Source organism: Gaetbulibacter sp. PBL-D1, assembly GCF_050509525.1.
Taxonomy (GTDB): Bacteria; Bacteroidota; Bacteroidia; order Flavobacteriales; family Flavobacteriaceae; genus Gaetbulibacter_B; species Gaetbulibacter_B jejuensis.
In genome coordinates this window covers 173,014-213,385 of the sequence record NZ_JBNWKB010000006.1, presented here as the reverse complement: position 1 = coordinate 213,385, position 40,372 = coordinate 173,014, and the positions used below count along the sequence as shown (strand labels likewise).

47 protein-coding genes, 1 tRNA gene and 1 pseudogene (1 of these 49 cut by a window edge) are annotated in these 40,372 nt (G+C 33.0%); 29 read left to right on the top strand and 20 right to left on the bottom strand.

Features of this window, described 5'->3' with window-relative positions; all coding sequences use genetic code 11:
- Positions 1 to 538, top strand: a pseudogene (locus ACQ0RB_RS07220) (DUF58 domain-containing protein); the annotation flags it as partial.
- Between the two features lie 58 nt (positions 539 to 596).
- On the opposite strand, the gene ACQ0RB_RS07215 reads toward ACQ0RB_RS07220, so the two are convergent.
- On the bottom strand, positions 597 to 1,076 hold the full coding sequence (locus ACQ0RB_RS07215; RefSeq protein WP_131507630.1) for a Dps family protein: 480 nt from the start codon (positions 1,074 to 1,076) through the stop codon (positions 597 to 599).
- Between the two features lie 103 nt (positions 1,077 to 1,179).
- Between ACQ0RB_RS07215 and ACQ0RB_RS07210 the strand changes: the two genes are divergently transcribed.
- The gene (locus ACQ0RB_RS07210; protein ID WP_131507632.1) at positions 1,180 to 2,139 is read left to right on the top strand and encodes a LysR substrate-binding domain-containing protein; all 960 of its coding nucleotides are present in this window, start codon (positions 1,180 to 1,182) and stop codon (positions 2,137 to 2,139) included.
- A gap of 20 nt (positions 2,140 to 2,159) precedes the next feature.
- Here ACQ0RB_RS07210 and ACQ0RB_RS07205 read toward each other — a convergent pair whose 3' ends face one another.
- The 8 genes from ACQ0RB_RS07205 to ACQ0RB_RS07170 all read right to left on the bottom strand — a co-directional run bounded on the left by ACQ0RB_RS07205 (position 2,160) and on the right by ACQ0RB_RS07170 (position 8,002).
- Positions 2,160 to 3,104: a hypothetical protein gene (locus ACQ0RB_RS07205; protein WP_430497508.1), complete on the bottom strand. Its 945-nt coding sequence runs from the start codon at positions 3,102 to 3,104 to the stop codon at positions 2,160 to 2,162.
- Positions 3,082 to 4,131: a cytochrome-c peroxidase gene (locus tag ACQ0RB_RS07200; protein ID WP_430497506.1), complete on the bottom strand. Its 1,050-nt coding sequence runs from the start codon at positions 4,129 to 4,131 to the stop codon at positions 3,082 to 3,084. The genes ACQ0RB_RS07205 and ACQ0RB_RS07200 overlap by 23 nt, the downstream gene beginning before the upstream one ends.
- A 55-nt stretch (positions 4,132 to 4,186) precedes the next feature.
- A complete protein-coding gene (locus ACQ0RB_RS07195) occupies positions 4,187 to 4,987 on the bottom strand; it encodes an MbnP family protein (protein WP_131507638.1) in 801 nt (266 codons plus the stop codon).
- A gap of 75 nt (positions 4,988 to 5,062) precedes the next feature.
- On the bottom strand, positions 5,063 to 5,392 hold the full coding sequence (locus tag ACQ0RB_RS07190; RefSeq protein ID WP_430497504.1) for a hypothetical protein: 330 nt from the start codon (positions 5,390 to 5,392) through the stop codon (positions 5,063 to 5,065).
- Positions 5,393 to 5,533: 141 nt separating this feature from the next.
- Positions 5,534 to 5,731, bottom strand: a complete 198-nt coding sequence (locus ACQ0RB_RS07185; protein WP_129760530.1) for a hypothetical protein — start codon at positions 5,729 to 5,731, stop codon at positions 5,534 to 5,536.
- Between the two features lie 161 nt (positions 5,732 to 5,892).
- Positions 5,893 to 6,693: a TIGR00266 family protein gene (locus ACQ0RB_RS07180; protein ID WP_129760529.1), complete on the bottom strand. Its 801-nt coding sequence runs from the start codon at positions 6,691 to 6,693 to the stop codon at positions 5,893 to 5,895.
- 185 nt (positions 6,694 to 6,878) lie between these two features.
- The gene (locus ACQ0RB_RS07175; RefSeq protein ID WP_430497502.1) at positions 6,879 to 7,535 is read right to left on the bottom strand and encodes a hypothetical protein; all 657 of its coding nucleotides are present in this window, start codon (positions 7,533 to 7,535) and stop codon (positions 6,879 to 6,881) included.
- 11 nt (positions 7,536 to 7,546) lie between these two features.
- On the bottom strand, positions 7,547 to 8,002 hold the full coding sequence (locus tag ACQ0RB_RS07170; protein ID WP_131507642.1) for a DUF4442 domain-containing protein: 456 nt from the start codon (positions 8,000 to 8,002) through the stop codon (positions 7,547 to 7,549).
- Between the two features lie 144 nt (positions 8,003 to 8,146).
- Here ACQ0RB_RS07170 and ACQ0RB_RS07165 point away from each other — a divergent pair, with 144 nt between their 5' ends.
- From ACQ0RB_RS07165 to ACQ0RB_RS07140, 6 genes are all read left to right on the top strand, one after another.
- Complete coding sequence (locus tag ACQ0RB_RS07165; protein WP_129760525.1) at positions 8,147 to 8,593, top strand: DUF4870 domain-containing protein; 447 nt, start codon at positions 8,147 to 8,149, stop codon at positions 8,591 to 8,593.
- A gap of 69 nt (positions 8,594 to 8,662) precedes the next feature.
- Entirely contained in the window at positions 8,663 to 9,001 is a 339-nt protein-coding gene (locus ACQ0RB_RS07160; RefSeq protein WP_129760523.1) for a PadR family transcriptional regulator, read from the top strand.
- On the top strand, positions 9,001 to 10,776 hold the full coding sequence (locus ACQ0RB_RS07155) for a PspC domain-containing protein (protein ID WP_430497499.1): 1,776 nt from the start codon (positions 9,001 to 9,003) through the stop codon (positions 10,774 to 10,776). The genes ACQ0RB_RS07160 and ACQ0RB_RS07155 overlap by 1 nt, the downstream gene beginning before the upstream one ends.
- A 100-nt stretch (positions 10,777 to 10,876) precedes the next feature.
- On the top strand, positions 10,877 to 11,599 hold the full coding sequence (locus ACQ0RB_RS07150; RefSeq protein WP_430497497.1) for a head GIN domain-containing protein: 723 nt from the start codon (positions 10,877 to 10,879) through the stop codon (positions 11,597 to 11,599).
- Positions 11,600 to 11,710: 111 nt separating this feature from the next.
- Positions 11,711 to 12,553: a GIN domain-containing protein gene (locus ACQ0RB_RS07145; protein ID WP_430497495.1), complete on the top strand. Its 843-nt coding sequence runs from the start codon at positions 11,711 to 11,713 to the stop codon at positions 12,551 to 12,553.
- Positions 12,554 to 12,574: 21 nt separating this feature from the next.
- On the top strand, positions 12,575 to 14,395 hold the full coding sequence (locus tag ACQ0RB_RS07140; RefSeq protein WP_430497493.1) for a M2 family metallopeptidase: 1,821 nt from the start codon (positions 12,575 to 12,577) through the stop codon (positions 14,393 to 14,395).
- Between the two features lie 72 nt (positions 14,396 to 14,467).
- Here the strand turns inward: ACQ0RB_RS07140 and trxB are convergent, their stop codons facing one another.
- Positions 14,468 to 15,448, bottom strand: a complete 981-nt coding sequence (trxB, locus tag ACQ0RB_RS07135; RefSeq protein WP_262732692.1) for a thioredoxin-disulfide reductase — start codon at positions 15,446 to 15,448, stop codon at positions 14,468 to 14,470.
- Between the two features lie 195 nt (positions 15,449 to 15,643).
- Here trxB and ACQ0RB_RS07130 point away from each other — a divergent pair, with 195 nt between their 5' ends.
- The gene (locus ACQ0RB_RS07130; protein ID WP_430497491.1) at positions 15,644 to 16,114 is read left to right on the top strand and encodes a hypothetical protein; all 471 of its coding nucleotides are present in this window, start codon (positions 15,644 to 15,646) and stop codon (positions 16,112 to 16,114) included.
- A 34-nt stretch (positions 16,115 to 16,148) separates the two neighbouring features.
- On the opposite strand, the gene ACQ0RB_RS07125 is transcribed toward ACQ0RB_RS07130, so the two are convergent.
- Positions 16,149 to 16,223 (bottom strand) — tRNA-Pro (locus ACQ0RB_RS07125).
- A 94-nt stretch (positions 16,224 to 16,317) separates the two neighbouring features.
- Here ACQ0RB_RS07125 and ACQ0RB_RS07120 point away from each other — a divergent pair.
- From ACQ0RB_RS07120 to ACQ0RB_RS07055, 14 genes are all read left to right on the top strand, one after another.
- The gene (locus tag ACQ0RB_RS07120) at positions 16,318 to 17,424 is read left to right on the top strand and encodes a PQQ-dependent sugar dehydrogenase (RefSeq protein ID WP_430497489.1); all 1,107 of its coding nucleotides are present in this window, start codon (positions 16,318 to 16,320) and stop codon (positions 17,422 to 17,424) included.
- Positions 17,421 to 17,837, top strand: a complete 417-nt coding sequence (locus ACQ0RB_RS07115) for a c-type cytochrome (protein WP_131507660.1) — start codon at positions 17,421 to 17,423, stop codon at positions 17,835 to 17,837. The genes ACQ0RB_RS07120 and ACQ0RB_RS07115 overlap by 4 nt, the downstream gene beginning before the upstream one ends.
- Positions 17,838 to 17,883: 46 nt before the next feature.
- Positions 17,884 to 18,489, top strand: a complete 606-nt coding sequence (gene udk / locus ACQ0RB_RS07110; RefSeq protein ID WP_131507661.1) for a uridine kinase — start codon at positions 17,884 to 17,886, stop codon at positions 18,487 to 18,489.
- Between the two features lie 6 nt (positions 18,490 to 18,495).
- On the top strand, positions 18,496 to 18,825 hold the full coding sequence (locus ACQ0RB_RS07105; RefSeq protein WP_129760500.1) for an FtsB family cell division protein: 330 nt from the start codon (positions 18,496 to 18,498) through the stop codon (positions 18,823 to 18,825).
- Positions 18,815 to 20,188, top strand: coding sequence for a methylmalonyl-CoA mutase subunit beta (locus ACQ0RB_RS07100; protein WP_430497486.1), 1,374 nt, complete (start codon positions 18,815 to 18,817; stop codon positions 20,186 to 20,188). Before ACQ0RB_RS07105 ends, ACQ0RB_RS07100 begins: the two co-directional genes overlap by 11 nt.
- Positions 20,189 to 20,198: 10 nt before the next feature.
- Positions 20,199 to 20,867, top strand: coding sequence for a hypothetical protein (locus ACQ0RB_RS07095; protein ID WP_430497484.1), 669 nt, complete (start codon positions 20,199 to 20,201; stop codon positions 20,865 to 20,867).
- The gene (locus ACQ0RB_RS07090; protein ID WP_131507665.1) at positions 20,848 to 21,489 is read left to right on the top strand and encodes a hypothetical protein; all 642 of its coding nucleotides are present in this window, start codon (positions 20,848 to 20,850) and stop codon (positions 21,487 to 21,489) included. Before ACQ0RB_RS07095 ends, ACQ0RB_RS07090 begins: the two co-directional genes overlap by 20 nt.
- The gene (gene scpA / locus ACQ0RB_RS07085) at positions 21,489 to 23,645 is read left to right on the top strand and encodes a methylmalonyl-CoA mutase (protein WP_430497482.1); all 2,157 of its coding nucleotides are present in this window, start codon (positions 21,489 to 21,491) and stop codon (positions 23,643 to 23,645) included. The genes ACQ0RB_RS07090 and scpA overlap by 1 nt, the downstream gene beginning before the upstream one ends.
- Before the next feature lie 107 nt (positions 23,646 to 23,752).
- Positions 23,753 to 24,517 (top strand): ParA family protein, encoded by a 765-nt coding sequence (locus ACQ0RB_RS07080; protein WP_335974788.1) that lies wholly within the window; start codon positions 23,753 to 23,755, stop codon positions 24,515 to 24,517.
- Complete coding sequence (locus ACQ0RB_RS07075) at positions 24,517 to 25,416, top strand: ParB/RepB/Spo0J family partition protein (protein WP_129760487.1); 900 nt, start codon at positions 24,517 to 24,519, stop codon at positions 25,414 to 25,416. The genes ACQ0RB_RS07080 and ACQ0RB_RS07075 overlap by 1 nt, the downstream gene beginning before the upstream one ends.
- A complete protein-coding gene (locus ACQ0RB_RS07070; protein WP_430497479.1) occupies positions 25,406 to 26,023 on the top strand; it encodes a DUF5683 domain-containing protein in 618 nt (205 codons plus the stop codon). The genes ACQ0RB_RS07075 and ACQ0RB_RS07070 overlap by 11 nt, the downstream gene beginning before the upstream one ends.
- A gap of 29 nt (positions 26,024 to 26,052) precedes the next feature.
- Positions 26,053 to 26,751: a 4-hydroxy-tetrahydrodipicolinate reductase gene (gene dapB / locus ACQ0RB_RS07065; RefSeq protein ID WP_430497477.1), complete on the top strand. Its 699-nt coding sequence runs from the start codon at positions 26,053 to 26,055 to the stop codon at positions 26,749 to 26,751.
- A 57-nt stretch (positions 26,752 to 26,808) separates the two neighbouring features.
- Complete coding sequence (gene lepB / locus ACQ0RB_RS07060) at positions 26,809 to 28,350, top strand: signal peptidase I (protein WP_430497475.1); 1,542 nt, start codon at positions 26,809 to 26,811, stop codon at positions 28,348 to 28,350.
- Positions 28,351 to 28,430: 80 nt separating this feature from the next.
- On the top strand, positions 28,431 to 29,054 hold the full coding sequence (locus ACQ0RB_RS07055; protein WP_430497473.1) for a WbqC family protein: 624 nt from the start codon (positions 28,431 to 28,433) through the stop codon (positions 29,052 to 29,054).
- Between the two features lies 1 nt (position 29,055).
- Here the strand turns inward: ACQ0RB_RS07055 and ACQ0RB_RS07050 are convergent, their stop codons facing one another.
- The 8 genes from ACQ0RB_RS07050 to ACQ0RB_RS07015 form a co-directional block, all read right to left on the bottom strand.
- Positions 29,056 to 30,078: an endonuclease/exonuclease/phosphatase family protein gene (locus ACQ0RB_RS07050; protein ID WP_430497471.1), complete on the bottom strand. Its 1,023-nt coding sequence runs from the start codon at positions 30,076 to 30,078 to the stop codon at positions 29,056 to 29,058.
- A 6-nt stretch (positions 30,079 to 30,084) separates the two neighbouring features.
- Positions 30,085 to 30,954: a rhomboid family intramembrane serine protease gene (locus tag ACQ0RB_RS07045; protein ID WP_430497469.1), complete on the bottom strand. Its 870-nt coding sequence runs from the start codon at positions 30,952 to 30,954 to the stop codon at positions 30,085 to 30,087.
- On the bottom strand, positions 30,955 to 31,725 hold the full coding sequence (locus ACQ0RB_RS07040) for a rhomboid family intramembrane serine protease (protein ID WP_430497467.1): 771 nt from the start codon (positions 31,723 to 31,725) through the stop codon (positions 30,955 to 30,957).
- A 3-nt stretch (positions 31,726 to 31,728) separates the two neighbouring features.
- On the bottom strand, positions 31,729 to 33,591 hold the full coding sequence (mutL, locus tag ACQ0RB_RS07035) for a DNA mismatch repair endonuclease MutL (RefSeq protein WP_430497465.1): 1,863 nt from the start codon (positions 33,589 to 33,591) through the stop codon (positions 31,729 to 31,731).
- Entirely contained in the window at positions 33,591 to 33,872 is a 282-nt protein-coding gene (locus ACQ0RB_RS07030) for a riboflavin synthase subunit beta (protein WP_129760470.1), read from the bottom strand. The genes mutL and ACQ0RB_RS07030 overlap by 1 nt, the downstream gene beginning before the upstream one ends.
- A 14-nt stretch (positions 33,873 to 33,886) precedes the next feature.
- The gene (locus tag ACQ0RB_RS07025; RefSeq protein WP_129760468.1) at positions 33,887 to 34,105 is read right to left on the bottom strand and encodes a hypothetical protein; all 219 of its coding nucleotides are present in this window, start codon (positions 34,103 to 34,105) and stop codon (positions 33,887 to 33,889) included.
- A gap of 107 nt (positions 34,106 to 34,212) precedes the next feature.
- Positions 34,213 to 34,692 (bottom strand): 6,7-dimethyl-8-ribityllumazine synthase, encoded by a 480-nt coding sequence (gene ribH / locus ACQ0RB_RS07020; RefSeq protein WP_129760466.1) that lies wholly within the window; start codon positions 34,690 to 34,692, stop codon positions 34,213 to 34,215.
- 5 nt (positions 34,693 to 34,697) lie between these two features.
- Complete coding sequence (locus tag ACQ0RB_RS07015; RefSeq protein ID WP_129760464.1) at positions 34,698 to 35,462, bottom strand: tetratricopeptide repeat protein; 765 nt, start codon at positions 35,460 to 35,462, stop codon at positions 34,698 to 34,700.
- Between the two features lie 134 nt (positions 35,463 to 35,596).
- Between ACQ0RB_RS07015 and recF the strand changes: the two genes are divergently transcribed.
- From recF to ACQ0RB_RS07000, 3 genes are read left to right on the top strand one after another with little or no spacing between them, the layout of a single operon-like run.
- A complete protein-coding gene (gene recF, locus ACQ0RB_RS07010; protein WP_134200410.1) occupies positions 35,597 to 36,676 on the top strand; it encodes a DNA replication/repair protein RecF in 1,080 nt (359 codons plus the stop codon).
- A complete protein-coding gene (locus ACQ0RB_RS07005) occupies positions 36,673 to 37,095 on the top strand; it encodes a hypothetical protein (protein WP_430497462.1) in 423 nt (140 codons plus the stop codon). The genes recF and ACQ0RB_RS07005 overlap by 4 nt, the downstream gene beginning before the upstream one ends.
- Positions 37,095 to 37,391: a DUF721 domain-containing protein gene (locus ACQ0RB_RS07000; RefSeq protein ID WP_129760459.1), complete on the top strand. Its 297-nt coding sequence runs from the start codon at positions 37,095 to 37,097 to the stop codon at positions 37,389 to 37,391. The genes ACQ0RB_RS07005 and ACQ0RB_RS07000 overlap by 1 nt, the downstream gene beginning before the upstream one ends.
- A 50-nt stretch (positions 37,392 to 37,441) precedes the next feature.
- Here ACQ0RB_RS07000 and ACQ0RB_RS06995 read toward each other — a convergent pair whose 3' ends face one another.
- The gene (locus ACQ0RB_RS06995; RefSeq protein ID WP_129760457.1) at positions 37,442 to 37,861 is read right to left on the bottom strand and encodes a nucleoside-diphosphate kinase; all 420 of its coding nucleotides are present in this window, start codon (positions 37,859 to 37,861) and stop codon (positions 37,442 to 37,444) included.
- A gap of 88 nt (positions 37,862 to 37,949) precedes the next feature.
- Here ACQ0RB_RS06995 and ACQ0RB_RS06990 point away from each other — a divergent pair, with 88 nt between their 5' ends.
- The 3 genes in view from ACQ0RB_RS06990 to ACQ0RB_RS06980 are tightly spaced (at most 10 nt apart) and all read left to right on the top strand, a layout consistent with a single transcriptional unit that may run on beyond the window.
- On the top strand, positions 37,950 to 38,969 hold the full coding sequence (locus ACQ0RB_RS06990; RefSeq protein WP_430497459.1) for a DHH family phosphoesterase: 1,020 nt from the start codon (positions 37,950 to 37,952) through the stop codon (positions 38,967 to 38,969).
- On the top strand, positions 38,962 to 39,507 hold the full coding sequence (gene gldI, locus ACQ0RB_RS06985; protein ID WP_131507697.1) for a gliding motility-associated peptidyl-prolyl isomerase GldI: 546 nt from the start codon (positions 38,962 to 38,964) through the stop codon (positions 39,505 to 39,507). The genes ACQ0RB_RS06990 and gldI overlap by 8 nt, the downstream gene beginning before the upstream one ends.
- A 10-nt stretch (positions 39,508 to 39,517) precedes the next feature.
- On the top strand, positions 39,518 to 40,372 hold the 5' portion of the coding sequence (locus ACQ0RB_RS06980) for a peptidylprolyl isomerase (protein WP_131507699.1). The gene runs 369 nt beyond the window's last position; 855 of the gene's 1,224 nt are visible here — the first part of the coding sequence; the start codon lies at positions 39,518 to 39,520; its stop codon lies off the right edge, out of view.

Here is a 40,372-nt window from a genome sequence, read left to right as displayed (position 1 = left end):
TGCTTCTTTGGTAATTTCTAATGTAGCTCTAAAAAAGCAAGATAAAGCAGGTATTTTGGCTTTTTCTAAAAAGGTTGAAAATATTGTTGTTGCCGAACGTAGAACGTCGCAAATGAATCTTGTTTTAGAAACTCTTTACAATGTAAGAACCGATTATTTTGAGAGTGATTATGGAAGACTTTATGCTGATGTAAAACGAAACATTAACCAAAGAAGTTTGATGTTGTTGTATACCAATTTTGAAACTTTAGATGGATTACACAGACAACTTCCCTACTTAAAAGGTATTGCTAAAAACCATCTTTTGGTAGTTATTTTCTTTAAGAATACTGAATTAAACACGCTTATAGAAGACAAAGCAGAAACAGTACAGCAGGCTTATGACAAAGTCATAGCTGAGAAATTTGCTTACGAAAAACGACTGATTGTAAGTGAGCTTCAAAAGTATGGCATACAAAGCATACTTACAGCTCCAGAAGATTTAACCATAAACACTATTAACAAATACCTTGAGATTAAAGCGAGAGGATTGTTGTAATAAATAAAAAAAACCACTCTATCGAGTGGCTTTTTGCTATTAATCAATTAACAAACGGTTAGATTGATTCGTCTAACCAAGCTTTCATCATCCAAACAGTTTTTTCCTGTTCAGTAATAAAATCACTCATCATCGAGTTTGTACCTTCATCATTAGCTTCATCAGAAGCATCTAATATATTTCTTTCAATCTTTAATAATTCGGTTAATGAATCCACAATTAATCGTACTGCTTTTTCATCTTGAGAAATATTTTTTCCAACTGGCACCTTAGCGTTCTTAGTATAATCTTCAAACGTATGTAAAGGTGTTGTCCCTAAAGTAAGAATACGCTCTGCAATTTCATCAACCTTTAAGTTAGCGTCAGTGTATAATTCTTCAAACTTAACGTGTAAATCAAAAAAGCGTTTCCCTTTAATATTCCAGTGAATTCCTCTTAAATTTTGATAATATATTTGAAAATTTGCTAGCAAAATGTTTAAATCATTAGCAATTTCTTGTGTTTTCTTGGTTTCTAAACCTATACTATTTAAAGTCATAATTTACTGTTTTTTAATTCATTACAAATTTAAATTATAATTAACACAATCAACTATAGAATTAATTGATAGTTTTTATATTTTTATAGCTAAAATTAATTAAATGACCATAACACAATTACATTACGTCTTAGCAATTGCTGAACATAAAAACTTTACTAAGGCTGCTGAAAAGTGCTTTGTAACCCAACCAACGCTTAGTACTCAAATACAAAAACTTGAAGAAGAACTTGATGTTTTAATATTTGACAGAAGTAAAAAACCTATTGAACTTACTGATGTAGGAAGAAAAATTGTGCATCAAGCCAGAAATATTGTTAACGAATCTGATAGAATACAAGATATTGTTGACCAACAAAAAGGGTTTATTGGAGGCGAATTTAAGCTTGGAATGATTCCAACCATAATGCCTACATTATTGCCAATGTTTTTAAAAACATTCATTAAAAAATTCCCTAAAGTAAAACTTAAAATTGAAGAGTTAACGACTGAAGAAATTATAGAGCGTATAAACGAAGGTCACCTAGATGCTGCTATTGCTGCAACACCTCTTGAGGACGAAACCATAAAAGAACGTGTACTCTATTACGAGCCTTTTGTTGGTTACATACCTAGTAGTCATAGATTACATGAAAAGAAAAACATTGAAGTTTCTGATCTTGAAATTGACGATATGCTACTGCTAGAAGATGGTCATTGCTTTAGAGATGGTGTTATTAACCTTTGTAAAGTATTTAAAAACAATACCGATGAACATTTTCAGTTAGAAAGTGGTAGTATTGAAACCTTGATAAAACTATCAAACGAAGGTTTAGGAATGACGCTTTTACCTTATTTACATACTATGGAGCTTAATGATAACCTAAAACAAAACTTACATCATTTTGTAGAGCCAAGTCCAGCAAGAGAAGTGAGCATCATTTATCATAAAAGTGAGCTTAAACTCCAAATTATTGACGCACTGCACAATGTAATTTCAGGAATTATAAGAGGTGCTATTGCATTTCAAAATGTTGAAATTATAAGTCCTTTAGCTGTTAAAGAAACAAAAAGAGCGGTTTAAAACCGCTCTTTTTGTTTGAATTATAGTTTGTAGTTTAAATAGACTGAAAACCTATTTTTGGCTTCTACGTTTCCACCAAAAAAATCTTGATGTATTGGTAGTGTATATTGCAACCCTAGTTGAAAATCTTTTAAATTAAACTCTGACCCTAATGAGCAGTTGTACAAATATCCATTAGTATCAGCTAAAGTTTCACCATATTGTTCAATAGAATCATAAACATCTCCTGAAATACCTACAAAAGGTGAAATATCCATTTTTTTGGTTTTCAGTTTATAAAACAAATTTGAGCTAACACTAAATTGATTACCAAACCTGTATTCATTTTTATTTTCAGATTTTAAGTAATATGCAAAAGTAGTATTGAGTCCTAAATTATTATTTCCGTAGTTATACATAACAGTCGCAATAGCATCCCAACTTCCTGTTCCTACCTGAAAACCAGGATTTACTCTATCAGTCAATTCTTCTTCAAACTTACCTGTTGGCGCTTTAACACCTAATCCAAAATTAAATGAATGTCCTGTAAGCACTTTATTAGTACTAAAATCTATAGCTTCTTTATTTTCGCTGTTACTCTTATAGATTTTTAAATTATACCAACCTATAAGTGTCATGTCTCCTACACCATTAATCGACTCGGTATTGCCTTGAAACTTTCTGCTTAAATCTTGATACGGAAGTATCGCGCTTACATAAAATGATTTTCCTAATGGAACTCTAGCCCAAAGTTGATAAGTATTAAATTGCTCTTCACTTGTAGGCGAATTATCAAAAATTCCGTTTTTAGATTCGTACGTTTGATAAATGTATCGCAACCCAACAAAACTAGTCATTTGCAAATCGCCAAACGAAGCGCTACCACTACTTGTTGTGCATCCACACAAGTCGCAACTATAACTGTTTGTAAAGCTAATAATAGCGAGTATTAAAAGTATTGTTTTAGTATTCTGAAAATCTTTCATCGTTTAAAAATTCATTATCTGTGAGTGTTTTTAAAAAAGCTATTAGGCTTTCTTTTTCATAAGTATTTAGGCTTATTCCCAAAGTGCCATCATCACGTTGAAAAATAGAATCTACATTTCCATTATCTACCATTCCTGAATCGTAAAAATTAAGCACTGCTTCTAAGGTCGAAAATCGACCATCGTGCATATAAGGGAAAGACACCTCAACGTTTCTTAAACTTGGTACCTTAAACTTATATAAATCGTCTGGATTTTCTAACACATTAAATCGGCCTAAATCATTAAGCTGCGGGTTTACAGGCAAGCCATTATTTCTGTAGGTTTGGTCTGTAAATAAATCGGTAGCATGACATGAAGCGCATTTATTTTGAAACGTAGCACGACCATCTTGTTCAATTTGAGAAAGCGTTACTCCATCTTCATTTCTAATATATTTATCATATTTAGAATTTGATGAAATCATGGTAATCATAAACTGAGACAAAGCTTTAAGCATATTTGCGCTATTAACTTCACCATCTTGAAACGCCTTTCTAAACTGTTGTCTGTAATAAGGTTCTGCATTAAGTTTTTCAACCACATTACTCAATGTTTCACCCATTTCTAGTTCGCTAGTTAATGGAATTATAGGTTGCAAATCTAAATGAGAAGCTGCTCCATCCCACATAAATTCGTTTTGAAATGCTAAATTTTGAATAGGTTGTGCATTTCTAAATCCAATACCTCCATTAACACCATGACTTAGTGTGTGTCCATGATGCGTAAACGCAAAAGCTTGCTCATGGCAAAACGCACAAGGTATAGCATCATTTGCTGATAGTTTTCCTTCGTAAAACAAACGCTTACCCAGTTCAACTCCTGCTTCGGTTAATGGATTATTATCCAAGTTGTAAGCCATATCAGGAAAATTTGATGGCATTTCTACAACCACAGGAACAGGTACGTATGTTTCTGTACTATCGGATTTTGAGCAACTAAAAACTAGCGTACCCAAAATCACTAATACTGAAAATTTAGTCTTCATAATTAGTATTATAAATACTCAAGAAGGTTTTTAAGCCTTCTTGAGTTACTATATTTTACTCATTATGTACGTGGTGTACACTAAAAGCATTTTGAAAATTATTTGCAATAACTGTTGTAGTTGTAGCATCAGTATGAACTTGACTATAACCGTTAGACAATTCTACCGATGTTTCGCCATCAAACACCTTAGCAATATCAGCAACAATATGTACTTGAGGTGTAGTAGTTTCTCTTACTCTTACTGTATTTGGAAACTGTAGTGTAATTTCTCTATAATTATCTAAAGAAGTACCAACGCTTCCCATGTGAATATTTAATGCTTCGTCAGTTACTGTAGCTGATGAAAATGTACCGTCAAACCTCATAAACCTATAACCTGTTGCCCAAGACCACATCATTCCTGCTGCTTCGGCTTGTGTTAAAAAATTACCTTGACCTTCAGCTCCTAAAGCATAACGGTCTTGATCGATACCTAAACCAAAAGTAATTTCAGTATAGTTTGCAGCATCTACATTATCTAAGTCTATATAAATTTCTCCAGCATTATTGCCTTCAGCTTCATCAACGATAAACACATTATCTGCAGAAGGATATGTAAACGTGTTACCGTTTTCGTCTTTTACCCTTACATTACTAATAATATATTTAAGGGTTTCTAACTTATACGACTCTGCACTTGACTTGTTGTAGCTAGTGCCAAAAATAAAGTCTTGATCACCTACTCCATTATCAAATTTTAGAGTTAATGTACCTGTTTGTCCTGTTAAATCTTCAGAGTTAGAATCGTCGTCAGAAGAGCATGACGATAGTGTTGCACATAAAAGTAGTGCAAATGTATATTTTAAAATTTTCATTTGTTTTAATTTAATATTCGTGTGCTATTAGTGGCAAGCACAGTTAAGCCTTGTATAAAAAACTGATATTAAACTTTAACAAATAGGAGGTTTATAGATACTGTAACCTATAAGGTGAGAATAATTATTTACGTAGTAGATGGGTTGTTTAGCTTTAAAAAACACAAGCTTTGAAGGCGTTATTTCTTCATTAGCTATTTGTTGAACAAAAACCGGATAAAACGCTTCAAACACCATTTGATGCGATTTACCTTTACCTGAATCGTTACTTGCCTTTTGAATTTGTGTAGCTAAATGACATTTACCATTACACTCTAGCTCTGGTTTGTCTTTATTAATACAATAGGTTTCAATAATGTAATCAATATTTAACTCATAGTATAATACTTGTCCAACATAATACATCGGTCGCAATGCAAACGAAAGAAGTAATATGGTTAAATATAGCTTTTTCAGGTCTTATATAATTTCCTACAAAGATAACACCAATATTCTACTATCAAGCTCTTTTTTACAAAAATAAAGCGACCGTTTGGTCGCTTTATGTTAAGGTTTTAAATATATTAAACATTGATTTAATTCTGGGTTCTGTAGTACAAGTGATTGAATATAAATTCTTAACTCTTCAATTTCATAAGGTAATAATCGTTGAACAGCTTTTTGTACTTCTTTACAGAACAACGAAGCATCAAAACTAACTTTATTAAGTACCGTTTTGGTGTACTCAAACATTGCTCTTGCCATTTGTAATTTTAGGTTTTAGGGTTAGGTAGTTGTATTGTATAGGCTTAAAGTGTTTTTGTTTTTACATTCCTAAAGTACTAAAAAAATCGATTAGTTGTTTTAGTTAAACAAAATTTTAACACTAAAAATCCCTTATTAAATACAACTCAATACGTTAACGTTTAGAACCTATTGTCACCATCAAGTAAGTCTCCTAAACCACCAAGAATACTACCTTCTCCTTTACTTTTGCCACCAGATCTTGGTGCTGAAGCTAGTACTCTACCTGCTAATCTACTAAAAGGTAAAGATTGTATGTATACTGTTCCTGGTCCTTGTAGTTTAGCAAAAAATAAACCTTCACCTCCAAATACCGTATTTTTTATACCTCCTACAAACTCAATATCATAATCTACATCTTGAGTAAAACCTACTAAGCAACCAGTATCTACTCTCAGAGATTCTCCTGCTTTTAATTCTTTTCTAGCCATAGTACCACCAGCATGAACAAATGCCATACCATCTCCTTCAAGCTTTTGCATGATAAATCCTTCGCCACCAAAAAGTCCTCTACCTAATTTCCTTGAAAACTCAATACCAACGCTTACACCTTTTGCTGCACAAAGAAAAGCGTCTTTTTGACAGATGAACTTACCTCTAAACTCGGTTAAATCTATTGGAATGATTTTACCAGGATAAGGTGATGCAAAACTCACATTACGTTTACCTGAAAGGTTGTTGTAAAACGCAGTCATAAACAAGCTTTCTCCTGTAAGTATGCGTTTTCCTGCGCCAAGGATTTTACCTAAAAAACCAGTGTCTTTTTGTGAGCCATCTCCAAAAATGGTTTCCATTTTAATACCATCGTCCATCATCATAAAACTTCCTGCTTCGGCTATAACACCTTCTTGTGGATCTAATTCTATTTCTACGAATTGCATTTCTTCTCCGTAGATTCTGTAGTCTATTTCGTGTGCTGTCATTATATTGTATTTTTTAATTGATTTATAAATTAGTTGATGTATTATCTGTTTTGTTACAAATAGTTTTATAAAGGCCTCATTACATGAAATTTACAAAAATTCTCTACTCTTAATCAAAGACATTAAAACATAACAAACTAAAAACAAACAACTTACAAGTAAGTAGTTAAAATATTGCATCTATTTTATTCTGCTTTTCTTGGATACAAAAACTCAACTTTGGCATTTATTATTCTTTCTATATCATTCAAGTTTAACTGAAACCAATATTCTTGTTTTTCTATATAATAACTGAAACAAAATTCCATTTCAGTTGTATCAAACCCACCATGATACCTTTCTGTTTGAAATTCATCTGAACTCTCAATTTCACCCCATTGATTTATATTTAAATTTTTAGCCAAAATACTTTCGCAAATTTTTTTAAACTGTTCATCTACCTGAATTTTGATTAAGTCTGATTCATTTCCATAATAGTCATAGTAATGTTGAGCAAATTCTGTCTTCATTATTTTACTATTAATTCCGCCAAACTGAATTTCAAAATCGTTTCCTTTTTCCATTCCGCTAATTGCGCCTCCCCAACCAACTAGTTCTGTTCCGTTTTCAAGATAAACTTTCAATTTAGGGATCACCTGAGTATCAATAAATTTATATTCTTTATCGTCTTGATTTATTGTTACTTTATGCTGTTGACAATGATTTTTAAACAAATTATATGGTGAGTCTACATTTTCAAAATTAATTTTTCCATAAACAACTCCCATTGGAGTATCAGCAAATTCAAAAGCAGTTGTTCCTATTTTAATTCCACTTAATTGTATTTCGTAAATTTTTTTCAAATTATTATCAACTAACTTTTAACTTTAATACTCCATTCAAAATTAAACACCGACACTTCCACTCCATCTTGGTTTACACCTTTTGATTGCATCCACAAGGTTTGTCCTTCACCAGTTTCAATAGCTTTGGCTATGGCATCATCAATTTTATGACCATCTGTACAACTAAATGTAATTTTTCCTGTTGCCTTTTTAGTAAAAGTAGCATTGTTATTAGCTACCAACATAGAAATAGGCTTACCGCTTTCTCTAATTTTAGCAAGTACCAAAGCTCCTGTAGTTAATTCGGCAGCCATACCTTGAACTGCCCAAAACATAGATTTAAAAGGGTTTTGATTAATCCAACGGTGTTTTACAACTACTGTACAAGTGTCATTATTAATAGACTTTACTCGAACTCCAGTAAAGAACACTGAAGGCAGTTTAAAAAAGTTAAAAGTGTTTATTTTATTAGGAGTAAGCTTCATTTTAAAAATTAGTTTTATCAAATCTAGACAAAATAATCCATAATCCAATTTGTTAATATTATGTTAAAATATACTACTATGCGTAACATAATACCTTTTTTTAGACATATATTTGTATAAGATAATATTATACGTTTTAAAATCATGTTAGACAACCACCAAAAAAATATTGCAACTTTTATTCATTTATCCACCTTTAGTAGGTTTATAATCCCTTTAGGAAATTTTATTGGACCTATTATATTGTGGATTACTAACAAAGAAAAATCAGAGTTTGTTGATAGTCATGGAAAGCAAGCCATAAACTTTCAAATAAGTATATTACTATATACCTTAATTATAGGTACGCTAACTATCCCGTTTTTCTTTTTAAAGTTTTTTAATGGTATTGACTTTATAGACTTTCATGGGTTTAATGATTTTCACATTAACATAGGGAAACCTTCTCCTCTACTTTACATTACAGGAGGTTTGGGTGTTCTTGCAGTTTTTGGATTTATCTTAGAACTTATATTTATAGTTATTGCAAGTTTAAAAGCACGCGATGGTGAGTTGTACAACTATCCATTAACCATAAATTTCATCAAATAACCATCAATCAATCAATCAATCAATCAATCAAAAAATGAACAGTTTTTCAAATTAAAATTTCTTTAGAACATGAAGATAGAAAACACAAAAGCACAAATGCGTAAAGGTGTATTAGAATACTGCATATTATCAGTCTTAAAAGACGATGATGCTTATGTAGCCGAAATTCTAGACACACTAAAAGACGCAAAACTGCTTGTTGTAGAAGGAACCATTTATCCACTACTTACAAGACTTAAAAACGCTGGTCTTCTTAACTACCGTTGGGAAGAATCAACCTCAGGTCCTCCACGAAAATATTACGGTTTAACAGAAACAGGAAAACTGTTTCTAAATGAGCTTAATACCACATGGAGCGAATTACAAAATGCAGTTAACCTAGTAACAAGACAAAAAAATAAAAAATAATGAATAAAACAGTCAACATAAATTTAGCAGGTATATTCTTCCATATTGATGAAGATGCATACTTAAAATTACAACGCTATCTTGAGGCTATAAAACGTTCATTTACAGACTCTCAAGGTCGATCGGAAATCATAGCAGATATTGAAGCTCGTATTGCTGAATTGTTCAACGAGCGTGTTCAAAACGAAAAACAAGTTATCAGAATAAAAGAGGTTGATGAAGTGATCTCAATAATGGGACAACCTGAAGACTATCTTGTTGATGACGAAATTTTTGAAGACGAACCAAAAACACAATACAGAAGAACCTCAACTTCCAAAAAATTATTTAGAGATACTGACAACTCATATATTGGAGGTGTTTCATCAGGTCTTGGACACTATTTAGGTATTGATGCCATTTGGGTAAGACTACTTTGGATTTTACTTACTCTAGGTTCTGGTGGTACGTTTGTGCTTATATATGTATTGTTTTGGGTTTTAGTTCCTGAAGCAGTTTCAACCGCTGATAAACTTACAATGACTGGTGAACCTGTGAACATCAGTAACATTGAAAAAAAAATTAAAGACGGATTTGATAATGTATCACAAACGGTTTCAGACACGGTAAAAAACATTGATTTACCCAAACAAGGAAACCGAATAAAATCATCGTCAAAAACATTTTTTGACACTATAGGAGACATCATTATGTTTTGTCTTAAAGTGTTTGCAAAGTTCATTGGTATTATTTTAATACTCATTGGAGCCAGTACTTTAATAGGATTAATAATTGCATTATTTACCGTTGGAATTGCCGATTCTGTTAACGTCCCAGGAATTGAATTTATAAATGCTGCCAATGCTGCAAATACACCAGTTTGGTTAGTATCAATGTTGCTATTGTTTGCCATAGGAATACCGTTCTTTTTCATTTTCTATTTAGGACTCAAAATATTAATCAACAACCTAAAATCAATTGGTAACATCGCTAAGTTTTCGTTACTAGGGTTGTGGTTAATGTCAATGATAGGACTATTTGTAATAGGAATAAAGCAAGCTAGTGAACATGCGTTTGATGCGAGTGTGACTGAAAATACTGAATTGTTAATGCTTAATCCATCAGATACTTTAACAATACGTATGCAAGGAAACTCGTCATACAGCAAACATTTTGGAAGACGTAGCAGCTTGTTTAAAACAGTGTATGACGAAAACGACAACAAACTTATATACAATACTGATGTAAGACTTATTGTTCGTTCAACTAAAGATAGTGTAGCCTCTTTAAGTATTGAAAAAAATGCACATGCTAGCGATTATCAAAAAGCAAAGTCAAGAGCACAAAACATTAATTATGATTTCAAGGTAATTGGTAATGAGCTTTTACTAGATGCTTACCTTACTACAGAGTTCAGAAACAAGTATGGTGAACAACAAATTGAAGCTACATTGTATTTACCAGAAGGTACTGTGTTTTATGCAGATCAAAACACCTATTCCTTTCACAGAAACTCTAGCTATTACAGAGACATACTAGAAAATGGTATGGAAGAACATTATTTAAAAGTAACTCATGATGGTGTGGTGTGTTTAAACTGCGAAGACGATGAGTTTAAAGTAAGAGTTGATGTAAACGATGAACACTCTGGTCTTAAAATAGATGAAGATGGTGTTAAAATTAAAAAAGACAGTGTTGAAATAGAAATCAACGACCATGGCATTAGAGCAAAGGACGTAGATGTTAAAGTAAGAATAGATGATAATGGTGTTGAAATAATATCAGACGACAATTAACAATTCATCAATAAAAAACAACAATTCAGATACTTAGTTTATTAATCGTATATATAAAACTAGACCTTTGAACTAGTAATCAATCAAAAAACAAACAGTTATGACAACCTTAGCAAAAGTAATTATCTCCATAGTTTTAGGACTACTTATGATGTCCTGTAACTTTGATATGAATTTTGGAGTAAATGGAAACGGAAATGTAACCACAACCGAAAGATCGCTTGATGGTAGCTTTAGCGCAATAAAAGTAAGTAGAGGTTTAGATGTTTACATTACTCAAACCAATACCGAAAGTGTAAGTGTTGAAGCTGATGAGAACTTACAAGACATTATTATGGTAGAAATTGAAGGTAATGTTTTAAACATTTATGCCGAAGAAAATATTGGCACTTCAAAATCAAAAAAAATAATGGTATCTCTTGACGATTTAACTAAAATCTCAACAACCAGTGGTAGCGATGTATTTTCAACCAATACTATTAACACAAACACTATCGAGATTAAAACCACTAGCGGAAGCGACCTTGAACTAGATATCAATGCCGAAAGTATTGACTGTAGTTCAACTAGCGGAAGCCATGTTAAGCTTTCAGGTAAAACAAATAAACTCTACGCAAGTGCTACAAGCGGAAGCGATATAAGCGCACAAGATTTAAGTGCTGTGTCCTGTCAAGTAAAAGCAACTAGTGGTGCAAACATTACCGTAAACACATCAGAAGAATTAATAGCTAAAGCTAGTAGTGGTGGCGACATTAACTACTATGGTAACCCTAAAAAAGTAGAAACTAGCGATAATGTTTCTGGTAGTATAAGAAAACGCTAACCAACCTTTTTACATACAACTAACCAACCTGTTTTTCAAACCATTTCAACCTCTAGTTAGAGTTTGGGATGGTTTTTGCATATATTTGTTGTACAATTTTAAATTTATACAATGAATAAAATCCTTTTCGTTTTACTATTCAGCTTAGGTTTTACATCATCCTTTTTTGCTCAAAACAGTGAAAAAGTAAAAGGTAATAGAGATGTTACCATTGAACAAACCTATTTAGATGATTTCACTAAAATAATTGTAGGTGGCGACTTTTCAATAGAAATCATATACAACTCAAAATCTTCAGTAGAAATTGAAACTGACAGCAATCTTCATGATATCATTAAAGTTGAAGTCGTTGATAGCACACTAACTTTCTCTACAACTCAAGAAATTTCTTCTAAAAAGAGATTGAATATAACGGTAAATTACAGCACTCCTTTAGAGTATATCGAAACTAAAGACGATGCTGAAATTCGCTCATTAACATCTTTAGAGCTTAACGACGTTGTCTTAAAAACCACAGGAACTTCAAAAGCATACTTAAATATTAATGCCAATAACTTTGAGTATACAAGTTTAGACAGAGCAAAAGTAAAATTAAACCTTACAGCCAAAGGTACATCAACAGTTGTTTTAAGCGACAACAGTAAGTTAGACGCTCTTGTAAACAGTAAAGAAGCTAAAATTGACTTATACCAAAGAGCGACTATAAACATTGAAGGAGATACTAATAATGCAATTATTAGAACTGATAATAATTCTGATTTTAACGGAAAAAACTATACAACCAAAACCTGTACTTTAATCTCTGAAGTTGCTAGTGATGCGCACGTAAATGTATCTGAAGCTATTACTCTAGAAATTACCGGAAGCAGTGAAGTTTACTTATACAACAACCCAAAGGTAACTATCAATAAATTTATTGATACTGCAAAATTGCTTAAAAAAGAAACTAATTAACTTTTAACCCTTTTTATTTAAATGAAAAAACTAATTGCCTTATCGATTGTTCTTTTTTCCATGGTTTCATGTAAAGAAGACACATCTAAAACTAGCAATAATTCAGCTGAATTTAAAGCTGAAGTTCAAGCGTTTTTAGATGATTACACTAATACTTTCGTAAAATTATATTACGATTCTGCACTTGCTGAGTGGGACGCCAACACACGTATTGTTGCTGGCGACACAACCAATGCTTACAATGTTCAAAAAGCAAATGAAGCCTTTGCTAAATTTACAGGAAGCACTGAAAACATTGAAAAAACAAGAAAATTTTTAGAGAATAAAGATGCTTTAGATATTGTTCAAGTAAGACAACTTAATACAATTCTTTATGCTGCTGCTAACAACCCTGAAACAGTTTCCGATTTAGTTTCAGAACGTATTGCTGCCGAAAATGCTCAAAACGAAACTTTATTTGGTTTCGATTTTAAAGTTGATGGCAAATCAGTAACCACAGGAGACATCGACAAAGTATTAAGAGAATCTAACGATTTAAAAGAAAGACTTGCCAACTGGGAAACTTCAAAAGCTGTTGGTAAAGATTTAAAAGATGGTTTAGAAAATTTAAGATCGCTTCGTAACAAAACTGTACAAGCTCTAGGTTATGACGATTACTTTACTTACCAAGTATCAGATTATGGTATGTCACGTCAAGAAATGCGTGATGAAATGAACAAAATGGTTAAAGAAGTTTGGCCACTGTATAGAGAATTACACACTTGGGCTAGATATGAATTAGCTAAAAAATTCAATGCTGAAGTACCTCAGTATTTACCTGCACACTGGTTACCAAACCGTTGGGGACAAGACTGGAGCGCTTTGGTTAATGTTGAAGGTTTAGATATTGATGCTGCTTTAGCTGACAAAGAACCAGAGTGGATTGTAAAAGAAGGTGAAAACTTCTATAAGAGTATTGGTTTTGACCCATTACCTGCAAGCTTTTACGAAAAATCTAGCATGTATCCTTTACCTGCTGATGCTCCTTACAAAAAGAACAATCATGCTTCTGCATGGCATATGGATTTAGAAAACGACTTACGTTGCCTAATGAGTGTTGAAGCAACTGCCGATTATTATGAGACTATTCATCATGAATTAGGACATATTTATTATTATCAAGCTTACACTAATCCTGATGTTCCACCTTTATTACGTGGAGGAGCAAACAGAGGATACCACGAAGCCATTGGTAGTTTATTAGGTTTAGCTGCTATGCAAAAGCCATTTTTAGCTGAAAAAGGATTAGTTGATGCTAATGTTGAAATTGATGAAACTCAAAACCTATTAAAAGAAGCTTTAAACTATGTTGTGTTTTTACCATTCTCAGCAGGTGTAATGACTGAGTTTGAAAATGCTGTTTATGCTGAAAACCTTCCAAAGGATGAGTTCAACAAAAAATGGTGGGAACTCGCTCAAAAATACCAAGGTATGGTTCCTCCTTCTGAAAGAGGTGAAGAGTTTTGTGATGCTGCTTCAAAAACCCATATCAACAATGATGCTGCTCAATATTACGATTATGCAGTATCCTATATTTTATTATTCCAATTCCATGACCATATTTCAAAAAATATCTTGAAGCAAGACCCACATGCTACAAATTACTATGGTAGCAAACCTGTTGGAGATTTCCTTAAAGAAGTTTTAAAATCTGGTGCTAATAATGATTGGAGAGAGTTATTAAAAGAAAGTGTTGGTAGCGAAATGAGCGCAAAACCAATGTTAAACTATTTTGCTCCTCTTATGGATTACTTAAAAGAACAAAACAAAGGCAGAACACACACACTACCAGAAAGTTTATAATATTAAAACTTTAATACATAAAAAAAACCGAAGTTTATAGCTTCGGTTTTTTTTATCTCTATTATTTATGTTCTAGTTATAGGTAGAAGTACTAACTTCAAAAGTAGTATCTTTTGCAGCTAACCAACGTTCTGCATCAAGAGCAGCCATACAACCTGTTCCAGCAGCAGTAATTGCTTGTCGGTAAACATGATCGGCAGCATCACCACTCACAAAAACACCTTCTACATTAGTTTTAGATGTTCCAGGAACATTTATAATATATCCAGTTTCATCTAAATCTAAATAATCTTTAAAAATATCAGTATTAGGCTTATGTCCAATAGCTACAAAAAATCCTGTTGCAGGAATTTCGTGCTTCTCATCAGTTTGGTTATTAAACACTTTAACACCTGTAACTACTTGTCCATCTCCTAAAACCTCTTCAGTTTCAGTATTGAATAGTATTTCAATATTTGGTGTGTTTTTAACGCGTTCAGCCATAATTTTTGAAGCTCTAAACTCATCACGTCTTACAAGCATTGTTACCTTTTTACAAAGCTTAGATAAATAATGTGCCTCTTCACAAGCACTATCTCCTGCTCCAACAATCACTACTTCTTGATTTCTGTAGAAAAAGCCATCACAAACTGCACATGCAGAAACACCTCCTCCTAATTTTAAATATTTTTGTTCAGATTCTAATCCTAAATATTTTGCTGAAGCTCCTGTAGAAATTATAACTGTATCGCAGTGTATTTCTTTAGTATCATTTACCCATACTTTGTGTACATCTCCAGAAAAATCTACTTTGGTAATCCACCCATCTCTTACGTCAGTTTCAAAGCGCTCAGCCTGTTTTTGTAACTGAATCATCATTTCAGGACCAGTTATTCCTTCAGGATAACCTGGGAAATTTTCAACTTCATTAGTAGTTGTCAATTGTCCTCCTGGTTGTGCTCCTTGGTATAAAACTGGAGACATATTTGCTCTTGCTGCATAAATAGCTGCTGTATAACCTGCAGGTCCAGAACCTATTATCAAACACTTTACTTTTTCAATTGTTTCAGACATAATCGTATCATTAATTTTACTAAACAAAAGTAGGTTTTTTGGGCAAATCCTTACATATAAGTTATTAACAGTTTGTATACAACTATAAGTAAAAATTATACCTAGCTACATATTTTTTACATTGAATAATTAAAAAATACCAGTAGATTTTTGTAAATTTAGAAGGCAACACATTTAAAACTAAAACATTCTGTCATGAAACATTTAGCACTAATAATACTCACTGCTCTATTAGTAATTGCTTGTAAAAACAATGCAAATCAAAACGTCCAAGACAACACTAAAACACAAGATTCAATCAACGTGTCACTAGAAGGCACTTGGGAATTGGTAGGTTTTTATAACTACATCAACAATAAAGTATCCGATTCGTTTAACCCATCTACAGGTTATCGTCAAGTAAAGATGTATACTTCAACCAAAGTAATGTGGAGTAAAAATGTACCAACCGACAGTACTGAATGGTTTGGTTATGGATATTATAATATTAATGGTGATACGCTTACCGAAGTTTTGGATTATGGCTCTAAAATGATGAAAAAAATTATTAATGACCGAAAAGAATTTAAATACGAGCTCAACTTAAAAGAAAACACCTTTAGTCAAATTGAAGTTGATGATGAGGGTAACCGTATTTACTCAGAAAACTACAAACGTATTGAATAAAAAAAAGCCGAACAAAACAGTTCAGCTTTTAAAGTCGGGGTGGCAGGATTCGAACCTGCGACCTCCGCGTCCCAAACGCGGCGCGATAACCGGGCTACGCTACACCCCGAATTTTGGTTATCATTTTTAGGACTGCAAATATATACCTTTTTTTAAAAACTGACACATTTTATCATTAAATTTAAGCTCAAAATCATTTTTATATGAAATTTAAAAAACAGTACATGCTTTTTATAGCATTATTAAGTGTTTTTGCTTGCGCTCAAGATAAAAATCCCGTAAATACAAACCACGATTACGAACTAGTTGTAAAAGAACTTAATATACCTTGGGGATTTGCATTTTTACCTGATAACTCAATACTAATAACTGAAAAAAGTGGTGAACTCATTCATTTTAAAAATGGTCAAAAAACTACTATCTCTGGTTTACCGGAAATATATGTAAGAGGTCAAGGAGGTTTATTGGACATTTGTTTACATCCTGAGTATAAAGATAACGGTTGGATTTATTTCACCTATGCATCTCCTGAAGGAGAAGAAAAAGGAGGCAATACAGCCTTAATGAGAGCAAAACTAAAAAACAACACTTTAGTTGATAAACAACTATTGTACAAAGCTAGTCCTAATACAACAAGAGGTCAACATTTTGGTTCAAGAATAGTTTTTGACAACCAAGGGTATTTATATTTTACTATTGGCGAACGTGGAGATAGAGATACAAATCCACAAGACATAACAAAAGATTGCGGTAAAGTTTATAGGTTAAATAGTGATGGGTCAATCCCAATAGATAATCCGTTTGTAAACACACCTAACGCAAAACCTGCAATTTTTTCCTATGGTCATAGAAATCCGCAAGGTATGGTTTTACACTATGAAACTGGTGAAATATGGACTCATGAACATGGTCCTAGAGGAGGAGACGAAATCAATATTATAAAACCTGGAAAAAATTACGGATGGCCAGTTATAAGTTATGGTGTCAATTATAGTGGAACAAAATTTACTGACATTACCGAAAAAGAAGGCATGGAACAACCCTTTCATTATTGGGATCCTTCAATTGCTCCTAGCGGAATGGCTTTTATAACTAGCGATAAATATCCTGGTTGGAAAGGAGACCTTCTGGTTGGTTCATTAAAATTCCAATATCTTGATAAATGTGTCATCAAAAATGGCAAAGTAATTAAGGAAGAACATCTTTTAGACAACTTAGGTCGTGTGCGTTCAATAAATCAAGGACCAGACGGTTACATTTATGTAGGCATTGAAAACTTAGGAATTGTAAAACTGTTACCAAAAAAATGATAAAAACCAAACCACTATTATTTATTATAGCTTTCGCTACATTAACGTTTTGCAATAGCAAGAAAGAAGATAAAAGCCCAGAAATACAAGAAAGTATACAACGTGGTTCTGAAGTGTACAACGACTTTTGTATGGCTTGCCATTTACCAAACGGACAAGGTGTACCACGCACATTTCCGCCTTTGGCGAAATCGGATTATTTAATTAACAAAAGAGCTGAAAGCATAAAAGCTATTAAGTACGGACAAAAAGGAAAAATAACAGTTAATGGTGTTGAATATGATAATGTGATGACACCCTTAGGACTAAGCGACCAAGAAGTTGCCGATGTAATGAATTACATTACAAACTCTTGGGGAAACACCAATAATAAAATGGTTACCGAAGATGAAGTTTCAAAAATTCAGCCTTAATTTTTCTTGTAAATACTTAAATTTGCCTAAATTCTAAACAAAAAATATGCTCATTATAGGAATCGCAGGAGGAACAGGTTGTGGTAAAACAACTGTGGTTAATCAAATATTAGCTCAACTTCCTGAAGGTGAAGTTGGGGTCATCTCTCAAGACTCATATTACAAAGATACGTCTCATTTGAGTTATGACGAACGTGTGAAAATCAATTTTGACCATCCTCGTTCTATCGATTTTGAACTTTTGGAAGAACACCTTAAAGAGTTAAAAAAAGGAAATACAATAGACCAACCTGTATACTCTTTTGTAAAACATAACAGAACAGGTGATGTTGTAAAAACCAAACCAAGAAAGGTGATGATTGTTGAGGGTATTCTTATCCTTACCAATCCTGAATTGAGAGACATGTTTGATATAAAAATATTTGTGCATGCTGATAGTGATGAACGCCTTATACGTCGTTTAAAACGAGATATTTCTGAAAGAGGAAGAGACATTGACGAAGTATTATCGCGTTACCAAAACACATTAAAACCTATGCATCAACAATTTATAGAACCTATGAAAGAGTATGCAGACATTATCATACCAAACAATAAGTACAATACTGTAGCAGTTGATATAGTTAAAACTATTATTAATCAACGCTTGTAGCTTACAATGCCAAAAAAGAAAAACATAAAATATTTAAAACCTTTCAAAAATCTTTTTGTAATCATACTTGTGCCTTTTGCAATATGGATGCTGTTTTTTGACACTAACTCCTTTTTAATTCATCATGAATTAAACTCAGAAATGGAGGATTTAGAAAACGAAAAAGAGTATTATAAAAAGGAAATTGAAAAAGACAATAAAGCTATTAAAGAGCTAAAAACCGAAGAAGGTATTGAAAAACTAGCTCGAGAAAAATACTATATGAAAAAGGAAAATGAAGAGATTTATATCATTGAGTATGAAGATAGCTTAGCAAAACAGAGTAATGAAAAATAATCCGTTATTTTCCAACTTTGATGGTGTTTCATCAAAGCAATGGAAACAAAAAATTCAAGCTGACCTTAAAGGTGCTGATTATAATGACACATTAATATGGAAATCAAACGAAGGCATTGATGTAAGACCATTTTATCATGCTGATGAGTTTGATACACTTCCTGAAATTTCAGATGCTAAAGCAACACAATGGCACATTTGCCAAACTATTTTTGTTGCTGATGCTAAGAAATCCAACGAAAAAGCTATTGATGCACTTTCTAGAGGAGCCGAAAGCATCAAGTTTATTATTCCTAACACTAAAATAAACTTAGAAGAACTCCTCAAATCAATTGACACCAACACTACGCTACTCTATTTTGAATTACAGTTTTTAGATACTGAATACGTTACTGAAATCCTCAACAAAACGTCAAAAGACAAGGTTTATATCCTAACAGATATTATTGGTCAATTAGCAAGAGCTGGCAATTGGTTTAAAGACTTAAAAACCGATCATTCTATTTTTGAAAGTATTGTAAAAAGTACCAATTCTTTAAGTGTTGATGTTGCTTTATATCAAAATTCTGGAGCAACTATTGTGCAACAATTAGCATATGCGCTAGCACATGTTAATGAATATTTCAATCATCTTGACGCACTACTTTCAACTGAAGCTAAAAAAGAATTCAATGTTGTTTTTAATGTTTCAGTAGGCACAAATTATTTCTTTGAGATTGCTAAACTTCGTGCTTTAAGGTTATTGTTTTCAACACTTGCCGAAGCTTTCAATTTTAATCCACAGTGTCACATTTTTGCTACACCTACAAAGCGCAATAAAACGCTTTATGATTACAACACCAATATGCTACGTACTACAACAGAGTGTATGAGTGCAATTCTTGGTGGCGCAAATTCGGTATGCAATTTACCTTATGATGCTATTTATCATAAAGACAACGAATTTGGAGAGCGAATCTCTAGAAATCAGTTATTAGTTTTAAAGCACGAAAGCTACTTTGACAAAGTCAATAATCCTGCCGATGGTAATTATTATGTAGAAACGTTAACTGAGCAAATTTCAGAAAAAGCCTTAGCATTATTTAAAGATCTAGAAAGTAATGGTGGGTTTTTAAACCAACTTAAAGAAGGTACTATTCAACGTAAAATAAAAGAAAGTGCTACTAAAGAACAAGAAGATTTTAATGCTAACAAACTCATTTTATTAGGAACAAACAAGCATCCAAACCCTAACGATAAAATGAAGCACGAGCTTGAGCTATACCCTTTTGTAAAACACAATCCTGTAAAAACACTTATTGCTCCAATAATTGAAAGCAGATTAGCTGAGTCAATAGAACAAGAACGAATTAATAATGAATAAACACAACATCATGAAGTTTAAATTAATTTTTACATGCCTTATTGCAAGTTTAGTATTGTGGAACTGTAAGCAAGAACCAAAAACGCCTGAAGTAGATTACAAATATGCTAACAATAACGAATTAAAAGACTGCAAAAGCAAAGACTCTCTTCTACTTAACGAAGCATTAATGTCTTTTGAAAAAGATTTAATAAACGCTTACGATCCAAAAACCCAAAGTCCAAATAGGTCTTATGTTAGGTTTTTAAGCGATGTAAGAGTTAATAAAGTTAATTATATAGCTATCACATCAAAACACACAAAAGAACTGTTTGAAGCTTTAAAATCTAAATCCGATTTATGGAATACTAAAGAGGGTGATTATACTTTAAACTACGCTAACCCTTTAGTCGCTTGTATTGCTTCTAATATGCAAGAGGGTGATTTAAAAATTACTTTCAATGCTTTAGTTGACACTAATAGTATGAGCTACAGAATGTATAGCGAAGAATTAAGACGAAACACCATAAGCATAACAAAAGACAAGTATTTAGCTCTTTTTGTAGCATTAGATTTATACTATGCTAAACTATTTGGTGTAGACTTTAACAAACAACCAGAAGCAAACATAGACTTCAATAAGAAACCTGTAAAAAAAGAAATTGAGTCAAAAGATTCGCATGAAGGTCACAACCATTAAAATAACAGTATTATTACTTGTTGTAGTAACATTTCAATCGTGTCTTAATGTTGCCAATGACGTCAAAAGCTGGATAGAATTAAATGCTGAAGACGAAATTTTTGGTAAATACCACATGCTTGAAGACGATGGCATAAAAATATATCTACCTGATGTTTTTAAACGTTACTCATCAGTAGAATATCAACAATTACTAGATTCTTTAGCCACAAAAAAAGACTATGAGTACGAGTCTAAAAGGCTAAAGTCCATGAGAGAACTGGAAGGTAATTTGTATTTATATTTTGATGAAACCACGCGTTCTACCTATAGTATAAACACAATGCCTTATATGCCACTTTACAAAAGAGACGCTCAATATTTATTAGGAATGATACGTCTTGGTAATGAAAGAGTAGCTGAAAACACCGATTTAAAATTCACTAAAATCACAGCCAAGTATAATGCGAGTAATGGTCCGCAAATTTTCAAAGTTGTACACAGAATTGATAATGAAGCTAAACAAACCTCAACCTTTAGTACAACTTATATTATTTCGTCTAATCACAAAACGGTCTTCATTAATCTAACCACACCTTTTGACGTCTATTTTGACCCATTTCTTCAAAAAATGATTTTATAATGTCTAGAAAAAACATTCAACATATTACCATAAAGAAGCAAGAATCAAGAGCAAAAAACCAAAATTCGCTCCCTTTGGGAGAGATGTCCGAAGGACAGAGAGGGCTTTTTATGACTGCAGAAGACATAAATGTTCAATCAACCTACTCTAAAGATGACCTTAAAGATATTGAACATCTAAATTTTGTAGCTGGAATAGCTCCAAACCTTCGTGGTCCATACAGCACAATGTATGTTCGTAGACCATGGACTATTCGTCAATATGCAGGATTTTCTACAGCAGAAGAAAGTAACGCTTTTTACAGACGTAATCTTGCTGCAGGTCAAAAAGGATTGTCTGTAGCTTTTGATTTGGCTACACATCGTGGTTATGATAGTGACCATGAACGTGTTGTTGGAGATGTTGGAAAAGCAGGAGTTGCTATTGATAGTGTTGAGGACATGAAAATTCTCTTCGATCAAATTCCGCTAGACAAGATGAGTGTATCTATGACCATGAATGGTGCTGTACTACCAATTATGGCATTTTACATTGTTGCTGCCGAAGAACAAGGTGTAAAACCTGAACAGTTAGCTGGTACTATTCAAAACGACATTTTAAAGGAGTTTATGGTAAGAAACACTTACATCTATCCTCCTACACCATCCATGAAAATCATTTCAGATATTTTTGAATATACCAGTAAAAACATGCCTAAATTCAATAGTATTAGTATTTCCGGATACCACATGCAAGAAGCTGGTGCTACTTGTGATATTGAATTGGCTTACACTTTAGCTGATGGATTAGAATACATTAGAAAAGGGCTTGATGCAGGAATGGATATTGACACCTTTGCGCCACGTTTATCGTTCTTCTGGGCCATTGGAATGAACCACTTTATGGAAATTGCCAAAATGCGTGCTGCAAGAATGCTTTGGGCAAAATTGGTAAAACAATTCAATCCTAAAAATTCAAAATCGTTAGCATTGCGAACCCATTGTCAAACCAGTGGCTGGAGTTTAACAGAGCAAGATCCATTTAATAATGTAGCACGAACAACTATTGAAGCTGCTGCTGCGGCTTTTGGCGGCACACAAAGTTTACATACCAATGCTTTGGATGAAGCTATTGCATTACCAACAGATTTTTCGGCTAGAATTGCGCGTAACACACAAATATTTTTACAAGAAGAAACCCATATTACAAAAACCGTTGACCCTTGGGCAGGAAGCTATTATGTAGAAAAACTAACACATGACATTGCTCAAAAGGCATGGGAACTGATTGAAGAAGTTGAAGCATTAGGTGGAATGACAAAAGCTATTGAAGCTGGTATTCCTAAAATTAGAATTGAAGAAGCTGCTGCACGAAAGCAAGCTCGAATTGATTCTGGTCAAGACATTATAGTTGGTGTAAACAAATATAGATTACAAGAAGAAGATCCAATCGCTACACTTGAAGTTGACAACCAAATTGTACGCAACTCCCAAATAGAACGCTTAAAGGCCATTAAAGCAGAAAGAAACAACGAAAAAGTACAAGCAGCATTATCAAAATTAACTGAAGTTGCTAAAACAGGACAAGAAAATTTATTAGCTTTAGCTGTAGAAGCAGCTCGAGAACGAGCAACTTTAGGAGAAATAAGTGATGCTTTAGAAGCTGCTTTTGGTCGCTATAAAGCGCAAATTAAATCATTTAGTGGTGTGTATAGTAAAGAAATAAAAGACGACGAATCCTTTAAAAAAGCTAAAGAATTAGCTGATAAATTTGCTGAACAAGATGGACGACGTCCTCGTATTATGATAGCAAAAATGGGACAAGATGGTCATGATCGTGGTGCAAAAGTTGTAGCTACAGGTTATGCTGATGTTGGTTTTGATGTAGATATTGGTCCACTGTTTCAAACACCACAAGAAGCCGCTAAACAAGCTGTAGAAAATGATGTACATATTTTAGGCGTATCTAGTTTAGCTGCTGGACATAAAACCCTAGTACCACAGGTTATTGAAGCACTTAAAAGTTATGGTCGTGATGATATTATGGTAATTGTTGGAGGTGTGATACCAAAACAAGACTATCAATATTTATTTGATGCAGGAGCTGTGGCTGTTTTTGGACCTGGAACAAAAATTAGTGATGCTGCTATAAAGATTTTGGAGATTTTGATTGATTAAATAGCGGTTAAGTGCATTACATAAATATTCACGAACTGTTAACAACTTCCATTTTATAAACTCGTAAATAATTGTATTTTTACGGGACAAAAAACCAAATCATATTAATGGGTAAAATCATTGCAATTGCCAATCAAAAGGGAGGAGTAGGTAAAACAACTACTTCTGTTAACTTAGCCGCGTCTTTAGGCGTTTTAGAAAAAAAAGTATTGCTCATTGATGCTGACCCTCAAGCCAACGCTACTTCTGGTCTAGGTATTGATGTAGAAACTATTGAAATAGGAACCTATCAATTATTAGAGCATACTACTTCAGCTGAAGAATGTATAATGCCTACTGATTCTCCAAATGTAGATATCATACCAGCTCATATTGACCTAGTGGCTATTGAAATTGAACTAGTAGATAAAGATGAACGTGAGTACATGCTTAAAAAAGCGATTTCTCACCTAAAATCATCTTACGATTATATTTTAATTGACTGTGCACCATCGTTAGGTTTGTTAACATTAAACGCTTTAACGGCTTCAGACTCTGTGATTATTCCAATTCAATGTGAATATTTTGCTTTGGAAGGTTTAGGTAAACTACTAAACACCGTAAAAAGTGTTCAAAAAATCCATAATCAAAACTTGGATATTGAAGGTATGCTTTTAACCATGTACGACCAACGTTTACGACTTTCAAATCAAGTTGTAGAAGAAGTTCAAAAGCATTTTAGTGATATGGTTTTTGAAACCATTATTCAGCGTAATGTAAGATTAGGTGAAGCTCCTAGCTATGGTGAAAGCATTATTAACTACGATGTAAGTAGTAAAGGTGCTACAAATTACTTAAGTTTGGCAAAGGAAATTATTAAAAAGAATGGCTAATGGCGAAGGCAACAAAAAAACAAGCATTAGGTAGAGGACTTTCAGCGCTGCTTAAAGACCCTTCTAATGATATCAATTCAGTTCAGGACAAAAATGCAGATAAGGTAATTGGTAATATTGTTGATTTAGATATTGAAGCTATTGAGATTAACCCTTTTCAGCCTCGTACAAACTTTAATGAAGAAGCCTTACGTGAACTAGCATCTTCAATTAAAGAGCTTGGAGTTATTCAACCTATAACAGTAAGAAAACTAGAATTCAACAAATACCAATTGGTATCTGGAGAACGTAGGTTTAGAGCTTCAAAATTAATAGGTCTTGAAACTATTCCTGCTTATATTAGAATAGCTAATGACCAAGAGTCGTTAGAAATGGCTCTTGTTGAAAACATTCAACGTCAAGATTTAGACCCAATAGAGATTGCGCTATCTTACCAACGTTTAATTGACGAAATCAATTTAACGCAAGAACAAATGAGCGATCGTGTTGGTAAAAAGCGTTCTACAATAGCCAACTATTTACGTTTGCTCAAACTAGATCCAATCATCCAAACAGGAATGCGAGATGGATTTATATCAATGGGTCATGGTAGAGCAATTATTAACATTGAAGATCAAAATACACAGTTAACTATTTATGAAAAAATAATTACCAATAAACTTTCGGTACGAGAAACTGAAAAACTGGTAAAAAACTATCATTCTAGCAATACTGTAACTGTCCCAGAAAAGCAAGAACTTCCAAAATATATTAAAAAAGGCATAAAAGAGTTTTCAGAATACTTTGGCCATAAAATAAACGTTAAGGTATCAAAGAATGGTAAAGGTAGTATTACGATTCCTTTCCATTCTGAAGAAGATTTTAATCGTATACAAAAACTTGTTAAAAGTGCCAAATAAGACATTTTATAGTATTCTATTTTTACTTTTTATAGGTTCTACTTGCTTTTCACAAACAGAAAGCGACAGCACCAAAGTAGATACTGACCTTATGGTAGTGAGCGACACCATAACTCGTGAGCCTATAAACATTCTTGCACCTTCAAAAGCTGCATTTTATTCTGCAGTGTTACCTGGTTTAGGTCAAGCTTACAATAAAAAATATTGGAAAATCCCTATTGTTGTTGGTGCCATTACAACCGGAATTTTAATTTACGACCACAACAATAGAGAGTATCATCGTTATAGAGATGCATACAAAAGCCGATTAGCAGGCTACTCAAACGATGAATTTTGGGGAACCCAAGCCGATGGCACAACTCCTCTAGCCTCTCCAAGAGTTTCTAACGATGGACTTATTAGAGCACAAGAATCGCTAAGACGAAATAAAGAAATTTCATTATTAGTAACCATTGGTATTTATGCTTTAAATATTATTGATGCTAATGTTGACGCGCACCTACTCCAATACAACGTCGACGAAAATTTAGCTCTAAAGCCTCATTTTAAATATAATGAGCTTGAAAATACTTCTGATTTGGGTGTGACAGTAAATTTCAAATTTTAGCTTAGCAATACACAAACGATACTTAAATTATGAAGATAGCTTTATTAGGATATGGAAAAATGGGAAAAACCATTGAAAGAATTGCTGAAGAAAGAGGCCATACCATTGTTATAAAAGCTAAATTAGACACAGCATACACCATTACTGATGCTGATGTTGCAATAGATTTTAGTATTCCTGAAGCAGCTTACAATAATATTTCAAACTGCTTACTCAATAATGTTCCAGTTATATCTGGTACAACTGGTTGGTTAAAAGATTATGACAAAGCGGTTAATTTATGCAAAGCGCAAAATGGAGCTTTTATTTATGCCTCAAATTTTAGCTTAGGTGTAAATATCTTTTTTGAAGTTAATAAAGTATTGGCAAAACTTATGAATGGGCAACCTCAATACAATGTTGCGATGGAAGAAATTCATCATACTCAAAAACTCGATGCACCAAGTGGAACTGCAATTACACTAGCTGAAGACATTATTAAAAATTCCAATTACGACAGTTGGACATTAGATAACCCAAATCCAAAAGACATAAAAATAGACGCAAAACGTATTGAAAACGTCCCTGGCACACATGAAATCACTTATCAATCCAATGTAGATACTATTCAAATAAAGCATACTGCCCACAATAGAGATGGGTTTGCTTTAGGTGCTGTTGTTGCAGCCGAATGGATTATTGGGAAAAAAGGTGTATTTTCAATGAACGATGTGTTAAACATTGGTTAATTGCACAAAGGTTTGTAACGTTTTTAAATACTTTTCAACTCATAAAAAAAACATAAAATGACGAGTACACAGTGGTTAATTTTTTTATTTGCTATTCAAATAATACATGGTCTAGGCACATGGAAACTTTATATTAAAGCAGGCAGAAAAGCTTGGGAAGCCTTTATACCATTTTACAATGCTGTAGTATTAATGAAAATCATTAATCGTCCTTGGTGGTGGACCATTTTACTTTTTGTTCCTATTGTTAATCTTATAATGCTTCCTGTAGTGTGGGTTGAAACAGCAAGAAGTTTTGGCAAAAACTCAGCAACTGATACCTTATTAGCTGTTGTTTTACTTGGATTTTATAATTTCTATCTCAATTATGTAGCAGATGTAAAATATATTGAAAACAGAGACTTACACCCTAAAACCGGTTTAGGAGATTGGGTAAACTCGATTTTATTTGCCATAGTTGCGGCAACTATTGTTCACACTTATTTTATCCAACCTTTTACAATTCCGACATCGTCTTTAGAAAAAACACTTTTAGTAGGTGATTTTCTTTTTGTAAGTAAAGTACATTATGGTGCTCGTACACCAATGACCACCTTAGCTACACCAATGGTACACGATACAATACCAGTAGCAAAAGTAAAATCGTACATTCCAAAATTTGAATTACCATACTTTAGACTTCCTGGTTTTCAAAAAATAAAAAGAAATGACATAGTGGTTTTCAACTGGCCTGTGGACACTATGAAGAACATGCGCCATACTGACAAATTCTACTATAAGCCAATTGACAAAAGAACAAACTATGTAAAACGCTGTGTTGGTATTCCTGGTGATTCGCTGTCTTTAAAAGATGGGTATGTATACATTAACGGTAAGCCTAATGATTTACCAGATAGAGCTAAACTTCAGTTTTCATATGATATCACCTTTAAGCGCAACCTACATCCTAATGATATAATGAATTTATTATCAAGATATGATATAACTGATGGTTTAGGTTATGGAACTACTGAAGGTTCATATTTAATTCCTGCAGCAACTGACGAAGCTGTAGCACGTTTAAAGAATCATCCTGAAGTTGCTAGTGTTGTACCATTAAAAAATGAAGATGGTGTTAGAGATGCTAGTATTTTTCCTAGTAATGTGAATTACAACTGGAATAATGATTATTTCGGGTCATTATATATTCCTGAAAAAGGAAAAACAATAGAGTTAACTTTAGAAAATTTACCGCTTTACAAACGCATTATCACTGCTTATGAAGGTCATAAACTTTCAGTAAACGGAAATCAAATTATAATTGACGACCAACCAACAACATCCTACACGTTTGCTCAAGATTACTATTGGATGATGGGAGACAATCGCCATAACTCACAAGACTCAAGAGTTTGGGGATTTGTTCCGTTTGACCACGTAGTTGGAAAACCAGTTTTTATCTGGATGAGTTGGGAAAACGGAAAACCACGTTGGGAGCGTTTCTTTACAACTGTAGGTGGTAGTGGAAAACCAACGTCATACCTTATCCCATTTTTGGTATTACTTTTAGGTTGGTTTGGGTTTAATAAATGGCGTAAACGTAAGAAAGCAAATAGTTAATTTGTTGTTTGTTTATTTCGGCTACCATTTTACTAATAAATTAAATGTGTTGAGAAATTATCAAATAAACGCATAAACAAATGAACGTACTACTCCATCCTACATATTTCCCTAGTATAGCTCACTTTGTTGCTATTGCTAAAGCTGATGATTTGACGTTTGAGGTTTGTGATAATTACCAAAAACAAACCTACAGAAATCGTGCATACATTTATGCTGCTAATGGAAAGCTGCTTTTAAACATTCCTATAAAGCATACACAAAAAAATCGTCAACTTTATAAGGATGTAAAAATTGCTAACGATAGTAGATGGCAGGATTTACATAGGAAATCATTAGAATCGGCTTACAGAACGTCTCCTTTTTTTGAGTTTTATGAAGACGAATTTCAACCCTTGTTTACAGGTAGCGAGACATTTCTTTTAGACTTTAATTTGAAATGTTTAGAAGTTGTTTTTGATTGCCTTCAATTACCTTTTGAGTTTTCTACTACTGAGCATTTTGAAATAGAACCAAACCACAAAACCGATTATAGATTTTTAGCAAACAGCAGAAAAGAACAACCTCATAATTTTGACTCCTACACACAAGTCTTTGATGACAAACATGGGTACATTCCTAATTTGAGCATATTGGATTTGTTATTTAATGAAGGAACAAATGCTATGAGTTATTTAGAGTCTCAACAGCTTCAAACACCATAAACTACTTCGCTAATTTTAATTTAGCAAGTATAGGATAGTGGTCAGACAATTCAACATCAAAGGTTTTAAAACCGTTTACTTCAAAAGCATCATCAGCTAAAATAAAGTCAATTCTAACAGGAAAAAACTTAAAGTTAAACGTACGTCCAAAGCCATTACCTCCTTCAACAAAAGCATCTTGCAAATCGCCTTTTATCTCTTTATACACATAGGAATAGGCAGTATTATTAAAGTCTCCACAAATAACCATTTTATACTTACATTTTGCTTTATGCTGTAAAAACAACTCGGTTTGACTCTCCTGCATTTTAAACGTTTTACTCACACGCTTAAATAAGTTTTCAGAAGACTCATTTGCTAATTTTTCAACCGTTGGATCAATACCAAGCGATTGTAGGTGCACATTATAAATTCTTATCGTGTCCTTAGCCTTTACTATATCAACAAAAATGGCATTATTACTAGTGTTTGGAAACTCTATAGAACCCGAATTTACTATAGGAAATTTAGAAAATATTGCTTGACCGTTTTTCACCTTTTTACCTGAAAGCTCTTCGTACTTATAGTATCCTTTTAAGCTAATAGCTTCATCAGGTCTGTACTCTTGCATGCTTAAAATATCAGGTTGCTTTTCAGAAATAAAATCGACTATTTGAGTTTTAACGGTTTCATCAGGAATCCATTCAAATACATTAAACAATCTCACATTATAATTCATCACTGAAATATTATTTGGATCTTCAATATTCTTGGATGATGAAAATTTATACAATGAAAACAGATAGTTATACCCAATAAACAATATAATAAGTGATAGTAAAAGCTGCTTTTTCACTTTTAAAAGCCAATACACAAAAAATAGAATATTGAGTAGTATTAAAAAAGGAACTGCAAGACTTAAAACTGATAATAAAGCAAAGTTTTTAGGCGACACATAAGGTAAAATATAAGACAGCAGCAACATTGTCGCTACAATGGAGTTAACGAAGAACACCAATTTATCTACCAATTTTAGTCGCTTCATAGACTTTTAATCCTTACCTGATTTAAATAAAAACGCTTTTTCTTCTTTAGTTAAACTTTCATAACCGCTCTTACTGATTTTATCTAGAATGAGGTCAATTCGTTTTTGTTTAGTAAACTCATTAAAGTCGTCTTTATTATGGCCTGCAAACGGTTTTTTCTTGCTCTTATGAACTGTTTTTAAAGGCGACTTTCGTTTAAACATACTAGCTATACTATCCATTATACGCTCAAAGCCTTTACCTATATCATTTCCTTTAGTTAATTGTTGTGCATATAAATATCCTAACAAACTTCCTCCTAAATGCGCTACATAACCGCCTTGGTTTATGGTAAACAATCCAAGAATATCAATAATTACCATTGCTACACCTATATACCAAAGCTTAATGTTTATAGTTACCAATCGTGCTTCTTTATTAGGCATGTAAGCGCTTAAAAAAATAATTAAAGCCCTTACTCCTGCTGATGCTCCTACCAATGGTAATGTATAGTTAACCAAGCTTCCAGAAAAAAGTGTATGAACCAATACAAATGCAAGTCCGCCAAATAAAATTCCTAAAAAGTAAATATTCAAAGATAGTTTAACACTAAAAAGATTAACCAGCATATTAGAAATAAAATACAGGATAAGCATATTTAGAGCAATATGCCAAAAGCCATAATGCACAAACCCATAGGTGAAAATAGACCAAGGTTGATATATAAACTCGTTAAGACTCACAGGTAATTCAAACCAATGCAACACATTGGTTGTGTTTTTAACCTTAGTAAGTATAAACCCAATTATATATATAACAACATTAACACCTATAATCTTTTCAAAGGCATTAAGACGTTTTAGCTTGTCTTGTATGTCTTGTGTAAGCGTTGTCATTTAATCCCATCTATTTTTATTAAACTGATTCTTTTTCCAATACCACATAATTATAAAGCCTGTTAATGCGCCTCCAACGTGAGCCATATATGCTGTATTACTTGGACTAAAGAAAGATTGACCAGTTACTGCAGAAATAATATCTAAAATAATAATTCCAGGTATAAAGTATTTTGCCTTTATAGGAATAGGTAAAAATATGAGCATCAATTTGGCTTCAGGATTCATCATCCCAAAAGCAGCCAAAACACCCATAATACAACCAGATGCTCCTACCATTGAAGCATTATATACTGGAAACAATTCCTTTAGTTTTTCAAATTGAACTTGGTTAATTGTATCTAAAGTCTTGTTTGTTTTCATCATTTGCACGATTTCTTCTCCTGTAAGCCCTGACGCTATAAGTTCTGAATGTAATGGAATATAATTGAAATAATAATATCCTAACTGAAAGAGAACAGCACCTAAACCTGCAGAAAAGTAAATAAATAAGAACTTTTTGCTTCCTAATTGCTGTTCAACAGCACTACCAAACATCCATAACGCAAACATATTAAATAAAATATGTGTTATGCTGAAATTTGCGGTATTCCCTCCTCCATGCATAAACATATGTGTAACAATTTGCCATGGTTGGAACAACTCATTTTCAGGGAAATATAACGCGAACCATTTATAGAACAATTCGCCATTACCTATAGCTACTGTACCAATAAACATTAAAACGTTTATAATAATAAGGTGCTTAACCGTTTCTGTAATTCTCATCATAGCTTACATAAATTTTTTGTCGATATCATCAACACTCATAGTTATAAAAGTCGTTTTATTTGTTGGCGAAACTGTAGGTTCCTTACAAGCGAACAGTGAGTTTACCAAATGCTCTTGTTCTTGTTTATTAAGCGATTGACCTGTTTTTATAGCTAAACTTTTTGCCATAGATTTTGCTAACAAATCTGTAGCACTAAAATTACTGTCTGGCACTTCTTGCTCAACATCACTTATCAGTTGTTCTAAAATAATAGACACTTCACTCTCAGGAACACCTAAAGGAACACCTGTAATCTCTATAGTATGGTCTTTAACGCTAGAAAACGCAAAACCTGTACTTTCTAAGTCTTCTTTTAACTGAATAAGTATTGGCAATTCTGTTGAGGAAAAATGCAACTGCAACGGAAATAACAACTGCTGACTAACAGCTTCTTTCACAGTCATATTCTTCAATAAATTTTCGTACAACACACGTTGATGCGCTCTATGCTGATCTATCATCAACATACCAGATTTTATAGTACTCACAATGTATTTGTTGTGAAGCTGATAAGTAGCTTGTGTAGTTTCGGTTTGCGAATCATCAAACAAGGTTTCATTTTTTGAATCGCTTTCAAACTCTACTTCACTAAAATTATGGTCTTGCTGTGTACTTTTTGATTCTAATCCTACATACAAACTGTCCCAACTAGATGTATTTTGTTTCTTAAAGGCAACTGCAGGTTTACTGCTTCCTCCTCCATGAGATACTTTTTCCTTAAAAGGATTGAAATCTCTATCAACTTCTATTGTTGGTGGTGTAGCAACACTCTTATCTTTATAATCGTAAGGCGTGTTTAGGTTAGGATCACTATCAAAATCTAAAACTGGTGCAATGTTAAATTGCCCTAGACTATGTTTTACTGCTGATCTTAAAATAGCATACAAAGTATGTTCATCATCAAACTTAATTTCGGTTTTTGTTGGATGAATATTGATATCAATAGTTTTTGGGTCTACAGTAAGATTTAAAAAATAGCTTGGATGCGCTCCATCTTTTACCAAACCTTCAAATGCTGAATTGATAGCATGATTAAGGTAAGGACTTTTGATAAAACGATTATTTACAAAAAAGAACTGCTCGTTCTTTGTCTTTTTAGCAAACTCAGGTTTTCCTACAAACCCTGAAATTTTTAGCACTTCGGTAGTTTCTTCAACAGGAACTAACTTCTCGTTGGTTTTACCACCAAAAATATTAACTACACGTTGTCTGTAATTACTACTTGGTAGATTAAAAATTTCGCTGCCATTATGATACATTGCAAATACAATACTTGGATGAGCTAATGCGACACGATGAAATTCATCGATAATATGTCGTAACTCTACTGCATTGGATTTTAAAAAATTACGTCGAGCAGGAATATTAAAAAATAAATGTTTTACAGCTAAAGACGTTCCTTTAGGAGTTACCACAACATTTTGAGCTTTAAGGTCGCTACCTTCAATCTCAATTTGGGTTCCTAGTTCGTCTTGCTCTTGTTTGGTTTTAAGTTCAACATGAGCAATAGCAGCAATACTAGCTAATGCTTCGCCTCTAAACCCTTTTGTATGTAAATTGAATAAATCTTCAGCAGAACGAATTTTGGATGTTGCATGACGCTCAAAGCTTAAACGTGCATCAGTAACACTCATGCCTTTACCATTATCAATAACCTGAATAAGTGTTTTACCTGAATCTTTTATAATAAGTTTTATTTCAGTAGACTCAGCATCTATTGCATTTTCGAGAAGCTCCTTAACCACTGAAGCAGGTCTTTGCACGACTTCGCCTGCTGCAATTTGGTTAGCAACATGGTCTGGTAATAGTTGAATAATGTCTGCCATTAGCGTTTTGAAAAGAATATTGACAGGTCAAAATCAATAAAAATCAAAAAAACCAAAATCAATACACCTATAATAATCAATACACGTCTGTTGGCTCCAGCCGTATCTTCATTATGCTTATAATCGTCAATGGCATTAACAAACTTGGTTTTTAATCCTTTATTGCTTCCTACAGTTTGCCTGTGTTCGTCAAATTTATGCTTAATTTCATAAGGACTTCCCTCGCCTTTATAGTATCTTGGAGTGTATTCAAACTTTTTATTTCTTCGTAATTTAAACATGATGTAACGCTTTATTATTCGTAACGACTTAATATGTAAAGTATTACTAATACACCAATCAAAAACAAGACCAAAAAGGGTAAAGTAGTAAAAATACTTTTCTTACGTTTGTTAGCAGCTCTTACCTCTTCCCATTGTGCTTCAACACTTTTCTTGGTAGTATCATCTTGGTCTCTAAGATGTTTAGGTGTATAACTGAAACGTTTATTTTTACGTTGCTTAAAAAACTCCACTATAAAGTATAATCGTTGTTACACTTCAAATGTACTTAAAAAGCTAGGAAAATAAGCCTTTCAACTGCTAAAAATTGTTAACAGTTTTAAAATGAAGAATAGTGTTTTTAAGCTTTTCGTCTAAGCTCTGCCATTTTTATTGCAGCAACAGCAGCTTCAACACCTTTGTTACCATGTTTACCTCCAGACCTATCAATTGCTTGTTGCATATTATTGTCGGTTAACACACAAAATATAACTGGTGTTTCACGCATCACGTTAAGGTCTTTGATACCTTGAGAAACAGCATCACAAACAAAATCAAAATGCTTGGTTTCGCCTTGTATAACGCTACCAATAGCAATAACAGCATTTACCATTTGCTCTTGCATTTTTTTACTTCCATAAATTAGCTCGTAGCTACCAGGAACTTGCCAATGCACAATGTTTTCAGGTAAAGCACCATGTTCAATTAATGTATCGTAAGCACCTTTAAAAAGGCCATTTGTAATGGTATCGTTCCATTCAGAAACAACAATCCCAAACCGAAAGTCTTTCGCGTTTGGGATTGTGTTTTTATCGTATTCGGATAAATTTGCAGTTGCCATATGTATTATAAACTTGCTTCTGCTTTTCCTATAAGTACATCTATATTAGAAGCTTCATTTGAAGCAGAAAATTCTTCTTTTATTCTTGTAAAATAGTTTAATGCTTTTTGGTTTTCACCTTGAGACAATGCTAATGTACCAGCTTTGTATAAATATAATGGTGTTGTAAACTCATTATTAGAAATTGCAATAGCTTGCTCGTAGTAATCCATAGCGTCTTTTGGCTGATTCAATTGCACAAAAGCATCACCAATTCCTCCTTTTGCAAGTGGTGCTAACATGATATCATCACTTGAAAAATTGTTTAAGTAAGAAATTGCTTCAGAATATTTATTTAGGTTTAAGTAAGCCATACCTGCATAATAGTTGGCTAAATTACCTGCTGGAGTACCACTGTATTTATCAGCAATATCAACCATACCATATTTACCTTCACCTCCATTTAAAGCTAATGTATACAAAGAATCTTTTTCAACACCATTAACCGCTTGGTCAAAATATTGTTGTGCTTTATACATTTCATTCATAGCTTCTCCAGCTTTTGGTTCAGCAACAAATTTATTGTAACCTAAGTATCCTAGTATAACTGCAACAGCTACACCAACAATAATATAAATATAGTTTTGATTTTTAACAGCCCATTCTTCAGTCTTAGAAGCTGTTTCATCTAAAGTGTTAAAAACTTCAGCCGTTGTTGAGTGTTCTTCAATAGCTTCAACTTTTTCTTCTTTAGTCTTTGGTTTATATCCTCTTTTCTTATAAGTTGCCATATATTCTCTATTTATGCGCCGCAAAAATAAAATTTTTATTGGTAAATAAAAGGTAAATTATTTGTTATTTTTCAATAATTTGCACATCCTTTTCCATAATTGTTAACCAAAAACATCAATATATTGTTTGTTTTATGATTTTAAATTCCCTTTCCCTACTTAATTACAAGAATTTTGAAAGCCAATCCTTTGCTTTTGACACTAAGATAAACTGCTTTGTAGGTTCAAACGGAGTTGGGAAGACTAATGTTTTAGATGCTATTTATCATTTAGCTTTTGGAAAAAGTTATTTTAATCCTGTAGCTACACAAAACATAAAACACGATGCTGATTTTTTTGTTGTGGATGGTGTGTTTGACAAAGATGATAAAACCGAAAAGATTATCGTGTCGCTAAAACGTGGTCAAAAAAAGATGATTAAGCGCAATGGAAAAGTGTACGATAAATTTAGCGACCATATTGGGTTTATTCCTTTGGTAATTATTTCGCCTGCTGATAGAGACCTAATTATTGAAGGTAGCGATACACGTCGAAAATTTATAGACAACGTTATTTCACAAAGCAACAAACAGTATTTAAGCGATTTAATTAACTATAACAAAGTACTCTCACAACGCAATGCGTTATTAAAATATTTTGCACTCAACAATACATTTAATGCGCAAACACTAGAGGTTTACAACGACCAGTTAAATACTTACGGAACCTCAATTTTTAAAACTAGAGATGCTTTTTTAAAAGCCTTTATTCCTATTTTTAAATCGCGTTACAATGCTATTAGTAATAATAATGAAGTTGTAAATCTTAGTTATAAAAGCGATTTGTTTGAAGCACAACTAAGCGAACTCCTTAGCAAAAACCTCAATAAAGACAAAGCTTTACAATATACAAGTGTAGGCACTCATAAAGACGATCTCATTTTTGAAATTGAGCAATATCCTATCAAAAAATTTGGAAGCCAAGGACAGCAAAAATCGTTTTTAATTGCATTAAAACTGGCTCAGTTTGATTTCTTAAAACAAGAAAGTGGTGTTGCTCCTATTTTGCTTTTAGATGACATTTTTGATAAACTAGACGAACAACGCGTAGCACAAATAGTTGGTCTTGTTGACGATGAGCATTTTGGTCAACTCTTTATAAGCGACACGCATGCTGAACGCACCGAAAATGTTGTGAAACAAATTCATCAATCGTATAAAATATTTGAATTATGATAAGAGCCTTTTGCGTTAGTTTAGTGTTTATGGGATTTTTTAATTGCTCTAACAATCCTGAGATATTTGTAGAACATATTGAAGGTTATTGGGAAATTGACGAAGTAACTTTAAAAGATGGTTCAAAACGCGACTACAATTTTAACAGCACTATAGATTATATTGAAATTACTGACAGCTTAACAGGTTTTAGAAAAAAGTTGAAACCTAATTTCTCAGGAACTTTTGAAACGTCCAATGATGCTGAACAACTTAAGATTGTCTTAGAAAACGATAGTTTAAACCTCTATTACAAAACACCTTTTCACAGCTGGAAAGAAACGGTTTTAAACGCTACAAAAGATGAACTTTTAATTCTTAATACCAATAAAGATATGTATCTTTATAAACGTTACGAACCTATAAATCTTGAAGAATAATGTCCAAACGCAACAACGAACATTCACCTATTAGTGACCTTCTAAAAGAATTTGTGGACACCAACAACTTGCAACAAGGTTTGGATAAGGTAAACGTACGCAATGCTTGGGAAAACATGATGGGAAATGGTGTAAACAACTACACTACCAATATTGTTTTAAAACAAGACACACTTTATGTACAATTAAGCAGTAGTGTTTTACGAGAAGAGTTAAGTTATGGCAAAGAAAAAATTATTGCTATGCTCAATGAAAGTTTAGGTAAAGACGTTATCAAAAAACTAGTCCTTCGATAAATAAAAAAAGCAGCTCAATGAGCTGCTTTTTTTTTATGAATTATATGTTATTAAAACATTTCTCTTCCTGAAAAATGGAAAGCACCTTCAATAGCTGCGTTCTCATCGCTATCACTTCCGTGTACAGCGTTTTCACCAATAGAAGCAGCATACATTTTACGTATTGTACCTTCAGCAGCCTCAGCAGGATTAGTAGCTCCAATTAAAGTTCTAAAATCTTCAACAGCATTATCTTTTTCTAAGATAGCTGCTACAATTGGTCCACGAGTCATATACTCAACCAACTCACCAAAAAATGGTCTTTCACTGTGAATAGCATAAAAAGCTTTTGCATCAGCAGTAGTCATGTGAGTTAATTTCATTGCTACAATTCTAAATCCTGAAGCAGTTATTTTTTCTAATATTGCGCCAATGTGTCCTTTTTCAACAGCATCTGGCTTAAGCATTGTAAATGTTCTATTTGTTGCCATTTGTTTATTTTAATTTGGTTGCAAAAGTAATGTATTTCTTAACAAAAACAATATAAAGCAATATTAAAAAATTGTATCTTCGCCAGATATGACAAATGAAGATTACAGCAGCATAAAACAACTTTTAAGTTCCAAAAAAAACATTGTAATTGTACCTCATAAAAATCCTGATGGAGATGCTATAGGTTCAAGCTTAGGCTTATACCATTATCTTAAAAAGTACAATCATGAAGTTACAGTAATTGCACCTAATGATTATCCAGATTTTTTAAAGTGGATGCCTAGTGAAGCCTCAATTTTAAAATACGAATTGCAACAGGAAGATTGTGACACAGTAATTAATAAAGCAGATATTATTTTCACTTTAGATTTTAATGCGTTGAACCGAATTGGAGACATGGAAACTCCTATCCAATCTGCTAAAGGCATTAAGATAATGATTGACCACCATCAGCAACCTGATGATTATGCTTTGTATATGTATTCTGATGTTAGCATGTCATCAACCTGTGAAATGGTGTATAATTTCATTTGTAATTTAGGTGATGAAGATAGTATAGACCAAGACATTTCAACCTGTTTATATACAGGAATTATGACTGACACTGGTTCGTTTAGGTTTCCTTCAACCACGAGTACAACTCACAAAGTCATTGCCAATTTAATTGAAAAAGGAGCAAATAACGCTCAAATACACAATAACATTTACGACACCAATACTTATAGCAGATTACAATTATTAGGTTGTGCACTCAGCAATCTAAAAGTATTGCCAGAGTATAGAACTGCTTATATAAGTTTATCGCAACAAGAACTTAACACATTCAACTTTAAAAAAGGTGACACCGAAGGTTTTGTTAATTACGGTCTCTCGCTAGAAGGCATTGTATTTGCTGTTATTTTTATAGAAAACGAACAAGAAAACATTGTAAAAGTGTCGCTAAGAAGTAAAGGAGCATTTTCAGTAAACGAATTTTCAAGAGCACATTTTAATGGTGGTGGACACACAAATGCTGCTGGTGGAAAAAGTGATTTGGGCTTAAAAGAAACTATTGAAAAATTTATTAGTATATTACCAAGCTATAAAGAGGTCCTAAATCATGAATAAAAGCATCATTATATTACTAATAAGTTTTATGGCTTTTAGCTGTAAATCACCTGAAGCTAGACTTCCTAAGACCGTTAAATCTGGTTCATTTATTAATGCTTCAGTAGAACGAAATATTAAACTAAATAAAAAAGAGCAACAGTTTATTGAAGGTATTATTAAAGATAATCCTGAAATAGATTACATAGCTTCCGAAAGTGGTTTTTGGTACTATTACAATACAAAAATTGAACAAGATACCATTACACCACAGTTTGGTGACATTGTAAATTTTGATTACGATGTTAAAGACTTGAATGGTTCGCAAATCTATTCTGAAGAAGACATAGCACCTCAAGATTATGCTATGGACAAAGAAGAATTGTTTACAGGCCTTAGAGAAGGTTTAAAACTTATGAAACCAGGAGAAACAGTAACATTCTTATTTCCTTCACAAAAAGCCTATGGCTATTATGGCGATACCAATAAAATAGGTGTTAACACACCTTTAATGTGTAAGGTAACCGTAAATACAATAACAAAAAAACAAAACAATTAATTAAAATTTTATGAAACTGATTAGTAAAGCCCTACAGTTATTTATTTTATTTATACTAGTAACTGCAACCTCATGCAAAGAAGACCTTTATCCAGATTTAGAAGATGGTCTTTATGCTGAAATAGTGACTTCTAAAGATACTATGGTTGCTAAGTTATTCTTTGAAAAAGTACCAGTTACTGTTGCCAATTTTGTGGCTTTAGCCGAAGGTACTCACCCTTTAGTTAGCGAGCAATTTAAAGGAAAACCATTTTACGATAGTTTGACTTTTCATAGAGTTATGGATAAATTCATGATTCAAGGTGGAGACCATACTGCTACTGGATCTGGTGATCCTGGTTACAGATTTGTTGCCGATTTTGACCCAAGCTTAAAACATGATAAAGCTGGTGTATTATCAATGGCAAATGGTGGAGGAATTGACACCAACGGAAGTCAGTTTTTTATTACCGAAGTACCATACCCAAGCTTAGATGCTTTTGATGCTAATGGAGACTTCAAACCTTGCGACCAACGTGGTGTAAGCTGTCATTCGGTTTTTGGACAATTGGTAAAAGGTATTGAAGTACAAGATTCAATCTCTAACGTAAAAGTTGGACGTGGTAACAAGCCTCTTGAAAATGTATACATCTACAAAGTAAACATTATCAGAAAAGGATCTGCTGCAAAATCTTTCAACGCTGCTAAGGTTTTTGAAGAGCAAATGCCTAAGGTAAAAGAAGATTTAGAAAACATGAAAGAACAAGCTCGTATAAGAGCTGAAGAAGAAAAGAAAGCTAGAGAAGCTAAAAATGCTGAAGCTGGTGCTGAAATAAAAATACAATTAGACGAATACCTAACTAAAGCTACCGAAACAGCTTCAGGT

Bases quoted from the DNA above. Each gene is read 5' to 3' on its own strand.
- ACQ0RB_RS07180 (WP_129760529.1), bottom strand. From the start codon at position 6,693: ATGACAGCACACGAAATAGACTACAGAATCTACGGAGAAGAAATGCAA.
- ACQ0RB_RS07145 (WP_430497495.1), top strand. From the start codon at position 11,711: ATGAATAAAATCCTTTTCGTTTTACTATTCAGCTTAGGTTTTACATCA.
- gldI (WP_131507697.1), top strand. From the start codon at position 38,962: ATGAATAAAAGCATCATTATATTACTAATAAGTTTTATGGCTTTTAGC.
- ribH (WP_129760466.1), bottom strand. From the start codon at position 34,692: ATGGCAACTGCAAATTTATCCGAATACGATAAAAACACAATCCCAAAC.
- ACQ0RB_RS07095 (WP_430497484.1), top strand. From the start codon at position 20,199: ATGAAGTTTAAATTAATTTTTACATGCCTTATTGCAAGTTTAGTATTG.
- ACQ0RB_RS07100 (WP_430497486.1), top strand. From the start codon at position 18,815: ATGAAAAATAATCCGTTATTTTCCAACTTTGATGGTGTTTCATCAAAG.
- ACQ0RB_RS07000 (WP_129760459.1), top strand. From the start codon at position 37,095: ATGTCCAAACGCAACAACGAACATTCACCTATTAGTGACCTTCTAAAA.
- ACQ0RB_RS07215 (WP_131507630.1), bottom strand. From the start codon at position 1,076: ATGACTTTAAATAGTATAGGTTTAGAAACCAAGAAAACACAAGAAATT.
- ACQ0RB_RS07005 (WP_430497462.1), top strand. From the start codon at position 36,673: ATGATAAGAGCCTTTTGCGTTAGTTTAGTGTTTATGGGATTTTTTAAT.
- ACQ0RB_RS07150 (WP_430497497.1), top strand. From the start codon at position 10,877: ATGACAACCTTAGCAAAAGTAATTATCTCCATAGTTTTAGGACTACTT.
- ACQ0RB_RS07170 (WP_131507642.1), bottom strand. From the start codon at position 8,002: ATGAAGCTTACTCCTAATAAAATAAACACTTTTAACTTTTTTAAACTG.
- ACQ0RB_RS07165 (WP_129760525.1), top strand. From the start codon at position 8,147: ATGTTAGACAACCACCAAAAAAATATTGCAACTTTTATTCATTTATCC.
- ACQ0RB_RS07045 (WP_430497469.1), bottom strand. From the start codon at position 30,954: ATGACAACGCTTACACAAGACATACAAGACAAGCTAAAACGTCTTAAT.
- ACQ0RB_RS07115 (WP_131507660.1), top strand. From the start codon at position 17,421: ATGATAAAAACCAAACCACTATTATTTATTATAGCTTTCGCTACATTA.
- ACQ0RB_RS07185 (WP_129760530.1), bottom strand. From the start codon at position 5,731: ATGGCAAGAGCAATGTTTGAGTACACCAAAACGGTACTTAATAAAGTT.
- ACQ0RB_RS07140 (WP_430497493.1), top strand. From the start codon at position 12,575: ATGAAAAAACTAATTGCCTTATCGATTGTTCTTTTTTCCATGGTTTCA.
- ACQ0RB_RS07190 (WP_430497504.1), bottom strand. From the start codon at position 5,392: ATGTATTATGTTGGACAAGTATTATACTATGAGTTAAATATTGATTAC.
- ACQ0RB_RS07195 (WP_131507638.1), bottom strand. From the start codon at position 4,987: ATGAAAATTTTAAAATATACATTTGCACTACTTTTATGTGCAACACTA.
- ACQ0RB_RS07090 (WP_131507665.1), top strand. From the start codon at position 20,848: ATGAAGGTCACAACCATTAAAATAACAGTATTATTACTTGTTGTAGTA.
- trxB (WP_262732692.1), bottom strand. From the start codon at position 15,448: ATGTCTGAAACAATTGAAAAAGTAAAGTGTTTGATAATAGGTTCTGGA.
- mutL (WP_430497465.1), bottom strand. From the start codon at position 33,591: ATGGCAGACATTATTCAACTATTACCAGACCATGTTGCTAACCAAATT.
- ACQ0RB_RS07160 (WP_129760523.1), top strand. From the start codon at position 8,663: ATGAAGATAGAAAACACAAAAGCACAAATGCGTAAAGGTGTATTAGAA.
- ACQ0RB_RS07080 (WP_335974788.1), top strand. From the start codon at position 23,753: ATGGGTAAAATCATTGCAATTGCCAATCAAAAGGGAGGAGTAGGTAAA.
- scpA (WP_430497482.1), top strand. From the start codon at position 21,489: ATGTCTAGAAAAAACATTCAACATATTACCATAAAGAAGCAAGAATCA.
- ACQ0RB_RS07120 (WP_430497489.1), top strand. From the start codon at position 16,318: ATGAAATTTAAAAAACAGTACATGCTTTTTATAGCATTATTAAGTGTT.
- ACQ0RB_RS07105 (WP_129760500.1), top strand. From the start codon at position 18,496: ATGCCAAAAAAGAAAAACATAAAATATTTAAAACCTTTCAAAAATCTT.
- ACQ0RB_RS07055 (WP_430497473.1), top strand. From the start codon at position 28,431: ATGAACGTACTACTCCATCCTACATATTTCCCTAGTATAGCTCACTTT.
- lepB (WP_430497475.1), top strand. From the start codon at position 26,809: ATGACGAGTACACAGTGGTTAATTTTTTTATTTGCTATTCAAATAATA.
- ACQ0RB_RS06995 (WP_129760457.1), bottom strand. From the start codon at position 37,861: ATGGCAACAAATAGAACATTTACAATGCTTAAGCCAGATGCTGTTGAA.
- ACQ0RB_RS07015 (WP_129760464.1), bottom strand. From the start codon at position 35,462: ATGGCAACTTATAAGAAAAGAGGATATAAACCAAAGACTAAAGAAGAA.
- recF (WP_134200410.1), top strand. From the start codon at position 35,597: ATGATTTTAAATTCCCTTTCCCTACTTAATTACAAGAATTTTGAAAGC.
- ACQ0RB_RS07205 (WP_430497508.1), bottom strand. From the start codon at position 3,104: ATGAAAGATTTTCAGAATACTAAAACAATACTTTTAATACTCGCTATT.
- udk (WP_131507661.1), top strand. From the start codon at position 17,884: ATGCTCATTATAGGAATCGCAGGAGGAACAGGTTGTGGTAAAACAACT.
- ACQ0RB_RS07130 (WP_430497491.1), top strand. From the start codon at position 15,644: ATGAAACATTTAGCACTAATAATACTCACTGCTCTATTAGTAATTGCT.
- ACQ0RB_RS07210 (WP_131507632.1), top strand. From the start codon at position 1,180: ATGACCATAACACAATTACATTACGTCTTAGCAATTGCTGAACATAAA.
- ACQ0RB_RS07200 (WP_430497506.1), bottom strand. From the start codon at position 4,131: ATGAAGACTAAATTTTCAGTATTAGTGATTTTGGGTACGCTAGTTTTT.
- ACQ0RB_RS07050 (WP_430497471.1), bottom strand. From the start codon at position 30,078: ATGAAGCGACTAAAATTGGTAGATAAATTGGTGTTCTTCGTTAACTCC.
- ACQ0RB_RS07040 (WP_430497467.1), bottom strand. From the start codon at position 31,725: ATGATGAGAATTACAGAAACGGTTAAGCACCTTATTATTATAAACGTT.
- ACQ0RB_RS07155 (WP_430497499.1), top strand. From the start codon at position 9,001: ATGAATAAAACAGTCAACATAAATTTAGCAGGTATATTCTTCCATATT.
- ACQ0RB_RS07075 (WP_129760487.1), top strand. From the start codon at position 24,517: ATGGCGAAGGCAACAAAAAAACAAGCATTAGGTAGAGGACTTTCAGCG.
- ACQ0RB_RS06990 (WP_430497459.1), top strand. From the start codon at position 37,950: ATGACAAATGAAGATTACAGCAGCATAAAACAACTTTTAAGTTCCAAA.
- ACQ0RB_RS07030 (WP_129760470.1), bottom strand. From the start codon at position 33,872: ATGTTTAAATTACGAAGAAATAAAAAGTTTGAATACACTCCAAGATAC.
- dapB (WP_430497477.1), top strand. From the start codon at position 26,053: ATGAAGATAGCTTTATTAGGATATGGAAAAATGGGAAAAACCATTGAA.